Source organism: Marinococcus sp. LNHM4E3-1 (assembly GCF_056034405.1).
Map to the genome: position 1 here is coordinate 57119 of NZ_JBQLID010000004.1, position 54866 is coordinate 111984.

General features: G+C 49.6%; 65 protein-coding genes and 3 riboswitches (2 of these 68 running past the window's edge). Of the genes, 21 read left to right on the forward strand and 44 right to left on the reverse strand.

Annotation, left to right across the window (positions count from 1 at the left end; translation table 11 throughout):
* On the reverse strand, positions 1-741 hold the 5' portion of the coding sequence (gene coaW / locus ACTRXI_RS05435; RefSeq protein WP_474261444.1) for a type II pantothenate kinase. It extends 120 nt beyond the left edge of the window; the window shows 741 of its 861 coding nt (coding positions 1-741); its start codon is at positions 739-741; the stop codon falls past the left edge of the window.
* Positions 742-985: 244 nt separating this feature from the next.
* Here coaW and cls point away from each other — a divergent pair, with 244 nt between their 5' ends.
* Entirely contained in the window at positions 986-2443 is a 1458-nt protein-coding gene (gene cls, locus ACTRXI_RS05440) for a cardiolipin synthase (protein ID WP_474261445.1), read from the forward strand.
* 45 nt (positions 2444-2488) lie between these two features.
* Here the strand turns inward: cls and ACTRXI_RS05445 are convergent, their stop codons facing one another.
* The 17 genes from ACTRXI_RS05445 to ACTRXI_RS05525 all read right to left on the reverse strand — a co-directional run bounded on the left by ACTRXI_RS05445 (position 2489) and on the right by ACTRXI_RS05525 (position 18100).
* The gene (locus ACTRXI_RS05445) at positions 2489-3622 is read right to left on the reverse strand and encodes a glycerate kinase family protein (protein WP_474261446.1); all 1134 of its coding nucleotides are present in this window, start codon (positions 3620-3622) and stop codon (positions 2489-2491) included.
* Positions 3623-3643: 21 nt separating this feature from the next.
* Entirely contained in the window at positions 3644-4093 is a 450-nt protein-coding gene (locus tag ACTRXI_RS05450) for a hypothetical protein (protein WP_474261447.1), read from the reverse strand.
* 96 nt (positions 4094-4189) lie between these two features.
* The gene (locus ACTRXI_RS05455) at positions 4190-4672 is read right to left on the reverse strand and encodes a GtrA family protein (RefSeq protein WP_474261449.1); all 483 of its coding nucleotides are present in this window, start codon (positions 4670-4672) and stop codon (positions 4190-4192) included.
* A gap of 31 nt (positions 4673-4703) precedes the next feature.
* The gene (locus ACTRXI_RS05460; protein WP_474261450.1) at positions 4704-5864 is read right to left on the reverse strand and encodes a glycosyltransferase family 4 protein; all 1161 of its coding nucleotides are present in this window, start codon (positions 5862-5864) and stop codon (positions 4704-4706) included.
* A 19-nt stretch (positions 5865-5883) separates the two neighbouring features.
* Complete coding sequence (locus tag ACTRXI_RS05465; protein WP_474261451.1) at positions 5884-7032, reverse strand: NAD-dependent epimerase/dehydratase family protein; 1149 nt, start codon at positions 7030-7032, stop codon at positions 5884-5886.
* A 514-nt stretch (positions 7033-7546) separates the two neighbouring features.
* Complete coding sequence (locus ACTRXI_RS05470) at positions 7547-7888, reverse strand: general stress protein (protein WP_474261452.1); 342 nt, start codon at positions 7886-7888, stop codon at positions 7547-7549.
* A gap of 60 nt (positions 7889-7948) precedes the next feature.
* A complete protein-coding gene (locus tag ACTRXI_RS05475; RefSeq protein WP_474261453.1) occupies positions 7949-8968 on the reverse strand; it encodes a ThiF family adenylyltransferase in 1020 nt (339 codons plus the stop codon).
* Complete coding sequence (locus ACTRXI_RS05480; protein ID WP_474261454.1) at positions 8965-9729, reverse strand: thiazole synthase; 765 nt, start codon at positions 9727-9729, stop codon at positions 8965-8967. Before ACTRXI_RS05480 ends, ACTRXI_RS05475 begins: the two co-directional genes overlap by 4 nt.
* Before the next feature lie 4 nt (positions 9730-9733).
* A complete protein-coding gene (thiS, locus tag ACTRXI_RS05485) occupies positions 9734-9934 on the reverse strand; it encodes a sulfur carrier protein ThiS (RefSeq protein ID WP_322527061.1) in 201 nt (66 codons plus the stop codon).
* Positions 9918-11039 (reverse strand): glycine oxidase ThiO, encoded by a 1122-nt coding sequence (thiO, locus tag ACTRXI_RS05490; protein ID WP_474261455.1) that lies wholly within the window; start codon positions 11037-11039, stop codon positions 9918-9920. The genes thiS and thiO overlap by 17 nt, the downstream gene beginning before the upstream one ends.
* Positions 11029-11640 carry a thiamine phosphate synthase gene (locus tag ACTRXI_RS05495; protein WP_474261456.1) on the reverse strand — a complete coding sequence of 204 codons (612 nt, stop codon included), beginning with the start codon at positions 11638-11640 and terminating at the stop codon, positions 11029-11031. Before ACTRXI_RS05495 ends, thiO begins: the two co-directional genes overlap by 11 nt.
* Before the next feature lie 41 nt (positions 11641-11681).
* A riboswitch (TPP riboswitch) is annotated at positions 11682-11784 on the reverse strand.
* A 56-nt stretch (positions 11785-11840) separates the two neighbouring features.
* A riboswitch (TPP riboswitch) is annotated at positions 11841-11940 on the reverse strand.
* A gap of 52 nt (positions 11941-11992) precedes the next feature.
* Positions 11993-12892: an AEC family transporter gene (locus tag ACTRXI_RS05500; RefSeq protein ID WP_474261457.1), complete on the reverse strand. Its 900-nt coding sequence runs from the start codon at positions 12890-12892 to the stop codon at positions 11993-11995.
* 57 nt (positions 12893-12949) lie between these two features.
* Positions 12950-14422, reverse strand: coding sequence for a potassium/proton antiporter (locus ACTRXI_RS05505; RefSeq protein ID WP_474261458.1), 1473 nt, complete (start codon positions 14420-14422; stop codon positions 12950-12952).
* A 180-nt stretch (positions 14423-14602) separates the two neighbouring features.
* A complete protein-coding gene (locus ACTRXI_RS05510) occupies positions 14603-14941 on the reverse strand; it encodes a DUF1516 family protein (RefSeq protein ID WP_022792537.1) in 339 nt (112 codons plus the stop codon).
* Between the two features lie 116 nt (positions 14942-15057).
* A complete protein-coding gene (locus ACTRXI_RS05515; RefSeq protein WP_322527083.1) occupies positions 15058-15375 on the reverse strand; it encodes a DMT family transporter in 318 nt (105 codons plus the stop codon).
* Entirely contained in the window at positions 15375-15716 is a 342-nt protein-coding gene (locus ACTRXI_RS05520) for a DMT family transporter (RefSeq protein WP_474261459.1), read from the reverse strand. The genes ACTRXI_RS05515 and ACTRXI_RS05520 overlap by 1 nt, the downstream gene beginning before the upstream one ends.
* A 97-nt stretch (positions 15717-15813) precedes the next feature.
* A riboswitch (guanidine-I (ykkC/yxkD leader) is annotated at positions 15814-15912 on the reverse strand.
* A 31-nt stretch (positions 15913-15943) separates the two neighbouring features.
* Entirely contained in the window at positions 15944-18100 is a 2157-nt protein-coding gene (locus tag ACTRXI_RS05525; RefSeq protein ID WP_474261460.1) for a type IA DNA topoisomerase, read from the reverse strand.
* A gap of 202 nt (positions 18101-18302) precedes the next feature.
* On the opposite strand from ACTRXI_RS05525, the gene ACTRXI_RS05530 reads away from it, so the two are divergent.
* Positions 18303-19109 (forward strand): 2OG-Fe dioxygenase family protein, encoded by an 807-nt coding sequence (locus ACTRXI_RS05530; protein WP_474261461.1) that lies wholly within the window; start codon positions 18303-18305, stop codon positions 19107-19109.
* Between the two features lie 47 nt (positions 19110-19156).
* On the opposite strand, the gene ACTRXI_RS05535 is transcribed toward ACTRXI_RS05530, so the two are convergent.
* The 3 genes from ACTRXI_RS05535 to ACTRXI_RS05545 form a co-directional block, all read right to left on the reverse strand.
* Positions 19157-19399, reverse strand: coding sequence for a DUF2584 family protein (locus ACTRXI_RS05535; RefSeq protein WP_079474957.1), 243 nt, complete (start codon positions 19397-19399; stop codon positions 19157-19159).
* 57 nt (positions 19400-19456) lie between these two features.
* The gene (locus ACTRXI_RS05540; RefSeq protein ID WP_474261462.1) at positions 19457-20377 is read right to left on the reverse strand and encodes a nucleoside hydrolase; all 921 of its coding nucleotides are present in this window, start codon (positions 20375-20377) and stop codon (positions 19457-19459) included.
* Positions 20378-20467: 90 nt separating this feature from the next.
* Positions 20468-21388: a manganese catalase family protein gene (locus tag ACTRXI_RS05545; RefSeq protein WP_474261463.1), complete on the reverse strand. Its 921-nt coding sequence runs from the start codon at positions 21386-21388 to the stop codon at positions 20468-20470.
* 234 nt (positions 21389-21622) lie between these two features.
* Between ACTRXI_RS05545 and ACTRXI_RS05550 the strand changes: the two genes are divergently transcribed.
* The gene (locus ACTRXI_RS05550; protein ID WP_474261464.1) at positions 21623-22051 is read left to right on the forward strand and encodes a pyridoxamine 5'-phosphate oxidase family protein; all 429 of its coding nucleotides are present in this window, start codon (positions 21623-21625) and stop codon (positions 22049-22051) included.
* A gap of 44 nt (positions 22052-22095) precedes the next feature.
* On the opposite strand, the gene ACTRXI_RS05555 is transcribed toward ACTRXI_RS05550, so the two are convergent.
* A complete protein-coding gene (locus ACTRXI_RS05555; RefSeq protein ID WP_474261465.1) occupies positions 22096-22734 on the reverse strand; it encodes an SDR family oxidoreductase in 639 nt (212 codons plus the stop codon).
* Positions 22735-22778: 44 nt separating this feature from the next.
* Positions 22779-23732 carry a DMT family transporter gene (locus ACTRXI_RS05560; RefSeq protein WP_474261466.1) on the reverse strand — a complete coding sequence of 318 codons (954 nt, stop codon included), beginning with the start codon at positions 23730-23732 and terminating at the stop codon, positions 22779-22781.
* A gap of 198 nt (positions 23733-23930) precedes the next feature.
* Here ACTRXI_RS05560 and ACTRXI_RS05565 point away from each other — a divergent pair, with 198 nt between their 5' ends.
* Complete coding sequence (locus tag ACTRXI_RS05565) at positions 23931-25382, forward strand: aldehyde dehydrogenase family protein (RefSeq protein WP_474261467.1); 1452 nt, start codon at positions 23931-23933, stop codon at positions 25380-25382.
* A gap of 105 nt (positions 25383-25487) precedes the next feature.
* Entirely contained in the window at positions 25488-25688 is a 201-nt protein-coding gene (locus ACTRXI_RS05570; protein WP_022792525.1) for a hypothetical protein, read from the forward strand.
* 14 nt (positions 25689-25702) lie between these two features.
* Here ACTRXI_RS05570 and ACTRXI_RS05575 read toward each other — a convergent pair whose 3' ends face one another.
* A complete protein-coding gene (locus ACTRXI_RS05575) occupies positions 25703-26164 on the reverse strand; it encodes a hypothetical protein (protein ID WP_474261468.1) in 462 nt (153 codons plus the stop codon).
* A gap of 178 nt (positions 26165-26342) precedes the next feature.
* Here ACTRXI_RS05575 and ACTRXI_RS05580 point away from each other — a divergent pair, with 178 nt between their 5' ends.
* The 8 genes from ACTRXI_RS05580 to ACTRXI_RS05615 all read left to right on the forward strand — a co-directional run bounded on the left by ACTRXI_RS05580 (position 26343) and on the right by ACTRXI_RS05615 (position 32234).
* Complete coding sequence (locus ACTRXI_RS05580) at positions 26343-26822, forward strand: DsrE/DsrF/DrsH-like family protein (RefSeq protein ID WP_474261469.1); 480 nt, start codon at positions 26343-26345, stop codon at positions 26820-26822.
* 63 nt (positions 26823-26885) lie between these two features.
* On the forward strand, positions 26886-27113 hold the full coding sequence (locus ACTRXI_RS05585) for a sulfurtransferase TusA family protein (protein WP_474261470.1): 228 nt from the start codon (positions 26886-26888) through the stop codon (positions 27111-27113).
* Between the two features lie 27 nt (positions 27114-27140).
* On the forward strand, positions 27141-27953 hold the full coding sequence (locus ACTRXI_RS05590) for a sulfite exporter TauE/SafE family protein (RefSeq protein ID WP_474261471.1): 813 nt from the start codon (positions 27141-27143) through the stop codon (positions 27951-27953).
* A gap of 64 nt (positions 27954-28017) precedes the next feature.
* Positions 28018-28401: a DUF302 domain-containing protein gene (locus tag ACTRXI_RS05595; RefSeq protein ID WP_474261472.1), complete on the forward strand. Its 384-nt coding sequence runs from the start codon at positions 28018-28020 to the stop codon at positions 28399-28401.
* A gap of 92 nt (positions 28402-28493) precedes the next feature.
* Positions 28494-28808 carry a rhodanese-like domain-containing protein gene (locus ACTRXI_RS05600; protein WP_474261473.1) on the forward strand — a complete coding sequence of 105 codons (315 nt, stop codon included), beginning with the start codon at positions 28494-28496 and terminating at the stop codon, positions 28806-28808.
* 31 nt (positions 28809-28839) lie between these two features.
* Positions 28840-30249: an MBL fold metallo-hydrolase gene (locus tag ACTRXI_RS05605; protein WP_474261474.1), complete on the forward strand. Its 1410-nt coding sequence runs from the start codon at positions 28840-28842 to the stop codon at positions 30247-30249.
* A 78-nt stretch (positions 30250-30327) separates the two neighbouring features.
* A complete protein-coding gene (locus ACTRXI_RS05610) occupies positions 30328-30891 on the forward strand; it encodes a class I SAM-dependent methyltransferase (protein WP_474261475.1) in 564 nt (187 codons plus the stop codon).
* A gap of 122 nt (positions 30892-31013) precedes the next feature.
* A complete protein-coding gene (locus ACTRXI_RS05615) occupies positions 31014-32234 on the forward strand; it encodes an MFS transporter (RefSeq protein ID WP_474261476.1) in 1221 nt (406 codons plus the stop codon).
* Between the two features lie 22 nt (positions 32235-32256).
* On the opposite strand, the gene ACTRXI_RS05620 is transcribed toward ACTRXI_RS05615, so the two are convergent.
* The 3 genes from ACTRXI_RS05620 to ACTRXI_RS05630 form a co-directional block, all read right to left on the reverse strand.
* Positions 32257-32727: a GNAT family N-acetyltransferase gene (locus ACTRXI_RS05620; protein WP_474261477.1), complete on the reverse strand. Its 471-nt coding sequence runs from the start codon at positions 32725-32727 to the stop codon at positions 32257-32259.
* 113 nt (positions 32728-32840) lie between these two features.
* Entirely contained in the window at positions 32841-33464 is a 624-nt protein-coding gene (locus tag ACTRXI_RS05625) for a cell wall hydrolase (RefSeq protein WP_474261478.1), read from the reverse strand.
* Between the two features lie 167 nt (positions 33465-33631).
* A complete protein-coding gene (locus tag ACTRXI_RS05630) occupies positions 33632-35164 on the reverse strand; it encodes a BCCT family transporter (protein WP_474261479.1) in 1533 nt (510 codons plus the stop codon).
* Between the two features lie 397 nt (positions 35165-35561).
* Between ACTRXI_RS05630 and ACTRXI_RS05635 the strand changes: the two genes are divergently transcribed.
* Both ACTRXI_RS05635 and ACTRXI_RS05640 read left to right on the forward strand, forming a co-directional pair.
* A complete protein-coding gene (locus ACTRXI_RS05635) occupies positions 35562-36725 on the forward strand; it encodes an acyl-CoA dehydrogenase family protein (RefSeq protein ID WP_474261480.1) in 1164 nt (387 codons plus the stop codon).
* Positions 36726-36857: 132 nt separating this feature from the next.
* Positions 36858-37724, forward strand: a complete 867-nt coding sequence (locus ACTRXI_RS05640) for an SDR family oxidoreductase (RefSeq protein WP_474261481.1) — start codon at positions 36858-36860, stop codon at positions 37722-37724.
* 43 nt (positions 37725-37767) lie between these two features.
* Here the strand turns inward: ACTRXI_RS05640 and ACTRXI_RS05645 are convergent, their stop codons facing one another.
* Entirely contained in the window at positions 37768-38832 is a 1065-nt protein-coding gene (locus ACTRXI_RS05645) for a sulfite oxidase (protein ID WP_474261482.1), read from the reverse strand.
* A gap of 17 nt (positions 38833-38849) precedes the next feature.
* Complete coding sequence (locus ACTRXI_RS05650) at positions 38850-39719, reverse strand: SMP-30/gluconolactonase/LRE family protein (protein WP_474261483.1); 870 nt, start codon at positions 39717-39719, stop codon at positions 38850-38852.
* A 136-nt stretch (positions 39720-39855) separates the two neighbouring features.
* Here ACTRXI_RS05650 and ACTRXI_RS05655 point away from each other — a divergent pair, with 136 nt between their 5' ends.
* Genes ACTRXI_RS05655 through ACTRXI_RS05665 form a run of 3 tightly spaced genes read left to right on the forward strand, consistent with a single transcriptional unit; the run spans position 39856 to position 41887 of the window.
* Positions 39856-40296: a MarR family winged helix-turn-helix transcriptional regulator gene (locus tag ACTRXI_RS05655; protein ID WP_474261484.1), complete on the forward strand. Its 441-nt coding sequence runs from the start codon at positions 39856-39858 to the stop codon at positions 40294-40296.
* A complete protein-coding gene (locus ACTRXI_RS05660; protein WP_474261485.1) occupies positions 40287-41252 on the forward strand; it encodes a ring-cleaving dioxygenase in 966 nt (321 codons plus the stop codon). Before ACTRXI_RS05655 ends, ACTRXI_RS05660 begins: the two co-directional genes overlap by 10 nt.
* A 26-nt stretch (positions 41253-41278) precedes the next feature.
* Positions 41279-41887 (forward strand): alpha/beta hydrolase, encoded by a 609-nt coding sequence (locus tag ACTRXI_RS05665; protein WP_474261486.1) that lies wholly within the window; start codon positions 41279-41281, stop codon positions 41885-41887.
* 50 nt (positions 41888-41937) lie between these two features.
* Here the strand turns inward: ACTRXI_RS05665 and ACTRXI_RS05670 are convergent, their stop codons facing one another.
* Positions 41938-42213 (reverse strand): GNAT family N-acetyltransferase, encoded by a 276-nt coding sequence (locus ACTRXI_RS05670; RefSeq protein WP_022792514.1) that lies wholly within the window; start codon positions 42211-42213, stop codon positions 41938-41940.
* A 177-nt stretch (positions 42214-42390) separates the two neighbouring features.
* Here ACTRXI_RS05670 and rpsN point away from each other — a divergent pair, with 177 nt between their 5' ends.
* The gene (gene rpsN, locus ACTRXI_RS05675) at positions 42391-42660 is read left to right on the forward strand and encodes a 30S ribosomal protein S14 (RefSeq protein ID WP_022792513.1); all 270 of its coding nucleotides are present in this window, start codon (positions 42391-42393) and stop codon (positions 42658-42660) included.
* 57 nt (positions 42661-42717) lie between these two features.
* Here the strand turns inward: rpsN and ACTRXI_RS05680 are convergent, their stop codons facing one another.
* Entirely contained in the window at positions 42718-43329 is a 612-nt protein-coding gene (locus ACTRXI_RS05680; protein WP_474261487.1) for a flavodoxin family protein, read from the reverse strand.
* A 143-nt stretch (positions 43330-43472) separates the two neighbouring features.
* Between ACTRXI_RS05680 and ACTRXI_RS05685 the strand changes: the two genes are divergently transcribed.
* Complete coding sequence (locus ACTRXI_RS05685; RefSeq protein WP_474261488.1) at positions 43473-44273, forward strand: SDR family NAD(P)-dependent oxidoreductase; 801 nt, start codon at positions 43473-43475, stop codon at positions 44271-44273.
* Positions 44274-44340: 67 nt separating this feature from the next.
* On the opposite strand, the gene qoxD is transcribed toward ACTRXI_RS05685, so the two are convergent.
* From qoxD to ACTRXI_RS05745, 12 genes are all read right to left on the reverse strand, one after another.
* Complete coding sequence (qoxD, locus tag ACTRXI_RS05690) at positions 44341-44706, reverse strand: cytochrome aa3 quinol oxidase subunit IV (protein WP_474261489.1); 366 nt, start codon at positions 44704-44706, stop codon at positions 44341-44343.
* Positions 44707-45315: a cytochrome aa3 quinol oxidase subunit III gene (gene qoxC, locus ACTRXI_RS05695; protein ID WP_474261490.1), complete on the reverse strand. Its 609-nt coding sequence runs from the start codon at positions 45313-45315 to the stop codon at positions 44707-44709.
* Positions 45312-47261, reverse strand: a complete 1950-nt coding sequence (gene qoxB / locus ACTRXI_RS05700; protein ID WP_474261491.1) for a cytochrome aa3 quinol oxidase subunit I — start codon at positions 47259-47261, stop codon at positions 45312-45314. The genes qoxC and qoxB overlap by 4 nt, the downstream gene beginning before the upstream one ends.
* 42 nt (positions 47262-47303) lie before the next feature.
* Positions 47304-48242, reverse strand: a complete 939-nt coding sequence (qoxA, locus tag ACTRXI_RS05705) for a cytochrome aa3 quinol oxidase subunit II (RefSeq protein ID WP_474261492.1) — start codon at positions 48240-48242, stop codon at positions 47304-47306.
* 376 nt (positions 48243-48618) lie between these two features.
* Positions 48619-49335 carry an SAM-dependent methyltransferase gene (locus tag ACTRXI_RS05710; protein ID WP_474261493.1) on the reverse strand — a complete coding sequence of 239 codons (717 nt, stop codon included), beginning with the start codon at positions 49333-49335 and terminating at the stop codon, positions 48619-48621.
* 29 nt (positions 49336-49364) lie between these two features.
* Positions 49365-49883 (reverse strand): MogA/MoaB family molybdenum cofactor biosynthesis protein, encoded by a 519-nt coding sequence (locus ACTRXI_RS05715; protein WP_474261494.1) that lies wholly within the window; start codon positions 49881-49883, stop codon positions 49365-49367.
* Positions 49884-49950: 67 nt separating this feature from the next.
* A complete protein-coding gene (gene moaA, locus ACTRXI_RS05720; RefSeq protein ID WP_474261495.1) occupies positions 49951-50961 on the reverse strand; it encodes a GTP 3',8-cyclase MoaA in 1011 nt (336 codons plus the stop codon).
* A gap of 16 nt (positions 50962-50977) precedes the next feature.
* Entirely contained in the window at positions 50978-51565 is a 588-nt protein-coding gene (locus tag ACTRXI_RS05725) for a molybdenum cofactor guanylyltransferase (RefSeq protein WP_474261496.1), read from the reverse strand.
* Positions 51566-51569: 4 nt separating this feature from the next.
* Positions 51570-51803, reverse strand: coding sequence for a MoaD/ThiS family protein (locus ACTRXI_RS05730; RefSeq protein WP_474261497.1), 234 nt, complete (start codon positions 51801-51803; stop codon positions 51570-51572).
* Complete coding sequence (locus ACTRXI_RS05735; RefSeq protein WP_474261498.1) at positions 51800-52264, reverse strand: molybdenum cofactor biosynthesis protein MoaE; 465 nt, start codon at positions 52262-52264, stop codon at positions 51800-51802. Before ACTRXI_RS05735 ends, ACTRXI_RS05730 begins: the two co-directional genes overlap by 4 nt.
* On the reverse strand, positions 52261-52746 hold the full coding sequence (mobB, locus tag ACTRXI_RS05740; RefSeq protein WP_474261499.1) for a molybdopterin-guanine dinucleotide biosynthesis protein B: 486 nt from the start codon (positions 52744-52746) through the stop codon (positions 52261-52263). Before mobB ends, ACTRXI_RS05735 begins: the two co-directional genes overlap by 4 nt.
* Positions 52743-54011, reverse strand: coding sequence for a molybdopterin molybdotransferase MoeA (locus ACTRXI_RS05745; RefSeq protein WP_474261500.1), 1269 nt, complete (start codon positions 54009-54011; stop codon positions 52743-52745). Before ACTRXI_RS05745 ends, mobB begins: the two co-directional genes overlap by 4 nt.
* An 80-nt stretch (positions 54012-54091) precedes the next feature.
* On the opposite strand from ACTRXI_RS05745, the gene moaC reads away from it, so the two are divergent.
* A complete protein-coding gene (moaC, locus tag ACTRXI_RS05750) occupies positions 54092-54580 on the forward strand; it encodes a cyclic pyranopterin monophosphate synthase MoaC (protein WP_474261501.1) in 489 nt (162 codons plus the stop codon).
* Positions 54581-54583: 3 nt separating this feature from the next.
* On the opposite strand, the gene modB is transcribed toward moaC, so the two are convergent.
* Positions 54584-54866 carry the end of a molybdate ABC transporter permease subunit gene (gene modB / locus ACTRXI_RS05755; protein ID WP_474261502.1) on the reverse strand. The gene runs 371 nt beyond the window's last position, so 283 of the gene's 654 nt are visible here — the last part of the coding sequence; the start codon falls outside the window, past its right edge — the gene reads right to left on this strand; the stop codon is at positions 54584-54586.

A 54866-nucleotide genomic window follows, 5' to 3' on the forward strand; every position in this document is an offset into this window, starting at 1 on the left:
GTAGCCGCCAATAATTTCTTTTAAATTGTCGTGCTTATCAAAGGTTGAACCAATATATACTATGGAATCGGTGTTCAGCCGGTCGGCCATCTGAACGCTCATCGTCGTAATCGTTTCACCGATCATCCGTACAACAGCAGCAATGTAGTCTTTATTTTCATACTCATTGTTTTTCATATTCATAATATTTCCGAAGTTGCTGGCCGTAAGATCCCCGGAAATCGGCGGCTCTTCATCAGTATAAATATCCTTTACCTTGACGTTCAGCGACCGTCCGTCCCCTTCTTTTCCAAGACGCAGTATTTCTTCATACGCTTCAATGCCGGTGAGAAGATAGGAAAGACCGATAAGCGTTCCCCCTCCCATCCCGCTGCCGCCAACGCGTTCGTATTCTTCCGGGCCAGCGAAGTGTATTGAGGTCCCGGTCCCGACGTTTGTAATAATATACGTGTCCCCGTAGGTATCGTCTTCATTAAAACGTTTCCGCAAATACGAAACGCCCCTACATGTGGCTTCAAACTCACTGATAGGCTCTGCAGCCCAGGGCAGGGACTTCCTCAGCGTTTCCGCCTTCCCTCCCGTAATATGAATAACTGGATTATCGACCCGCTCTTCAATCCATGTCTGCACCTGCTCCATGTCGGTGAGGGGTATTTTTTTCAGCTCCCATTCATCGTTCACACGGTAAGCAATTTTAATCAGCGTACCGCCTGCATCAATACCGACTACTTCATTTTTCATTCTTTTCCCCCTGTCCCGCGTTCAAATAGTTATATCTTCTGTCGTCTCTTCGTATTTTATCCTACTTCCTGAATAATTGAAAACGATGCAGCACGCCGCTTCTTCCTGTTTTTCTCAAAATTATAGGTTTCCTGCTTCGCAACGGCTTAAATTTTGTTAAAATAATACTACTGCCTAATACGCAGGTATCTATAAATTTAACAAGGTCCTCCGTTTCAACATAGAGGAAGAATGGGGAAAGCAGATGGGCTTCGAGATATTATCCATTTTCTTAGCAATATTATCGATTTTTAATTTATTTTTCGCCTTTGTCATTATCTTTATTGAAAAAAGAAACGCCACCGCCATCTGGGCCTGGATTATGGTGCTGTTTTTTATCCCTTTTCTGGGATTCGTGCTTTATTTAATTTTCGGGCAGAACCTGACTAGAAAACGGCTGTTTGACTGGGCGGATATCGAAAAAATCGGAATTGAAGAGCTGATTCAGGAGCAGATGCATACACTGCGTAATGGCACTTTTCAGTTTTCAGATTCCGTTTCCTCCAAGCACCGGGACCTAATCTATATGCAGCTTGCAAACGACGGGTCGGTGCTTACGAAGGAAAACGATGTCCGGGTGTATACGGACGGCCACGAAAAGTTCGATAATCTGATTAAGGATATCGAGAAGGCTCAGGATCATATTCACCTGCAGTACTACATTCTTCGAAGCGACAACCTCGGACGACGGGTTATCGAAGCACTAAGGAAAAAAGCAGAAGAGGGAGTGGTCGTCCGGCTGCTCTACGATGACATGGGCTCAAGAAAGATGCGTAAAAAAGCACTCCAGGGCCTTGAGGCAGCCGGCGGAGAAGCAGCGGTCTTCTTCCCGAAGCGTTTGCCGATTATTAATTTACGCCTCAATTACCGCAACCACCGGAAAATTGTTGTGATAGACGGAAAAACCTCCTATGTTGGCGGATTTAATATTGGCGATGAATACCTTGGTCTCAGCAAAAAGTTCGGTTACTGGCGGGACACCCACCTGCGTCTGGAAGGGCAGTCTGTCAAAACAGCGCAGACACGGTTCATTCTCGACTGGAACCAGGCTAATTCCAGAAATCCCATCCATTACGAAGAACGTTATTTTCCCACTCTTGCCGAGCCCGGGGAATGCAGCATGCAGATTGTCTCAAGCGGCCCGGACTCCGAATGGGAGCAAATTAAAAATGGATATATAAAAATGATCAACTCCGCCAAGCATTCAGTGTATATCCAGACTCCCTATTTTATTCCGGACGAGAGTCTGATGGATGCCATCCGGATCGCTTCTTTATCGGGGGTCGACGTCCGCATCATGATCCCGAGCATGCCCGATCATCCGTTTGTTTACTGGGCCACGTATTCTCACGTGGGCATTGTTCTTCGTGCCGGCGCCCGTGTTTATATTTACAACAACGGCTTTATTCATGCCAAAACGATTATGGTGGATGATGAAATCAGTTCGGTGGGCACAGCCAATATCGACGTGCGCAGCTTCCGGCTGAACTTCGAAGTGAACGCTTTTATCTACCATGCGGAAACGACGAAACAGTTGACCGATACCTTCTTGTACGATATGAATACGCACTCCTCCGAGCTCACCCTTGAGGCGTACCGGCAGCGCTCGCTCTGGATCCGTATCAAGGAAGCAGTATCCCACCTTCTATCCCCGATTTTATAAACGATGCAAAAATCCGCTGCTTCTCGTTAAGAAGCAGCGGATTTTTTATGTTTTCCACAAACCAGCGAGACTCCGGGCCCAGTTTTCGATGTAACGGGTGCTTTCCTGCATTGCCTGCTCCAGGGAAACGATGCCCGGCACCATACTGAAAGCAGCATCAATGCCCGCTTCATACACCTTTTCATAACCATCGCCGAGCTGGCCGGCAACCGCAACGACCGTACTTCCTTGAGGGGATGCTTTCGCTACTCCAACCGGCGTTTTGCCAAATACGGTCTGAGCATCGATTTTTCCTTCGCCGGTAATAACAAGCGACGCCCCGGCACTTCGTTCAGCGAAGCGGCTCTCTTCAAGCACAATGTCTATGCCCGGCTCAAGCGCAGCATTTAAAAAAGCTATCGCACCGGCCCCCAGGCCTCCCGCTGCCCCAGCTCCCTTTTCCTGAAGCACTGGTTTATCCAGATCCCGTTCAATTACTTCTCCAAGCACACGCAGCGCTTCGTCCAGCTCCTGAACAGCTTCAGTCCCTGCCCCCTTCTGCGGGCCATAGACAGCACTTGCTCCCTCCGGCCCCGTCAGTGGATTCGTGACATCGCAGGCAGCACGCACGGTTACTTCATGAACTCTTTTGTCGAGCCCAGCCGTATCAATGCGGTCCAGATGCTTAAGTGCCCTTCCGCCGGACTCAAGATCATTTCCATTCCGGTCCAGAAAACGAACGCCCAGCGCAGCAGCCATCCCGGCCCCGCCGTCATTTGTGGCACTGCCGCCAAGCCCTAAAATAATCCGCTCCGCTCCATGGTTGAGCGCTTTCAAAATCATCTGTCCTGTACCGTAGGAGGTAGCCGTCAGCGGGTCCCTGCTCTCTTTAGCCACGAGGCCAATTCCTGAAGCTTCGGCCATTTCAATAACAGCTGTGCGGGATTGCTCAATGTAAACAAATTCAGCCTTCACGGTACTTCCGTCCGGCCCGAGTACGTCCACTGTATGAAGCTCTCCGCCAAGGCCGTCGCGTAGCGACTGCGTGGTTCCTTCACCCCCATCGGCCATCGGTATCAGCTCTGTAACAAGACCCTCCGAGTTTCCAATACCCTGGCGGAATCCCCTTTCGATTGCCTGGGCGGCCTCCATAGCTGTCATGCTTTCCTTGAATGAATCCGGTGCGATCACTACTTTCAATTGTTTCTCCTCCTTTACGCTCTACGACTGGTTGGGATAAATAGAAGATGCGTGCTGCTCCAGCATTTTTTCAAACAGCCACTTTTTTTCCGGCAGCGGCAGCATGCAGTCAAAGTTTGTCATATCTTCGTTTTTAAAAAAACCGAGCGTCCCCTGGCAAAAACCGCAATAGGATGTTTGGTGAGTCAGCGGCTGCTCATCCGGGAACCAGTCGTTTGCCGAAGGCACAAATTCGCCGCTCATATTCCAGCCGGTTCCATCGGCTAACTGGACAGAAGCAAGAAGCTTGTACGCTTTCTCCCCTTCTTCTCCGTCTGCAGCTGCCATCTGTACGTAGGAATCCGACACCTGAAGCAGGCGGGGAATTTCATTTTCCCGCAGCTCCCGGAAGGACGGGGTCTCCTGTCCTGTCTGACGCAGGTAGTTCATATGCTCCTTATATCTCGATAAATACAAATGGATAGGCTCCAATTCGTCTCCCCCCTTTTTTCAGTATAGCATGCGTATTCTTTTGACATAATAAAAGAACACCCCGCTCCGCTACAGCAGCGGCTCTGAGATGTTCTTCTACTGGTTTTCTTCCCGTGAAGATTGTTCACGGTTGGGATACCGGCGGTTAAAGTCTTTAAACACAAAGTATTTCATCATAAAGAAACTCGCCGTGAACGAAGCCAGCATGGCCAGTCCCTTAGCCAGGTTCTGGCGGATCCAAGTCGGTACTCCAAGTGCCTGAAACAAAGCATTAAATCCTAAAAATACAGCGTTATTAATACCGAGACTGATCAGTCCCTGAATAATAAACACTAACCGCTGGCGGGTACTTCCTTTCGCAGAATCCCGGAACGTAATAAACACGTTCCAGATGTAGCTGTTTGTTACCGCCAGCGCGTAAGCGATCGTATTAAAAAGCGTTAAAGTCATCCGCTCTTCACTTGGAAAAAGAAATAGAAGCAGATTCAACGCCCCTATATCGACTACAGCATTCGTTACACCAATCGCACTAAACTGAAGCGCCTGAAGAGGACCACGCCGCTTTTGATTCTTACCCATAGAACCCCTCTGTTCTTGATGAAATCTACGCTTACTGGCGTTCTTCTGAAACTGTGTCACTATCTTCCGCCGATTTTGAAACCTTCACACCGGCTGCTTCTTTGTATAAATCCCGGATCTGCTCTGCTGCCGCTTCCCATCCAAAGGTAGCAACATCTGTAAAGGCCTGGTCGGCCAGACGTTTACGGAGGGTTTCATCTTCGAAACGGCAGACCGTGTTTTTAAAGTCATCTTTCGTATGCGGATCATACAAAAGGCCATTTCGTTCCGAGGTCAGCTGTTCCTTTGTGGGCCCGCTTTCTGCAGCAACAAGAGGCAGGCCGGAGGCCATTGCCTCCATAATCACAAGCCCCAGCGTCTCCGTCGTGGAAGGAAAGACAAAAACATCGGAGGAGGCAAACGTAGAAGCCAGCTCATCTCCATGCATAAAACCTGTAAATACAGTGTCCGTGCCTTCGAAATGCTTTTCAAGCTCCTCGCGGTGTGGACCGTCTCCTACGATGGCCAGACAAAACTTGTCCGATTCTTCGAGGACGTCGCGGATTTTTTCGATCTCCTTTTCAGCTGCGAGCCGTCCTACATAAAGCAGCAGCGTTCTGTCGCTTTTTCCACCGGAAAGCCGCTCCCGCATCTTTCTGCTGTGGTGTCTGGGATGGAACTGCTCGGTATCTACTCCCCGTTTCCACAGATGCATGCGTTCAAACCTTTTTTCCTGAAGCTCTTTCTGCACGGTCTGCGAGGTGCAGAGGTTAATGTCCGCTTTATTATGCAGGCGCCGTACATACCACCACATCAGCCATTTCAGCATGCCCAGATTATAGTAGGACATGTACTGGGTCAGATTTGTATGATAGGAGGCAACCAGCGGCACATCCAGCTTTTTCGCATAGTTAACACCCGAATAGCCTACAACCGCAGGGTTTACGACGTGTACGACGTCAGGCCCGAAATCCTGTATATACTTCTTGACTACCCGGTTCGGGAGAGCGAACTTCTTTGAACGATAAAAAGGGAGGGCGCGCGCAGGCACCCCTTTCACTTCTGCTCCATCAAATTCATACACACCCAGATCCGGGGCTACAATCTGTACTTCATGACCATCACGATGCAGCCAGCGTATGCAGGCTGTTAATCGTGTAACAATTCCATCTGTAGAAGGCAGAAAAGTCTCGGTAATGATCATTATCTTCATAGAAGACAACTCCCCGTTTTTATTTCCAGCTCACACTCGGCAGTACGTTTTCTTCGATTACCCGCTCTTTATGTTCAATCACCGCTTTTAGGATGTGGCGGATAACGTCGTCTGTTAAAAAGTGCGGCTCCAGTCCCAAGTCTAAAAGATTGGTGTTTACCGCTTCAAGGAAATGCTCTTCAAGCTCCACCCGCGGATTTTCCAGATGATCCACATCTACGTGGTAGCCTTCTTCTTCAGCTACCTTTTTCACCCGTTCAGCGAGTTCGAGTACAGAAAAGTCTTCAGTGAACTGATTGAATACACGGAACTCTCCAGGCTCAGCCGGCTTTTCTGCTGCAATTTCCACACAGCGCACTGTATCTTCAAGATTTAGGAAGCCGCGGGTCTGGCCACCTTTTCCGTAAACTGTCAAGTTACGTCCGATGGCGGACTGGATGATAAAACGGTTCAGCGCTGTTCCAAAAACCCCGTCGTAGTCCAGGCGGTTGGTAAGCACCGGGTCCATGTTAGTTTCATTCGTATCCAGGCCGTAAACGATGCCCTGGTTTAAGTCAGTAGCCCGGATGCCCCATACTTTGCAGGCAAACATAATGTTATGGCTGTCATGTACTTTTGATAAATGATAGAAGGAGCCCGGCTGTTTTGGAAAAGGAAGGCGGTCTTTGCGGCCCTTATGTTCCACTTCCAGGTACCCTTCTTCAATTGGAATATTCGGCGTGCCGTATTCTCCCATCGTACCAAGCTTAATCAGGTGGCACTCCGGAGCCATTTCTTTAATAGCGTAAAGCACGTTCAAATTCCCTACTACGTTGTTCACCTGCGTGTAGACTGCGTGCTCGCGGTCTATCATCGAATAAGGCGCAGAACGCTGTTCAGCAAAGTGAACGAATGCTTCCGGCTTTTCCTGTTCCATCACCTGCTGCAGGAAATCGTAATGCTGAAGATCCCCTTCGTATGTACGTATTTCTTTTCCTGTCAGCTCTTTCCACTTCGCCACCCTCTCTTCAAGGCTTGCAATCGGAGTAATCGAATTGGAATGAAGCTCATCATCAATTTTTCTGCGTACCATACTGTCGATAATTGATACGTCATGACCCTGCTTTGATAAGTAAAGCGCAGTCGGCCAACCACAAAATCCATCTCCACCTGCAACAATAATTTTCACGTCAGTTACCTCCACATCATTTAATACAATCTGATAATTCAAACAAACATAATTCTATGGGTATCTATAAGGTAATTTCTACCTCGTAGAGTGCAAGTTGCCGTCGTATATGTACGTCCGAGTAGAATTCCCATCGAAACAATACCACTCTCCTTATATTAACGCAACTATTTGTCTATATACCACCGTTATTCTATCATACTAACTAATCATTGCAGCTATCACAGCCATAATTCATAAAAATTACATAAAATTTATAGAAAAACAGAAGGGCGGAGGGTGTTATTTGAATGATGTTCGATTAGAATCGCTACATCCTGTAGCAACATCGAACTGACCCGCCTCGTGCGGGCCTCTGAACGGCTCGTCGGTTTCAGTCGGCTTAAGACGAAGTCGCAAACGATCTGAAATCACGAATGGATTAAGCTGGTAACACCCGCAGCTGGACATAGAAAAGCGGAGGCAGCCTGTTTAGCGGCGCGGGCCCCAGAGCTGAACAAAATCCGGAAAAGATTCACTTGTCAAAAGAGAATTTTTCCGGATCTTCATCCACGGCAATTAGTATATTATGTTCATCAAGCTTTTCGCTCAGATCCCGGGCTTCTTTATCATCGTATCCAAGCTTTGTTAATCGTTCATAAATATCGGACGCACCGTTGCGGAAAAACTGTTTCACGAACTCCACCGGACTTTTAACGTCTGCCACTGTATCACTGACTTTCAATTCTTTTGCAGTCGCTTTTTCCGCCTCCAGAGCCAAAGCATAAATCTGTTCCCTTTGGATGCCCTGCATCTTTAATTTATCTACAGCCTTCTGTGCTTCTTCTACGGTTACAAAAATACGAGCGGTAGGCAATAGTTCCCCCTCCTTGCAAGGAATATTACCACTCCGCCCGTAAAATGAAACAAGGAATATTTATCCTCCAATATATCTCTGGTATAACGACCTTGCTTCTACTTCCCCGGAAACTCCGTGAATGATGGCTCTTCCGTCTTTAAAAAGCACCAGCCGCTTATTTTCAATATTTAACACCAGCAAATGCTGATTCGCTTTGGAGACGTGCTGCTTATGAACGTCCGCCGTCCGCTCGAGCGATACCTGCATGTCTGGAAGAGGCTTCACCTGCACCGCATCTCTGCCGCACAGCGTTTCAGCCTTGCTTCTCCCACTCCATGCGAGCGCCGGATATGCTGGTGACTCCCCGCAGGAAGGACAATGCTTATCCTGCAGCGAGTTCACATGAATGGAAGAGCTTTCATTCGACCATACATCAAACGACCACAGTGTCCCGCGGAGCTGGTCAAAGGAATGGGTAAGCAGCTTCATAGCTTCGGTCACCTGAGTGGCGCTTACGAATTGAACAGCCGGAGCTATAATTCCCACCGTATCACACGTTTCTCCTTCCATCGGAATGCCCTTCATCAGGCAGCGCAGACATGGCCCTTGCCCCGGCCTCACGGTATAGCTCAGTCCGTAGGCGCCCACACAGGCTCCGTAAATCCACGGAATCCGGTGCTTCAACGCTGTATCATTAATCATCAGCCGTGTCTCCATATTATCGAGTCCGTCGATAATAAGGTCTGCAGGCATACAATTTTCGAGCAGGGCCGGATCTGCTTCCCCCACAATGATTTCAATAGAAGCATCACTCCGAATATCAAGCAGTCGTTTTTTCGCCGCTTCTGCTTTTGGCGTAAAGGCCTCTGCGTCCGCTTCCGTATAAAGCTGCTGACGCTGAAGATTGCTTTCCTCCACATAGTCACGGTCAATCAACGTTAATTTTCCGATCCCCGCGCGTATGAGAGTTTCGGCTGTTAAACTCCCGAGAGCTCCGGCACCTACTACTATGACGTGAGCCTCCTGCAGCCTTTTCTGTCCCCTTCGGCCGATTCCGTGAAATAACCGCTGCCGGGAAAAACGTTCTTCCGTATTCAAATACTGAGGCCTCCTAAAGGGCTGCTCGCCTGGGCGTAGAATTTTTTATCTATGCGCCCTGCTTCTGCGCCAAGCGCTCCGGCCCTCACTGCCAATTTCATCGCTTCTGCCATTTTTACAGGATCGCCCGCGCCCGAAACGGCCGTGTTCAGCAGGATACCATCAGCGCCGAGCTCCATGGCATAAGCAGCATCCTTCGGACTCCCAATGCCTGCATCTACAATCACCGGGACTTCCGCCTGTTCAATAATGTGGGACAGGTTGTAAGGGTTAATGATTCCAAGCCCCGTGCCTATAGGAGAGGCTCCCGGCATCACTGCATGAACCCCAAGCTCCTGAAGCTTCCTGGCGAGCACAACGTCATCGGACGTATAGGCGAGGACAGTAAACCCTTCGTTCAGCAGCTGTTCTGAGGCCCGGAGCGTTTCCACCGGATCCGGCAGAAGCGTTTTATCGCAGCCGATCACTTCTACTTTAATCATGTCACACATATTGGCCGCCTCTGCCAGCTTCGCGGTGCGTACAGCTTCTTCAGCTGTTTTGGCCCCGGCTGTATTTGGCAGCAGCCGGTACTTTGAGACATCCATCTGTTCAAATGGATCAGGCTGGCTGCTGTCAAACAGGTTCATTCTGCGAACGGCGAAGGTCAGTACCTCTGTTTCCGATGCTTCTACAGCCTGCAGCTGGGTCCGGGCGTCTTTATATTTCCCGGTGCCGAGAAATAAATTCGATTCAAACATCATATTGCCGATACTAAGCATTTGTTCATCCGCCTCCTACAAAATGAATAATTTCGATTCTATCCCCGTCCATTAAACCTTCCTGCTGGTGAAATTCTTCAATTACAATAGTGCCGTTGCGCTCCACCACTGTTTTTTTGTGGGCGATCTGAAGCTCTTCAAGTAAATCGGCTACCGTGGTGCTGTTCTCAATATTCTGTAATTGACCATTAAGCGTGATCTGCATGAATAATTCCTCCCTTTCGTATTTGAGGGTCTACGGCAAACAGGTGCTTCCAGTCCTCGCGAACGCTTTCCCCCTCGATCCGGTCAGCCATCCAGCTTCCGCTCAGTGCTGAAAGCAAAATACCGTTTCTGTAATGGCCGGTCATTACCCACAAACCCCGTTCGGTCTGTCCCATATATGGCAGCCCGTCCCCTGTCTGCGGCCGGACACCGCTCCAAAGCCTGTCAATATTCGCATGCTTCAGCCCCGGCACTAAATGCACAGCTGCTTTCATCAGCTCCTGTATCGAAGCTACAGTGACCCCTGTACTCGAGTCGCCGGGTTTTTCTGAAGCGCCTATAAAGATTTCCCCGTCCTTTTTCGGAACAATATACACCTGCGGAGTGTGGAGGGTGTGTCTCAAATTCTCCCGGGGCATGCGTACGGACAAACACTCCCCTTTCACCGGATAGAGGGTAAACTCCTTCTCATCCAACAGCTCCGCCCCGGCGCTTCCCCCGGTAAAAACAACTTCTTCCGCTTCAACAACTCCTTCACTTGTTTTCGCACCGTAAACGCGGCCATCAGCTTCCAAAAGACGATCAACTGAAGTATTTTCCCGTACAATTGTCCCGCAGGCCTTTGCTGCTTTGGCAAGAGCCATTGTCCATTCATAGGCACGAAGCTGGCCGTCTTTTGGAATGGACCAGGCGCCCCGGATATTTTCGGAAAGCGCCGGTTCCCTGCGCAGTGCTTCATATGGCGAAAGCCACTCCGCGCCGTAGTCGCGCGTGGTGCGTTGATAACTTTCTTCTTCCGCTGTCTCCCATACAGGCTTCAGCATTCCGTTGTTCACGTAGGAAACGTCCATTCCGCTAAGCGCTTCCACTTCAGGGACCAGTTCTTTAAACAGCTCCCGGCTTTCCAGGGCGAATTCCTGAAAAAGGCCAGACCCTTCCCATTCGGACTGGGCTCCGAGCATACCGGCAGCCGCTTTTGATGCTCCGGAAGCGATGGTTTCTTTTTCGATGACCATCACACGACGCCCCCGTTTGCTTAACTGATATGCAAGCGAGCATCCCTGTACCCCTGCGCCCACAATAAGAACTTCTGTATCAGCCTTCATTGTCATCACTCCTTAACCGGATTCTGAGCTCTTCGGCTGCTTTTCCGGGTTCTGCCGCATCATAAAAATATGCAATGGCTGCCACCCCGGACGCTCCGCAGTTTATACCTTCTACTGCCTTGTCAGCATCAATTCCTCCGATGGCAATCACGGGGAGGCGGACGCTTTCCGCCACAGCTTTCAACGCCCGAACTCCGCGCGGGGGGCTCCCAGGTTTACTGCCTGAGGCAAATACATGACCAAAATACAGCCATGATGCTCCCTCCTGTTCACTTCTTTTCGCTGCCTCTACAGAGTGTATCGACTGCCCCCAGCTTACAGATGCCGGATAGATTGTACGACGCTCCGGCAGGTGGGTACCGGCCAGCCCGTATGCAGCAGCAAGCTCCGGTTCATCATTTATGATCAGCTGCGCGGGGGCAGTTCCTTCTTTTAATGCCAGCTCGACGGCCCTTTCCTTTTCACGCTTTGTCCATTCAGGTGCCCGTATATGCACATAATCGACGATTCCTGTGAGCTCCCTCGTTTTCCCCCACCACGCTGCCACCGTTATATCCGGCGGCGATACCGCGTGTATGCTCGGCTTCGGTTTGTCATTCATAAAAAACCTCCTTCCAGAAGGAAGGAGGCTGCCCGTTAAAAGGTTCAACATGGCTGCTTCCCTCCGCTGGCTCTCCAGATCAGGTTCAAAGGGTTCCGGATGTTTCTCCGGTCTCAGCCTCAGCAGGCACCCCCAGCAAATATAATATTTTCCACAAAAAACCCCGCTTTCATTTAGAAAGCGGGGGAGATAGTCGTATTGGCATCTCTTCCCCACTTCCCTCCGCTGGTATAATCCAGATCAGGTTCAAAGGGATCAGCTTTACGCTGTCTCAGCCAACAGGCACCCCTAGTGGTTGGTATTATTTATATCATAACGCGGTACTCTTCTTCCGTCAATTCGATGCGGAATTTTATGCCTGGAAAATCGACAGCACCACCCACAGGGAAGGAACGCTTAAAATAGTCGTCACCAGTGTAATACTCGAAACAAGCTGGGGGTTGGAATCAAATTGTACAGAAATCATTGCCATGGTTGCTGCACTCGGCATCGCTGTTGAAACAACCAGCACGGTCGTTAACGTGTCGCTGGTCTGCAGCAGCAGGGCAATTACGTAAGCGAGAGCCGGCGCGAATACAAGCCGTAAAAACGTACCTGCACTAACAAGCTTCCAATCCATGCTTTTGACGGATATGCGTGCAAGCTGCATCCCCAGGATAATCATAACCACCGGTATTGCAGCGCTCGCGAGCATATCGAGGGCTTCATAATAGGTCGCTCCGACCGGTATCCCGGTCAGCTGGAAGACAATACCGGCGAGCAGTGCATAAAATACCGGCATCCGCAGTACCGTCCGGAACGCGTCAGCCGCATCCATATTGGCACTGTTTGCGATATAGACGCCTACAGTATTCATCAGCATCGTCTGAATGACCATAAAAACGATAGAGTAGGCAAAGGCTGTATCACCAAACGCAAAAGCAATTAACGGAGCACCGTAATTGCCCGCATTCATAAACACGGTAGAGAGCATCATGCCGGTTTCGTTAGCTTTCGGCCATTTACGCACGTAGGACACTAATTTGATCAGCCCGGTCATAACCGCTAAAAATACCAGGGAAAACAGAGCCATCGACAGCATATCGCTGTTCAGCTCTCTTTCATAGAATGTCCGGAAAACAAGCGCAGGCGTCAATACATAAAGAGCGACAGCCGACACCGGCCGAATATCCACTGCCTGTCTTTTCTGCAGCAAATAGCCAATCGTAAATATTAAAATGATTGGGATCAATACATTGATCAGCACACCCATGCGGAGCCCTTCCTTCTTTCCTCAAATTTAATGCCTCTTAACGCTGGCCGCTTTTTCTCAGTAATCGTGCCGCAGCATCTGCTTTAAAATACGTTTTTCTTTACGTGATACAAGAATATACAAATAATCACCGGCCTGGATTATTGTCTCACCAACCGGAGTGACCAGTTCATCGTCCCGGACAATCGCGCTGATCAGCGCAGATGCGGGAAATTCAATGCTTTGGAGCGTCTGCCCGACAATCGGCGTCGCTTCATTCGTTTGAAATTCCATAATTTCTGCGTTCGCTTTTCCGAGTGATACGAGCTCCAGGGAATGAGTTGGCGCTTCGCGGAGCGGACCGGATAGGTGAAGCCATTTCGCTAATGGAGCGATGGTCGCCCCCTGGATCAGTGCAGACGTCAGCACAATAAAGAAGACGACATTAAAAATCTGGCTGCCCGACTCCACACCAGCAACAATCGGGTATGTAGCCAAAATAATCGGCACCGCCCCGCGCAGACCTGCCCAGGATAAAAATATATTCTGCTTTGGTTTATAGCCGAAAAAGGAAGTCGACAAAAACGTAGCCAGCGGACGGGCCAAAAACATTAAAACCGCTGATAATATGAGTCCCATGGTGATGTTTGACCAGGTCAAAATGTCTCTCGGGAAAGCAAGCAATCCCAGGATGATAAACATGCTTATTTGGGACATCCACGCCATGCCCTCGTTGAACCGGTAAATCGGCTGGCGGTAAATCAAATCGGAGTTACCTATTAAAAGCGCTGCTACATATACTGCCAAAAACCCGCTTGCGCTCATGCTTGAGGTCACACTGTAGGTTAACAGCGCGAAAGCGATCGCAAACAGAGGATAGAGTCCACTAGAATCCAGGTTAATACGGTTAATGGTCCATGAGGCTGCCCATCCGAACAACCCGCCCATCGCAAGACCGGCGCCCATCTGCCAGAAAAATGCACCGGATAGCAGCCAGACGTTTGGCGAATCTGCCAATATTAATTCAATAAAGAAGAGCGTTAAAAACACCGCCATTGGGTCGTTACTCCCCGATTCCGCTTCGAGGGTGGACCCCATTTTTTTATCAATGCTCCGTCCCTTCAAAGCGGCAAAGACGGCAGCGGCGTCTGTCGAACCGACTGTAGCTCCGAGAAGCATCGCCTCGAGCCAGGTCAGATCAAGCAGCTGCTTTGCCACCAGCCCCATCAGGGCAGCCGTAAACAGAACGCCAAACGTGGCGAGCGTTACGGAAGGCCCCACCACCGGTCTGATATCGCGCCACCTTGTCTGGGTACCCCCTTCAAACAAAATAATGATTAGGGCTATAATTCCGACGGTTTGGGCAAGCTGGACATTTTCGAACTCAATAATGCCAAAACCATCATTTCCCATCAGCATACCTAGAATAATAAACAAAATAAGTGAGGGCACGCCGAGCCGTGTCGAAAATTTCGTTACGATGACACCTAAAATAAGCAGAAGTGCCCCTAATAATATAAATGAATCCACATTCGCGTTCCCTTCAAACAATGCCCGCTTCCTCCTTTCACCTGCCGCAGTTGTACCCCTGGCTTCTTTATGTATTACTTGCATGATACATGTAATTTTCGTTTAAAAAATAATGATATTCAGGCCATCTGGTCTATCCCTTCTATACCCAAAAATGCCCGCATATAAAAAAGCATGCTGTTTTGCAGCATGCTCTCTGTATTACCCAATCACATCGTAGCCGATGGACAGGATAATTGCGAATAAAATGATCCATATAATCCAGAACATAGCGTGTTTTCTCCCTGCCCGCCGACGCACAAACATCATTTCCATTACCCCGATAAATATGAGGGCCAACACACCTTTAATAATGGAAAGGAGCGGGAAGCCATACAGCGCCACCATACCTGCGCCAGAAAGAATCATGATAACCACGAACAGCCGCTCAATCATCATTGTTACTTTTTGTTTTGGGAAAAGGTAGCTGATCAAAAAGAAAATGATCAAAAACGCCCATGAACCGGAATGTGCTTCGTATAAGATACTTTGAAGATCCATATGTTTTCCTCCTTTCAGTCTTTATTAAGTTTCTACTCCAAATGTTTCACCTGATTGTAACTATAATCAAAATAAAGCCTGCGCTCAAGCCGTAGCAATTTTTGTTTTTGAACGTTTTATGGCGCTATCAGCTTTAGACCTACAACCGAAGCAAGGATCACCGCAATACTTATAAGCCTGCCCGTGTTTGCAGGCTCTTTATACCAAAGCATCCCGAACAGTGCGCTCCCTGCTGCGCCTATACCCGTCCAGACAGCGTACGCAGTGCCCATCGGGAGAGTCTGCATCGCCAGGGAAAGGAGAAAAAAGCTTGCTCCAAACCCGGCAGCAATCATGAACAGCGGCCAGATGACCCGTTTTTGAATCCATTCGTTAATCATAGAAACACCAATCATCTCAAAAATACCTGCACCGATCAAATACAGCCATGTCATCACTGTCCACCGCTCCCTTCGTTTACTCTTGCCCGGCCGGAAGCTGTATGCAGACCGGCAATTCCGGCAATCAGCATGAAAATAAAGACCAGCTTGATCCATGCGAACGGCTGACCGAAAAAGATCATATCAAGGACCGTCGTTCCGATCGTCCCAATGCCGACAAAGGCCACATACGAAGTTCCTACCGGAAGATGCTCGCCTGCCCGAATTAAAAAGAGAAAGCTCAGTACGATAGCTACTAGTGTTCCTGCCCATTCCCATCCGGCCGATGCATGCTTCAAACCGATGACCCAGAGAATTTCAAATGCTGCTGCCAAAGCAACGTTAATCCATCCCATTACAGCCCCTCCTTGCCGGCGCTTGCTTAATTATTTCCCGGAAATATTCATTTCAGCTTTCAGCCGCGAAAAAACCCGGGAAGTCTTCGCAGCGAAGATCTCCCGGGTTTTTATCCCTCCGTGGCGCAAACTATTTGTTTGCGGGTTTTCTCTCGGACCAGACCGGCTCTGCCGCGGAACCCTAGAAAACATTCTGCCCCTCAGTATATCAAATTTCGGGATATTGTCTACGAGGAGGCATTGTCTTTAGATGGAAACACAAATTCCACACCATTTTCTTTTCGTTTTAATTTGGCGTCAAACGGCTTTTTTCCTTTAAACCCTTTGATCACCTGCGTTTCACCTTTTTCACACAGCTTTTTAACCTGAGCCTGAGTAATTTTTTTCTTCAATAACGTTTTAGGAACGGTGAATTTACAGCCGTTGGCATACTCACTGCAGCCGTAGAAGGACTTCCGCTCCATCAGCTGTCCCTTTTGGCATACGGGACAGAGAGCGATTGGCTCTGCGCGCTGCGGCTGTTTTTTAGACGTGGCTACCTGCTCCGGATTTGTCTGCATATTCGTTATGCCGGCAGGCGCTTCTTCGACCAGTTTTTTCGTAAAAGCCTCTGTCTGCTTTAAAAAAGCTTCCTTATCCGCTTCCCCGCTTCCGATCTGCTTTAAAAAAGCTTCCCACTTCGCGGTCAGCAGCGGCTTGGACAAAAGTGTCCCTTCTACTACTTCGCACAGCGCCCGCCCTTTAGCGGTCACTTCCACAATGTTCTTTTGAATCCGGATATATTCCTGCTTTTGCAGTGTTTGAATAATGGTACTGCGCGTCGCCTCGGTCCCGAGACCCTCCGTTTCCTGCAGTACTTTTTTAGATGTTTCATCATCCTCGATCCATTTGCCGCAGGACTTCATCATGTTGATCAGCTGTCCTTCGGTATAAGGCTTGGGCGGCTGGGTTTCCTTTTCGGCTGCCTGGACGTACGCCTCCACCTGCTCTCCCCTGGTTAATGGAGGGAGGGTGTTGTCCTCCTGGTCTTTCTTCTTTTTTGGTCCCGGAAAGAGCTCCTTCCAGCCCAGCTGCTTGTCCACCCGGCCCTTGCTTTCAAAAATAAGTCCCTGGACATCGGTTTCAACAGTCGTTTCTTCATACATATAGTTGCGGTGAAACATAGCGAGCACGCTGTTCATAACTTCTTTATACACCTGCTGCTGGGACCGGTTCAGCTTTTCAAACTGCGTCTGGCTCAGCACTTTTTTGGTCGGAATGATCGCATGGTGCTCCTGGACTTTGCTGCCGTCTACAAACCGCTTCGAAGGCGTAGTGGACGCCGGTTCAAAGGAGACGTTCATGCACTCCTGCATCCGGGACAGGTTTCCCTTCAAGTAGTTAAATTCCCCTGACGTGATATGGCGGGTATCCGTTCTCGGATAGGAAACAGCTTTTAATGGTTCATCGTACAGGCTCTGTACCGTTTTAAGCACGGCCGACGGACTCATTTTATACTTTTTGTTCATCGTCGTCTGCAGGCTCGACAGCGAATGAAGAAGCGGGGGCTTTTCCTGCTTCTCTTCTTTTTTTATACTGCTGATCGTGCCTTCGGTATCCTTTTTCAATCCATGCTCCTTCCAGATACGGAGCACCTCTTCCTTCGAGCCGAAGCGCTTTTTATACTTTCCTTTATACTCCCCCGCTTCCGCACGGAAGGTTCCTTCAAGCTCCCAGTAAGGCTCGGGCTCAAATGCCTCAATTTCCTTCTGCCGGTCGTAAATAAGCTTGAGTGTTGGCGTCTGGACTCTGCCGACACTGAACACTTCATTGATGCCCTTCTGCTTTAACAGCAGCGTATACAGACGGCTCGCGTTCATGCCGACAATCCAGTCGGAAAATTGGCGGGCCCGCGCCTCCTCATAAAGAGGGAGATAGTCTGCTCCCTCCCGGAGCTGCTCAAACCCTTTATACACTTCATCCTTTTCCAGACTGTTGATCCAAAGGCGCCGGGTCGGTTTATGGGAGGTTTTCGTATAGTCGATGACGCTTCGCGCAATGTTTTCGCCCTCCCGGTCGCAGTCGGTCGCAATAATAATGCTGTCGGCCTCCTGAAGCATCTGCTTGACGACCTTCAGCTGCTTGAACGCCCGCGGGTTAGGCTTAAAGCGAAAATGGGCGGGAAGCATCGGGAGAGTGTCGAGCGACCATTTTTTCCAGGAAGATTCGTAATCGGCCGGAGCGCGGAGCTCGAGCAGATGGCCAAACCCCCAGGTAAGCACTGCCCCGTCCGGAAATAGACTGCACGGCTTCAGCCTCATATATCCGTCTTTTTTTTCCTGTATTTGAAACGCGGCCGCATAGGCTTTTGCCTGGGACGGCTTCTCCGCTAAGATCACTGGCATAAAGAAATTCCTCTCTTCGCTGATTTCTTTGAATTCAAGAACATTTGTTCTTTAATTATAATGAATCTGTCACAAAAACGAAAGATGAAGCCTGCCTTTCATATACTCAACTTCGGCCGGGCGTGATACACTAGCATTTGTGAAAACAATGGAAGGACGCTTCCACTCGAAGAAACCACCATTCGGGAGGAGAAATAGACAAATGAAGCCTTTAAAACAGCAGGGATACGAATATTATGATTTAGCCGATATACTGCATGACAGCTACGGCGACGAAGACCTTGCTGCTCTTACCGCAGCCTTTGACGATCTTCCGGCAGATGACTACGCTCCGGATCTGAATCGTTACCGGCAGTACGGCCGTGCCGTTATTTTTCCGGGCACCCACCGGATCGAATGGCTGCCGGAAACAGTTAAAAACGGCAAAAGCTACTACGATTATTTTCAGGGATCGTTCAATCCGGAATATCCCGATGCGAGCCGCCGCTTCCCTGCAATTCCCGAACACGTCAGGCACAACCGGCTGCTTGAAGCACTGATCGCCTTTAATTTCCGCCAGACATTCTGGACGCGCGAAGATGCACTGATGCCTTTTCATGCGGGCGTCCACTTTGTGAAACTTCATGTTGAATCGGAGGAGGACGAAGCTTTTTCCTCACCAAACACACTGCACCAGGACGGCGAGCCGTTCACGTTTGCCCACCTGATCCGCCGGCGCAATATCGAAGGTGCCCGGAACGTCATTTCTGTGCCGGAGGTCCGCGGACGGATGCCGGAGGACGTTGAAAAGGAAAAAATTACTGACTCCTTTTACATGACCCGTCCGCTTGAATCCTACGGGGTGTATGATCCGCTGGTCACTCATTACGTCGGCTCTGTCCGTAAGGGACCGGAGGACGGACCTGGAGAGCGTTCTGCCATTTTAATTGACTATCAGCCGACCGTCGTTGCCAATCCGGATGAAATCCGCAGCATGCACGGCGACACAAACAATATGGATTATGTATAAACCGAACCCCCGGCGCCTGCTGCCCCGGGGGTTTACTATTTATCTGCTTAGTTCACAGAGGTTAATGACACAAGCTCGTATTCAATTGTGGTGCGGTGGGATTCCCATTCCACCCGGTGAATAACCGCCTTGCCAAAAGGTACTTTTTCGGCAAAGGTATGAATTGGAAGCGGGTGATCGAGCGGAAACATTTGATAATTATCTTTAATCAGCCGAAAGTTTCTTTCATCGAGGCGCTCGGCCTGCTTATTCGTAATAATTTCCCAGTTCATTTCTACAGAAAAACCCATATTCGTCCCTCCTGCTCCCTTGTCTCTATAATAATAACGCTTACTTATCTATTTCCATTATGGCAGATTTTTAAGCGATTGTACGATTAAATCCCAAAATTTATCATTATCGACTGCTGTTGCGACCTGCACCGGCCCTTCTGCAGCGGAAGTATCAATGACTGTTTCCCCGTACGTATGCTTTCCCACTGTTTCAACCTTTACCTCGGCCGATTCAAATGTAAACAGGGACGGCTGCAGGCATACTGCCACCGCGCAAGGGTCATGAACCGGTGGAAGCGTCAGCTGAAAATGCTCCTCGTAGGCACGCTGGAAGTGATCAAGAAGTTCATAGGTAAACTGGGCCGCCATTGTTGGTATCTCTTTAATCCTTTCCACCACGGCCTCGGAGGATAACGCCTGATGAGTAACATCGAGGCCGCACATCGTGATTGGAATACCGCTTGTAAAAACGATCTCTGCCGCTTCGGCATCCGCATAAATATTAAATTCTGCTGCAGGTGTCCAATTGCCAAATGTGCCGCCGCCCATAATCGACAGATGGCGGATACGACCAGCTGCCTTCGGATTTTTCCGGCACAGTAGTGCAATATTGGTAAGCGGGCCGGTCGCAATAACAGTAATTTCTTCCTCCGAATGAAGCAGTATATCTTCCATTACATCCACCGCGTGTCGTTCCTCCACCATATGTGTCGGCGCTGGAAGCTCCGGTCCGTCGAGGCCGGATTCCCCGTGAATAGAAGGAGCGTGCTCCGGCATGCGGACCATGGGCCTTCCCGCCCCTTCTGCCACTGGCACTCCACTCAGTCCTGCAGTATCAGCGGCCACTAAAGCGTTTCTTGTTGTTTTTCCTATATCAGCGTTTCCTGAAACAGTCGTCACAGCCCGGATATCCATGTCCGGATGGCCGGCTGCAAGAAATAATGCAATTACATCGTCGTGCCCAGGGTCCATATCCATAATTACTGGTGTTTTCATCTGCTGCTTCCTTTCTCTGCATAACTGTATGTTTATTCAAACCAAAAGCACCGCCGACCGGCGGTGCTTTCCTGCTTCGGACTCTGGCGCTTAAAGTCCTGCTTCGTAGTTCAATTTTTTAGACATTTCCCGGAACTGCTGCTCGTCAAATCCCGGCGCAAATTCTTCCGGAATATGGTCGAGGTTCGGAATTTCCCCTCCCTCCGGTGTCGGCATGTCGCTGACTACTTCGAGTTCACCCGGTGGTCCGACCGGTGTCGGTCCATTCCAGATCCGGTCAAGCATTGTGTAATCGTTATCGCTGAAACGATAGAGCTTACGGTGCGCGCCCTTCGCTTCATATTTCTGGGCGTGGTCATATTTACTGTTATCAAGGTCCGGCACCGGTAGCATTTTCGTTACATCCACGCCTGTTAATTTCTCCAGCGCTTTAGCATAGGCCACTACGTGCACTCCGCCGCGCACAAGCAGGTAGCCGCACAATTCACGGGCTGTTTCATTGTCGGTCATTTGATATACCCGCATCTTGTGCGTTCTTGCTCCGCATTCCAGGTAAAAATTGTGAAGCAGATCGTTGACGAGGTTACCGCTTGTAAAAACATTGTCCCCTGTCCACGGCGCTCCCATCGAATCCTTCGGTACAGCGTTTTGACCGGCAAAAATAAAGCTTTGTGGATTTCTTGCATCCATAGCTTCACTGAGCGGTGTGCTGTCCGGATTGGCCGGGTCCTGGCCGCTTTGGCTTGTGGAACCCTGCAGACATAAATTTATTGTATTGGCAACCAGCTCTACGTGTCCGAGTTCCTCAGCTGTAATGCTTGCAACTAAATCATAAAACGGGCGTAGCTGTTTTTTGCTGCGAAAATTAAACGACTGGAATAAATAGTTATTGAGCGTTGACATTTCACCGAATTTTCCACCTAAAAGCTCCTGTACGACGTTGGCTGAGTTAGCGTCTGGATTACTGGGCGTTGGGAGGTCGATCTGCAGTTTATCAATTCTCTTAAACACAATGATTCCTCCTATAGGTTTAAATTCGTATTTCGCTAGCAAAATACATTAACCTATTACCTTTCCTGCCATAAAGCAAACACTCGATTTCTTTATATTAACAATATTCATTCTTTTTACACAATTACTATTGTATGCAGAATTCACTGCCCTTCCGGCTTTGAACCCATGTTTAAAAGTAAGGGGCGGCAGGAATAATGATAATTAGTTTCACTACGAAAGGAAGGATTACCCATGGATAAGAACGAAGCAAAGAGACACGCACTCGATATCATTGACAGCAACAAAGTAGGCGTACTTGCCACGATTGAAGGCAACAAGCCCCACTCCCGCTATATGACGTTTTACAATGATAATTTCACCCTTCTCACACCGACGAGCAGCAAGACCCACAAGGCAGAGGAAATCGAAAAGAATTCCAACGTCCATATTCTGCTCGGCTACGACGGTGAAGGATACGGAGACGCTTTTGTTGAAATTTCCGGCAAAGCAGTAATCCGTCATGACCAGGAGACGAAGGAAAAGGTTTGGACTGACAGTGTGCAATCCTGGCTCGGTTCCCCGGACAACCCGGAATATATTGTCCTCGAAATCCAGCCGGACTCTATCCGCCTGATGAACTCCAAAGGAGACACTCCTGAGGAAATCGATTTTTCTTCTTAAGTCAATAATAGCCCCCGCCGGCACCAGTCCGGCGGGGGTTATTTTTATAAAGCCTTCCAGGCTTCTTGAATATCCATATCTCCTGCAAGCAGTTCGACCGTTTGTCCCCGGGCGTTCTCAATGTCGAGGGCTGCGATCATCGTGCGGGCAACGTCCTCCCTGGAAATATCTCTTTGTTCGGGGTTGGAAAGCTTTTCTGCAAGCTCAATTTTCCCTGTCCCCTTATCAAACGTAAGCTTTCCCGGACGAACAATCGTATATGGCAGTCCGCTGCTCCGCAGATGCTTATCTGCGTTCAGCTTTGCTTCTGCATAATGCTTAATAGGTCCCTGCGGATTGTCGACACCAATTCCGCTCAGCATAACGTAGTGCTTCACGTCCTGCACTCTTGCCGAATCAATGGTTTTTTTTGCCCCCTGCTGATCTACGCTCACTGTTTTTTCAGGCCCGGTTGAAGAGCCGGAGCCAGCGGCGAACATAACAGCATCCATGCCCTTCAAAGCGGCCGCCGTATTTTCTTCAAGGTCTGCAAGAATCGTGGATGCCGCACCCAGTTTTTTCAGCTCATCTGCCTGGGAGACTTCACGCACCATAGCATGCGGTGTATGCTCCGGGTGGGCTGCAAGCTGCTCCACCAGCAAACGGCCCGTATGTCCGTTCGCTCCTATGACTAATACATCCATTTTAATGCCTCCTTTTTTTACATTTGTTCCCTGCAGCCCTCAGTTTAAACGTCTTCCCCCGGCTTCTTACCCCACTCGTTTCGTGTTTCTCCCGGGCTCTCTCCACGTTTTTTTCGAAATTTCCCCGGTCTTGAATAGATAGAAAGAATCACCGCGGAAAAAATAAGAAAGATACCAAGTCCCTGCCAGCTGCTCAGCCTGTCCCCAAAAGCGAATACACCAATCACAATGGCCACCATCGGCTCCACAGTTGATAAAATCGCCGCTTTACCCGACTCGATATATTTCAGCCCGATCGTAAACAGTATATACGCAGCAATCGTGGAAAGAAGAATGCCTCCAAGACCGTACATCCACATCATCGGCTCCTGTATGGCTTCTTCGTTTGCCAAAAGGCCGCTGAAAGGAACCATCACCAACCCTCCGGCAAGCATCGTGTAGGCAGTGATCGTAATGGAATGATACTTCGGCGTTACAAATTTACCGAGAATACTGTACAGACCACAGCATAAACCAGAAAGCAAACCGATCATAAGAATCGGCAGCGACATTCCGCCTGCTCCGCCCGGAAGCAGGCCGGCCACCAGCGCACAGCCGGCGATGGTAAGCAAAATAGCCGCCAGCTTGTGCATTGTTATTTTTTCTTTAAATACAAACCTTGAAATGAGGGCTACAAACACCGGACTTGTGTAAAGAAGCACCACTGCAATCGAAAGCGAGGCTTCATTCATCACAGTGAAATAACACCAGTTAAAGAGGGCTATACTGCCGACGCCGAGCCCGATAAAGTGCGGCAGATCATACCACCGGACCTTTAGAAGATACGGACGAATCAGGGCTACAGCCAAAAAAAGAATCAGAGCTGAACCCGCCATGCGCACAGCCACTACCTGGTCGGGTTCGATATTGTACCTGTACATGTTCTGCACGAACAACCCCGTAAACCCCCAGAACGAAGCACCGGCAACAGCAAATAAATAAGCAGTGGATGGTTTCATAGCTGCTCCCCCTTGTATAAATCTTTTTCCTTCAGCTCCGCTATCATCTCAAATTTCCCTGGCCGCTTTCTATATATTTTTAATTATTCTTAAATAGTATTGACCTTCCCTGATCTTAAATGTTTGAAAAAATACAGCGCGAGGTATATTATACATTGCTACCGGGTATTATCCGGTAATTATGAAAGGATGGTTGCTATGCATACCAATTTTACAAAGCAGTATATAAACGGCTCCTGGGTGAGCGGCTCATCCAGCAAAACAATTGAAAATACTAATCCTTATAACGGCGAATCACTGGGAACAATAGCTTCCGCAGACGCCAATGACCTTGACCGCGCTTATCAGTCGGCCAATGATTATCAGAAAACCTGGGACGCCCACAGCCCAGCCGAAAAACAACAGTATATCCACCGGCTGTACGATGTTATGCAGAAACAGAAGGAAACCATTGTAGAATGGCTTATCAAGGAATCCGGAAGCAGCAGACTGAAGGCAGAAACTGAGTTCAACACAGCTTCCAACATTGTTTTTGAATCTGCGTCCTTCCCTAACCGGGTTCACGGAACGACTGCTCCTTCAAACACTCCCGGCAAAGAAAACTACACCTTCCGGTCGGGCAAAGGAGTTATTGGTGTTATCGGCCCATGGAACTTCCCGTTCCATCTTGCAATGAGAACAATTGCACCAGCAGTGGCAACAGGTAATACCGTCGTTGTTAAGCCAGCCTCCGACACACCGGTTACATCCGGACTGCTGATTGCAGCATTGTTTGAAGAAGCCGGATTTCCAGCAGGCGTCATTCACGTCACTGCCGGACGCGGCTCTGAAATTGGCGATGCCTTCGTCACTCATGAAGTACCGGCTCTGTTATCGTTCACCGGCTCCACGGAAGTCGGCACGCATATTGCTGAGCTTGCGGCGAAAAACTTAAAGGAAACCGCTCTTGAGCTTGGCGGCAACAATGCCATGGTCGTTCTTCAGGACGCCGAGGTGAAAAAAGCTGCCAAAGCAGCAGTATTCGGGTCCTTCCTTCACCAGGGACAGATTTGTCTCGCATTGAACCGCGTCATTGTTCATGATGACATTTACGACGAATTTGTCGAAGAGTTCACCCGTGTGGCAAAAACGTTAAAAGCTGGTGACCCTTCGGATGAAAATGTCATCGTCGGCCCGATCATTAATGAAGAACAGGTCAACAATATTGAGAACCTGGTTCAGGGTACAATTGATGCCGGAGCTAAACTTCAGACAGAGTTTGAAATCAACGGCCAGGTTATACCGCCGGTGGTTCTTTCCGAAGTAACTAATGACATGCCGGCAGCAAAGGATGAAGTCTTCGGCCCTGTTGCAACGTTAATCCGGGCATCGAGTGAGGACGAAGCCATCCGTATCGCAAACGATTCTCCTTACGGCTTGAGCGGCTCGGTCTTCACCCAGGACCGTTACCGGGGCATGCAGGCAGCGCGGCGTATTAATTCCGGCATGGTTCACGTAAACGACCAGTCTGTAAACGATGAAGCGCACCTGCCGTTTGGCGGCGAGAAGCAATCCGGTATCGGACGCTTTAACGGCGAATGGGTTTTAGATGAATTTACAACCGAGCAGTGGATCAGCGTACAGGCGCAGGACCGCCCTTATCCATTGTAAATTCTCCGGAAACCTGAAGATGAATTTGTTCTGTTTCCTTTTATTACCTTGCGGCCTGCCCTAAAATTGATTACTCTGTAAAGAGAGGGGTAAGGAGGTTTGGAAGTGGAACAAGAAAAAGACGTAAAAATATTTGATAAAGACGAACTTTTGTATTTTGATGGAAAAGAGTGTCGGATGATCGCAGAATATGAACGTACAATTTGTGTTGAATACGTTCATTACCCGTTCGCCGGCCAGGAGGAAGAATTTCCGTATCCACGCGTTATTCTCCGCAAAGGAGAAGTCGAGCGCTCAGCGGTCTAAACGAAAAGTTTGCTTTAAAATAACAGCAAAAACAGGGACTGTCCTTTTCCGGGGCAGTTCCTATTTTTATGTTTCTTCACCCTCGGAGGGAAGGGCAGAAGTTTTTTATTTTTTTGTCTGAAACCACCCTGGACTTCCGGCAAAACGTTGATAAGCCTTAAAGATGTCCTGCTTTTGATCCCCTTCCGCTGCTGCGAGCCGGAATGCTTTTTCATTTGCTTCTTTTGTTCTTCCCGGGTGCTGTTGTTGTCAATAAAATGAGCGGAAATCGTCGCACCCCAGGCGTCCGGTGAACGCCGGTGTCCTCTTTGGCTCTTCCATAAAACAGCAAAAATCCCCACCGCCATTACTGCGGCTGTCTTTTTTAAGTAGCGGCGCCGGCATTCACCTATATAGGTATCTCGCATAAAAATCTCCCTTTCCTTAACTATTAAAAGCTGCTGTCTAAATTTTAACATTCCCATGCGTTTATCCATCTCTAAAAATATTTTCACCAAAATAAGTTGACACGTTCTCCAATCTATTTTAAAGTATTTATATACCCATAGGGGTAATAAATCAAAGAACGGGTAAATATCAATGAGAGTTTACGAAAAATTTTTCATTATTTTTATACCCCAACCCGTAAATGTATTTAACTTAAGGAGAGATTAGATGCAGGAAACCAAAAAGACCACCATTGTATTATTCAGCGGCGACTACGACAAAGCCATGGCAGCCTACATTATCGCCAACGGCGCCGCTGCGTACGATCACGAGGTCACCATTTTTCACACGTTCTGGGGATTGAATGCCCTCCGCAAACCGGAAAAGCAAAGCATCGTTAAAGGAAAACTCGAAGCGATGTTCGGCAAAATGATGCCCCGGGGAGCCGATCGCATGGGTCTTTCCAACATGAACTTTCTTGGCATTGGGCCAAAACTGATTAAGAAAGTCATGAAAAAACACAATGCCATGCCGCTGCCGGAGCTGATCGATATGGCCCGGGAACAGGACGTACGGCTGATCGGCTGTACCATGACCATGGATCTGCTCGGGCTTGATGAAAAAGAGCTGCGCGATGACATTGAATACGCCGGCGTTGCGGCCTATCTGGGCGAAGCGTCTGAAGGTCATGTGAATTTATTCATTTAAACTTCATTTTCTGGATGACTTCCTGGTACGAATCAAAAATTTAATTTAAAGGAGAAATAATAAATGGAACCAAAAACAACAATTGATGCTAAAGGACTTGCCTGCCCACAGCCGATTCTGAAAACCAAAAAAGCTATTAAAGACATGGAGAGCGGTGAGGTGCTTGAGCTGCACGCGACCGACAAAGGAGCGCAGAGCGACTTAACGGCCTGGACGAAAGCCGGCGGCCACGAACTGCTCGACCACAGCGAAGACAATGGCGTCTATAAATTCTGGATTCAAAAAGGCTAACAATATCGTCACCCGGGGAAGCCATGGATGTGCTTCCCCTCAAGGGAGGTTTTTCCATTGTCACTGCTGTTTATCGTCGTGATTTTCCTCCTGGGGTTTGTCGGTTCCTTTGTTTCCGGCATGGTTGGGATCGGCGGCTCGATCATCAAATACCCCATGCTGTTATACATTCCCCCGCTGCTCGGGGTGGCGGCCTTTTCCGCCCATGAAGTGTCCGGCATCAGTGCCGTTCAGGTCTTTTTTGCCACCATCGGCGGCGTCTGGGCGTACCGCAAAGGCGGCTATCTGAACGGCCAGCTGATTTTGTATATGGGCGGAAGTATTCTGATCGGCAGCTTTATCGGCGCCTATGCCTCGAATTTCTTCAGCGAAGCTGGCGTCAACATGGTGTATGCCCTGCTTGCGACCATCGCCGTGGTGATGATGTTTGTACCGAAAAAAGGCCTGGACGACCAGGACCTTACACGGATTACGTTCCATAAGCCTCTCGCCGCTGGATTGTCATTCGTGGTCGGGATCGGGTCCGGCATCGTCGGGGCCGCCGGCGCATTTATCCTCGTGCCCATCATGCTCGTCGTATTAAAAATCCCGACCCGGATGACGATCGCGACGTCGCTTGCCGTCACCCTGATCTCGTCCATCGGAGCGACCGTTGGCAAGGTGGCGACCGGCCAGGTGCTGTACGGCCCGGCCCTGATCATGATTGCTGCCAGCCTGATCGCAGCACCGCTCGGGGCCCAAGCCGGTCAGAAGGTCAACACGAAGCTTCTGCAAAGTATATTGGCCGTGATCATTTTAGCGACCGCTGTTCAAATATGGATCCAGATTATTAATGGATAAAACGTTTGCCACTATACAGTACCGGGTATTCGTCAGTATAGAGAACGAACAAGGAGGCATTTCTATGTTTCATTATACCGTCACCACCTCGAAGTCTGTCCGTACAGCCGTTGAGGATCTTGAAGCCAACCTGAAAGAAATTGGTTTTGGCGTGCTTTGGCATTTGGATCTGCAGGGCAAATTACAGGACAAAGGCATCGATTTTCCGGACCAGCACCGGGTACTTGAAGTGTGCAATCCGAAAGAAGCGGAGCAGGTCTTAAACCAAAATAAGCTGATCGGCAATTTTCTGCCATGTAAAATCACTGTGTACGAAGAAGAAGGATCCACGTATATCAGCATGCCCCGCCCCTCTGTATTGATGGAACTGGCCGAAGAACCAGCATTAACAGCGACAGCCGAGGATATCGAACAGCGCTTGAAGCAGGGCATCGATCAGACCGTGTAAAATTTTTTAGAAGCCTATATACCCTTATAGGTATTATAAACAGATAATTATTCGATCCACAAAGCAATAATCAAAATATGAGGTGATCCCCTATGACAGAAGAAAAACGCATCAAAGAAGTACAGCCAAAAGACGTTCAGCAGGAACTCGAACAAGGCAGCGGCGTCCAGGTGATTGACGTCCGGGAGGACGAAGAACTCGACGAAGGACGCATTCCTGAATCGGTTCACATCCCTGTGGGAGATATCTCTTCGCGGATGAACGAACTCGCCCCCACACAGTCCTATGTCACCGTCTGCCGCTCCGGGAAACGCAGTGCCCGGGCAGCCGAAGCCCTCCAGGACCATGGCTTTAACGTCCGCAGCATGGCGGGCGGCATGAACGAATGGACCGGAAAAACCGAGTAACATCTATTCTACCTTGAAGGAGCGATGATTCATGTATTTGAAATATTTTTATGACACGTCACTGGCCCAGGCATCCTATATGATCGGCTGCCAGGCGACCGGCGAGGCAGCCGTGATCGACCCGTCCCGTAACATTGAAGACTATCTGCAGATCGCCCGCGAACAGGGCTTCCGTATTACCGGAGCATTTGAGACCCATATTCATGCGGACTTTGTTTCCGGCGTGACCGAGCTTGCCCGCCGGACCGGCGCCACCATCTATTATTCCACCGAAGGCGCTGACAACGGCGGCTATGAATGGGACCAGGACCTGCCACTGCACGGCGTGACCCATGGGGACGAGATTTATGTCGGCAACATCAAACTGAGAGCTCTGCACACGCCGGGCCATACCCCGGAGCACGTTTCCTATGAGCTCACCGACGGAGCCGCCACCGATCGTCCGATGGGCGTATTTACCGGCGATTTTGTCTTCGTCGGCGATGTTGGCCGTCCGGATCTGCTTGAAAAATCCGTCGGTGTGAAGGATTCCGCGGATAAAGGGGCCCGCCAGATGTTCGAGTCCCTTCAGCAGTTCAAGGAATACGGGGATTATATGCAGATCTGGCCGGGCCACGGTGCCGGCAGCGCCTGCGGCAAAGCACTCGGCGCCGTCCCAACGAGCACCGTCGGCTACGAGCGGATGACCAATCCCGCGTTTCAGCCGACCGACGAGCAGGCCTTCGTGGACTTTCTCCTCGACGGCCAGAGCGAGCCGCCAACGTATTTTGCCAAAATGAAAGAAGTAAACAAGCAGGCTATGACCCCGCTCGCTGAGATCCCGGCGGCGGTGGAAATGCAGGGCACCGGCGATGACGTGGCCGCCCTGGCCGAGCAAGATCATACGATGGTCGTCGATACCCGCAGCGCCGCCACCTTCGCGATGGGAAGCATTCCGGGCACCATCAACCTGCCGTATCCCGGCTCCTTCGCCGAATGGATGGGCCGGCTGGCCGATTATGAGGCGGACATTTACCTGCTCGCTGATCCAGCCGACTACCACGAGCTGCGCCGGATTCTCACCGGCATGGGCATGGACCGCCTGAAGGGGTTCTTTGCCACTTCGATCGTCGCCAGCGCCTCGAACCTGCGCACGTACGTGAACGAAACGCCGAAGCAGGTCGAAGAGCGCCGCCGCCACCAGGATGTGCAGATTCTCGACGTCCGTTACCAGGACGAATGGGATCAGTCGCACGTGCCGGACGCGGTCCATGTGTCGCTCCAGCAGCTGCCAGACCGTACGAACGAACTTTCCACGGAGCAGCCGGTCGCGGTGCATTGTGCCTCGGGCAAACGCTCCGCGATCGCCGCCAGCATTCTCCAGAATCACGGCTTTGACGTGATCAACGTAGAGGGCGGTTTCATGAAATGGAAAAAAGATCAGCTCGAAACGACCAGCTGAGCGTAAAAACCGGCAATTAAAATATTGGGGGCTCTGTATAATGCAGGGCCCCCTTCCAATGTTCAAGGAGGAACGGATATGAGTCACCGCTTTGACCCCGCCAAGTCCAAAAAGCTATGGAGCGAAGAACGACAGCAGGCCCTTCCGATGTCGAAGCTGCTGCCGCTTATAAATATTCAGAAGACGGATGTGATCGCGGATATCGGTGCCGGGAATGGCTACTTCACCCTTCCGATGGCCGAACAGGCCCGCCACGTATACGCGGTCGATATCGAGGACCAGATGTTAACCGAATTGAAGGCCTATGCCGAAGAAGCCCGCGCCTCCAATATCACGCTTCTTTTATCCAGCCTGGAAAAACTTTCCTTATCAGAGGACCAGGTCCAAAAAATCGTTGTGGCCTTTGTGATGCACGAAATCGACGACATGGACCAGGTCTTCGCAGAACTCCGGCGCGTGCTGCAGCCCGGAGGCACCATTTTCTTTTACGAATGGGAAGCCGCCCCCACCGACTCCGGTCCGCCACTGGAAATCCGGCTGCCATCCGCCTCTTTTGCTCAAACGGTTGCGTCCTATGGTTTTACTACCACAACGCATGTTATCAACGACAGCCATTACATGGTAGAGGCTGTTGAAAGGTGAAGCTTTCCGCAAAAACTTTGTTGGAGAACGCTCTCATTCCAAGTTTACGGCTAAAACATTAAAGTCTTTACAGGAAAGATCCCGCAGATACCCCATTAATTATTAAGAAAGGAGGGGAAACGATGAAGACTACGACTTCTGCCATCGGAATTGTTGAAAATCGGCTTCCTTTTTTTCTATTGGTGCTGATCAACGTCTTTGTCGGCTCCATGGTGGGACTAGAGCGTACCGTTCTTCCGTTAATAGGCGAGGAACTGTTTGGCCTCGCCTCGGCCAGTGCTGCCCTGTCCTTTATTGTCAGCTTTGGGTTTTCTAAAGCCCTGGTCAACCTTCTGGCCGGTACGCTTGCCGACCGCTTTGGACGCAAGCAGATATTACTGGCTGGATGGGCTGCCGGTTTTTTTGTGCCCCTTCTGATTATTTTTGCCTCTTCCTGGTGGATGATTATCGTCGCCAATATCTTCTTAGGCATCAACCAGGGACTGACCTGGTCGATGACCGTGAATATGAAGGTGGACCTGGCGAAACCGACCCAGCGCGGGACAGCGGTTGGCCTGAATGAATTTGCCGGTTATATGGGCCTTTCCGTGATGGCCGCCGTTTCCGGCTATGTTGCTTCCACAACCTCGCTGCGTCCCGAACCCTTTCTTCTCGGCTTCGGTATCGTCGGTATAGGATTACTGCTTTCGCTATTCGTTCCTGATACGAGCAGACAGGTGGCACGTCAGACGGCTTCCGGAGAAGTCTCTCTGTCCTTTTGGCAGGCCTTTTCCCAAACCACCTGGAAGCAGCCGGCCCTGTCGAGCTTCAGCTTTGCCGGACTGACGACCAATCTTAAGGATGGCATGGCCTGGGGCTTGTTTCCTCTTTTCTTTGCGTCTGGCGGGTTACCTGTCAGTCAGATTGGCATTATTGTGGCAGCATACCCCCTCGCCTGGGGGATCACCCAATTGGTTACCGGTCCCTGGAGCGATGTGATCGGCCGCAAGCGCTTGATTGTTGGCGGTCTCTGGCTTCAGGCCTTTTCCCTTTGGGCCCTGCTTGCCGGTTCTTCCTACGGATGGTGGCTCGGAAGCTCCGTGCTGCTCGGTCTCGGGACGGCGATGGTGTATCCGGTCCTCATCGCCGCAGTCAGCGACACAGCTCCCGCTCCCTGGCGGGCCAAAGCGAACGGGGTGTACCGTTTCTGGCGGGACAGCGGGTATGCCTTCGGGGCCTTGCTCGCCGGCCTGTTCGTGGACACGCTGAACGCTTCATGGGCGATTGGCCTGGTGGCAATTCTTCCATTTGCCGCCGGCCTCGTCACACTTATACGCATGCAGGAATCATTAAACAAAATATGAATGCCCCGGCCGCAATTGATATTTACAGCATTTTTTCCATAACTACGACCCCGAACGGAGGGTGTCCTTCTCTGGCTGCAGTATATTCCCTGACTGCCCCGTAGCCCATCCGTTCATACATACGAATGTTTCCTGGCGTTGATGCCCGCACTTTACAATACACGCCTTTAAAATGTTCCTCTGCTGCGGTTTCCTCCACCCAGCGGACAAGTGCGGCAGCAGCGCCGTGGCCGCGATAGGATGGCCGGACCGATAAACGGTGAAAATAGATATATTCTTCCTCAGACCGAAAACGGATCATCGCTGCCGCTTCCCCGTCCTTCCACCAGACGGCCGCCCGCTCTCCCTGCTCCAGTCCAGACTGAATCGCTTCTGTCGTTTCCTCAATGGCTCCTGACGGCGGCGTTTCGTTCCTGTACTCCCAAAACGCTTCGTACATAATCGCGTTAATCAGAGCTGCTTCTGACGGTCCTGCTTCTTTAATTTCTTTCATTCTTTTCCTCCTGGCGCCTTCCGAGTCAATGCATATGATCATTTATCGTACCATATTTGTCTTTGTTGTTCAGGCACCAAAAAAAGAACCTGCGCTGTCGCAGGTTCTTCTCATCAGCTTGCAAAAACGTGCTGGCCGATAGATAAATTCGGGGAGCGTGTCCAAATCCAATCAGAGGTGACATCCTCTGGATTGTAGTAATACATCGAACCATAGGACGGGTCATAGCCATTCCATGCCTGCCTGACCGCTTCATATGCTGTCTGGTCCGGTGTCATGCTGTACTGTCCGTCAGCTACTGCAGTAAAAGCATTCTGCTGCTGAATGACGCCGTTTACGTTATTCGGGAATTCTGCAGATTCAAGACGGTTTAAAATAACCGCTGCCACACCTATCTGCCCTTCGAATGATTCTCCGCGGGCTTCCCCGTATACCGCCTTCGCAACTGACGTAACTTCATTTATGCGGCTGGTTGTCTGCGGACCCGCCGCACCGTCCACGGTTAAACCAAAATCACTTTGAAACTGCTGCACTGCCTGTGTTGTTGCTGAGCCGTAATAACCGGTCGCATTCGTATGTAAGTATCCCATCTGTATTAAATCCTGCTGAAGCGCCGTTACTTCCGGTCCCTGTGCTTCCGTTTCCAGCATAGATGCCTTAGTGACAGCCGGTGAAGCGAAAATAAAGATTGTAGCCATGATTGCAAAAATAGTACTGAATAATAATTTCTTTTTCACTTTTTCACCTCCAAACACAATTGTATCCAAAAAATTCAATTTTCTAAACAAATTTCCTTCGTTTCAGGAAAAGTATATAACAAGGTACTAAGTGCTGGTATTAAACTGTTCCAATTTTTACCAATAAAAAAAGACTCCCCATGAAAATGGGAGTCCTGAACTTTATTTTAAGAAGCTTTGTCCGGTTTGTCCGTATTTTTACTTTTATCCTTCGTTTCAATATCTGTTTCTTCTCTCAGCGCTTTAAACAGCGAGTAGACCATCAGTATCATCACAATAGAAAATGGGAGCGCTGATATGATCATGACGTTCTGCAAAGCATCTATTCCTCCGGAATAAAGCAGAACGGCCGCTGTAGCCGAGAGCATAATTCCCCAGATAAACTTTACGACTGCGGACGGATTTAATGCCCCGTTCGATGTCTGCATACCAAGCACAAACGTTGCAGAATCGGCAGACGTAATAAAGAAAGAAATAATCAAAAGGAGTGTAATAACAGACAACACCGTGCTAAGCGCGTAATTATCAAATACGCCAAAGATGGCTTCCTCGGCAGCCAGGGAGGAAATGTCTGCGAGACCAGTGCTCTGGACGTTTAATGTAGCACCGCCAAACAGGGAGAACCAGATAAAGCTGACAATCGACGGAACCAGAATAACGCCAATGGTAAATTCCTTCAATGTCCGCCCTCTCGATACACGGGCAATAAATATACCCACAAATGGCGACCACGAGATCCACCAGGCCCAGTAGAAGATGGTCCACGCATTAATCCATTCCCTCGCGCTGTCGGACGTCGGAGCGATCCGGAAGCTCATGCTCGGAAGCGACTGCAGATACGTGCCGATCGTATTTGTGAACAAATTCATGGAAAATAACGTCGGGCCGACAAAAATCATTAAAATAAACAGAATGACCGTTAAGTATATGTTCGCATTACTCAGGAACTTGATTCCTTTATTTAAACCGGTATACGCTGACACCAGGAACAGCACGGTAATAACAATAATAACAATCAGCTGCACCGTATAATTGTTCGGGGTATCAAACAAATACGCCATACCGCCGGACACCTGCGCTGCTCCGATACCAAGGGTAGTTGCAATACCTGATACCGTTGCAACCAATGCAATAATGTCCACTACTTTTCCGCCGATGCCTTTTTCGTTCATAATCGGGCTGAGCATGGCGCTTACCATGCCCGGGGCGCCGCGCCGGAACGTAAAATACGCAAAACAGATAGCCGTAATACCGTAAATCGCCCACGGGTGTATCCCCCAGTGCAGGAACATGTAACGCATGGAATCAACAAGCGCCTGGTCCGTTCCGACCTCTGCTTCCGGGGCGTTCGTGGCATAGTGCGATACTGTTTCCGCCCCGCTCCAGAATACAAGCCCTACGCCCATGCCGGCGCTGAACAGCATGGCAAACCAGGTGGGATAGCTGTATTCCGGCCGGTCCTCAGGTCTTCCGAGACGGATATTTCCATACCTGCTGAAAATAAAGTAAATACACAAAAGCACAAACGCCGATACAATTAAAAGATAATACCACCCAAAACGGTTTGATACGAATGTCTGCACTGCGGAAGTGGCATTAAAAAACGATTCCGGGACTGCAACTCCGACAACCGCCATAATAAGTAGTATTACCAGGGCTCCGTAAAAAACAAAGCCTACTCTTGGTTTTTGATTGTCCACGATGGGGACCCCTTCCTGTTTATGTATGCTGAAATTTATGGAACTTTTGCATTATGCAGAATCAAACGAAAAATAACAAATACACTAATTTCATAGAATTTACCGTAATTCGCGGTATTTTGTGATTACGTGAGATAACCTCATTATATAATCATATCACCGTCTATATCGCGAATTAACTGTTTTTTCCGGAAAAATAATGAAAGGACGGTAGGTTTTCTTACGCTATTTTTCTTTCTTTAAGCCTTACACCACCGCAAACACGCTTCATTATCCTTTATTTTCCTAATGCAAGCTGTTTTTTTGCTTCCACAGAGGGAATATGATTTCATATATATGCGTATAAAAATCCGACAACCTTATTCAAATAAAATTCCATCATTTTGGAGGCAGCAGTATGATTATGACCATCTTTTCCACAAAAGCCGAGCGGCTGCAGCAGCTCGAAGAAACGGTACGGGGATTCGCAGAACGGACAGAGGAGCATGACCAGAACGGCACCTTTCCAGTCGAAAATATCGATGCACTAAAAAGTATTGGCTATCCGGCCTTAACGGCCCCGGCTGCTTTTGGCGGCATTGATGCCGGCCTGCTTGAACTCGTGGAAGCCCAGGAGCTTATCGCCCGCTACGACGGATCCACCTCGCTTGCTATTGGCTGGCACGTCGGGATCGTTAAAAATTTAAACGAAACACGGCCGTGGGAGGAGCATTTGTACAGCCATGTCATGAACAACGTCGTTGCAAACGGAGCCGTCCTGAACAATATCGCGACCGAAGCTGCGACCGGCAGTCCAACCCGCGGCGGCACGCCGGGCACTATCGCTGAGCTTCAACACAGCGAATGGGTGCTGAACGGACGGAAAACCTTCGCCACCATGTCGCCCGTGCTTGATTACTATATCGTAACGGCCCATATTGCGGAAGAAGATGCTACAGCCTACTTTGTTGTGCCAAAGGAAGCTGCAGGAATATCTATTGTCGACACGTGGGATTCAATTGCCATGCGCGCGACCGGCAGTCATGATGTTGTGCTTGAAAACGTCCGGGTGCCAGAAAACCATCTGGCCCAATATATCGTTCCCGGCAATAAACCGGCTGCCGGATGGCTTCTGCACATTCCTGCCTGTTACCTGGGAATTGCACAGGCCGCAGCTGATGAAGCTGCCCGTTTTGCTGCTTCCTACTCTCCGAACAGCATTAATGGAACGATCTCGGAGCTGCCGAACGTGCGGGAAAAACTCGGCCGGATGGAGCTCAAACTTCTGCAAAGCAGGCATTTCCTCCATTCTGTTGCGCTAAAATGGGATGAATCCAGCACCGAAACGAGACAGCAGATGAAAGGCGAATTAGGCGCAGCCAAAACGAGCATTGTAAACGAAGCCGTCGAAGTAGTTGACCTTGCCATGCGGGTTGCCGGGGCCAGAAGTCTTTCCGCTTCCAGCCCGCTGCAGCGTCACTACCGTGATATCCGCGCTGGACTTCACAATCCTCCTATGGACGATATGGTCATTGACCAGCTCGCCGGCCGGCTTCTGGGTTATCAGCCTCCTTCGTCCTAAGAAACCGCACGCAGCGGTTTCTTTTTTTATGCCGTTTCCTGCACCCCATTTCTATTATACGTTTGTAATATGCATCCTGATGGTATAAATAAAAATGTACGCATGATTTCAATATGAGAAAGGATGTTGCACATGGATCCTAGAGATATGCAGAACGGAAGCACCCCGAGACAGCGCCAGGACAAACAGCCGGGTATTGAATCGAAGATGGAGCCGCTCCCGGCTCATCCCACTGATTACCAGGGCACCGGGAAACTCAAAGGAAAAGCCGCGCTTATCACCGGCGGCGACAGCGGTATCGGACGCTCTGTAGCCCTTCTTTATGCCAAAGAGGGAGCCAATGTCGCCATTTCCTACCTTGACGAACACGACGATGCTGAAGAAACGAAACGCATGGTTGAAGCAGAAGGAGGCAGGTGCCTGCTGCTTCCCGGAGATATTAAAGAGGAGTCCCATTGTATCGATCTCGTGAAACAAACGGCGGAGGAGTTTGGCGGATTAAACATTCTCGTCAATAACGCAGCGATCCAGCACGTCCACGAAAACGTCGAGGATATCCCGTCTGATGAATTTGAGGATGTGTTCCGCACCAACTTTTTCTCCCAGTTTTATTTAACAAAAGCAGCAATGGATTATTTATCAGAAGGCGACTCGATCATTTCCACCTCTTCAATCAACGCCTTCCGCGGCAATCCAATTCTTATGGATTACTCCGCGACAAAAGGAGCGATCACTGCCTTTATGCGAAGCATCGCCCAGAGCCTCGCTTCGAAAGGCATCCGGGTGAACAGTGTTGCTCCGGGACCTGTATGGACACCACTTATTCCTTCTTCATTTAATGAAGACGGGGTGGAGGATTTCGGACAGGACACACTGATGAACCGTCCCGGCCAGCCATCAGAACACGCATGGCCATATGTGATGCTTGCTTCTGACGAAGCCTCCTACATGACCGGCCAGACGATTCATATTAACGGAGGCGCCTACACGTCTTCTTAATGCATAAAAAGGCTTCGAATCCACTGAGGATTCGAAGCCTTTTTTACTTTAGCTTGACCTGAATTGTTTCAACCGCATTATAGCCGTATCCCTTCTGATTCCAAAAGGCCTGCATTGGCTGCTGGCGGCCGCTGGCATCACAGGCTCTCGCCATTAATGTATATTCTCCGGCCGCAGCATCCTTCCACTCACAGAACCATTTCGTCCATGTGTACGGCGCGCTGCTTTGAGGCTCAAGCTGTGCCTCCACCCATGTCTGGCCGCCGTCCGTACTTACTTCGACCAGCTCGATGGCAGCCTCGCCCGACCAGGCAATGCCTTCTATTTCGTGCGTTCCTTCTTTTTTAATTTCCATATCGGCAGGAGACTGGATAATGCTATTTACATTCATGGTTGTCACCGGAAAAGCGTCCTTCCGGCTGTTTTTGTGAGGATAATAAACATAATCAATCGCCTGAAAGGGCCCTTCAAACGTTTCTTTACTCACCGTGACGCGCTCAATCCATTTCATGGAAGCCATCGCGTACCATCCCGGCACGATTAATCGAAGCGGAGCTCCGTGTTTAAAAGAGAGTGGCTGGCCATTGTATTCGTAGGCGATGATAGTATCCGGGTCCATCGCTTTTTCCACCGGCAGGCTCCGGGTGTAGGTGTAGACATCCTTTTTGTCAGGACGTTCTCCCGCGTCTCCTGCAGCAGTGATAACTTCCACGGCTGCTTCCTTATCCCAACCGGCTTTCCCAAGCAGGGTTTTCAGCGGCACTCCCCTCCATTTCCCCTGACTGATGGCTCCTTTTCCCCATGGCTCACCGAAGGTTTTGGGCTCAAATAAACTTCTTTTGTTCCCTGCACATTCAAGCACTGTTTCTACTGTCCGTGATGGGAGCGCCTGAATATCCTCGAGCGAAATAAACCCCGGGCTGTCCACGAGCCCGTCAATTGTAAAACCCGTCGCCGGCTCCTGCGGGTACGAAAAGTGATTGCGCCGGTAGAACAACGAAGAATGCACGTGTTCGTTTCCGACAAATGGAATCGGTGTCTCCTGATTTTCCGGCTCAAGGCTTAACGTTTTTAGATACAACTCTTCCGGAGCTTTTTTTGAACACATATTCTCTCCCTTCTTTTTCAGCCGCCAAACGAGTAGGTTGGCATGCCCGGCACCTCGGTACGGATATGAAACAGTCCACCTGCATGTGGTTCTTCGCGAAGCTCCTCTTCAGAAAGCTCCCCTCTCGCTGTTGTAATGTACAGATCCTTTAAATCTTCGCCGCCAAATACACAGGAGGTCGTTCTCTGGGCCGGCACGGTCACTGTTTCCAGACGTTCACTCGTCTGTGGATTCCAGCGTTCAACTTTTCCGAGGCGATGCAGTGCAATCCAAAGCATGCCTTCCTGATCTATGCACATCCCGTCCGGGGAGCCTTCCTGAAACGTAATCGCTGTCCGTTTGCCCGTGATTTCCCCCGTAGCAGCATTCAAGTCATATGCCATGACTTTTTTGGTCGGTGTGTCGATGTAATACATCATGCTTCCATCTTCCGTCCATGCCAGTCCGTTTGAAATAGTGACGCTGTCAAAAATCGTATCGAGGCTCATATCTTTATTCAGGCGGTATAAAGCAGCTTCCCCTGTGCCGCGTCCGACCGCCATCGTTCCAGCCCAGAAGCGTCCGGATGGGTCACATTTACCGTCATTAAACCGGTTGCCCGGCTTGTCTGCTTCCGGATCTATAATTGCTTCCTTCTCCCCGGAAACGAGATCGTAGGAATAGAAGCCATCCCTAAGGGCAAGCATCATTCCCCCTTTTTCTCTCGGCACCGCAGCACATACGTGCTGATCGAGCTTACGTTCATAGTGCCGTCCTGAAGCAGGATGATATTCCATCAATTTAAACCCATCAATATCAACCCAGTATAAAACGCCGCGCCCGGCGTCCCAGCTCGGGCCTTCCCCAAGCTCTGCTTTCTGATCTATTACAAGTGCTGCTTCTCTCATCCTGTTTTCCTCCTCTTCATTATTCTAATGTTCTTCTTCCCCGTCCTTTCTATGTTTAATGCCGCTAAAAGCAACTTTCTTTACTTTTCATCAGTTTAAAGTTAAACTGACAGCAGTTATAAAGGAGTCAATGCTTATGAATAAAACCAGACTGGGCCTGCTGCTGTGGTTTCGGCTCGCACGTGTATATGAGCAGAACCTCAGCCGCTCAGCCGCTCATTTAAAGCAGGCGGGGCTCAGCCCGCCGCAGTTCGATATCCTTGCGCAGGTGCACGCCCATCAGCCGATTACCCAAAAGGAGCTCGCGGGTAAGCTGTTTGTTACGAAAGGAAGTGTCACCTATCTTTTGAAAAAGCTCGAGAAAGAAGGACTTGTCACGCGCAGACAGACCTGGAAAGAAAAACATATTTCCCTGACCCCGCAAGGACTTGCCGCCCTTGAAGCAGTTGCTCCGGGGCAGGAAGATTTTCAGGCCGCCCAGTTTGACGGTCTGACAGATGCAGAAAAACGGGAACTGCTGCGGCTGCTCCGCAAACTGCAGAAAACAACAAGGGAGGAGAAATCATCATGCAGCTGAAAGGTATTCACCACGTCTCTTCATTAACAGCAAACGCCCGCCGTAATGTCGATTTCTATACGAACGTTCTCGGCTTGCGGCTCGTCAAAAAAACGGTCAATCAGGACGACACGTCTGTCTACCATTTATTCTACGGGGACGAACGGGGTAATCCCGGCACTGAAGTTACTTTTTTTGAAATCCCAATGGCCGCCTCCAACAAGCGCGGCACCAACAGTATTACGAATGTCTCTCTCCGTGTGCCCGGGGACCGCGCACTCGAATACTGGAAACAGCGGTTTGAAGAGCACTCTGTACAGCACGGTGATATTCAGAAGCAGGCGGGACGGCTCGTCCTGCCATTCGAAGACCCCGAGGGCCACCGGATGCAGTTCGTGTCTGATGAGCACGATCAGGGCGTGGAACCCGGCATTCCGTGGGAGCATTCAAATGCCTCCCGCGCAAACGGAGCCACCGGTCTCGGTCCGGTCCGTTTAACCGTTAAAACAGCTGAACCGACGGCCGCGGTGCTGAAGGATATAATGGGTTTTTCCGAAATTCAATCCTATCCTCACCCAGATGATACCGATCTGCCGGACATTCGTGTCTTTGAAACAGGAAAAGGAGGGTCCGGTGCCGAAATTCATATAGAAACCCGCAGCGACCTGTCTGCCGAGCGTCAGGGGCGGGGTGCTGTGCACCATGTAGCTTTCCGGGTGGAGAATGCAGACGAACTGCAGCAGTGGATTGAACGTATTAAAAACGCCCGGCTTCCGAACTCCGGATTCGTGGAACGCTATTATTTCCAATCGCTGTACTTCCGCGAACCAAACGGCATTCTTTTTGAACTGGCTACCGACGGTCCGGGATTTGAAGGGGATGAATCGTTTGAACACCTGGGAGAGAGCCTTGCCCTGCCGCCTTTTCTTGAACCCAGGCGTTCAGAAATCGAAGCACGTTTAAAGCCGATTGATTAAGTAATCAGGGACGGAGGAGAGGTTTGATGAAGCACATATTTCAACCAGGCAGCAGCACTGCCCCGACTATTTTAATCCTGCACGGCACCGGGGGCACCGAAAAGGATTTCCTCGAAGCAGGGCGGCTGATTGATCCGGAAGCCAACATCTTAAGTGTCCGCGGCAACGTGGTCGAAGACGGCATACACCGCTATTTCGCCAGGCTTGCCGACGGCTCGATTGACGAAAAAGACCTGATTTTCCGTACCCAGCAGCTTCATCAATTCCTCGAGGAAAGCGCCGGCCGCTATCATTTTAATCTTCATACAATTATCGTGTTCGGTTATTCCAACGGAGCTACCATGGGAGCGAGCCTGCTTTTTCATTATGCGCGCTCAGTCACCCGGGCTTTTCTCCACCACCCGATGGTGCCACGACGGGATGTGCCTCTTCCCTCCCTTTCCGGCAGCAGCATTTTTATCGGCGCCGCTACAAATGATCCCATCTGTCTCCCGGAGGAGGCTGAAACCCTTTATCACCTATTTGAAGAAGCAGGGGCTTCAGTAGAACTCTACTGGGGGCATGAAGGCCACCAGATTACCACAGAAGAAATAGAGGCCGGTGCCACGTGGTATCAACGCGTCATACAGGAATAAACAAGGCAGCATAAAAAAACTGCCTCCCGTTCAGGGAAGCAGTGCTGCTGTTACTGCGTTTCAAGCACCTGCTTGAAATCGTCGTTTTCTTTGATTTTTTCTTCCGCATAAGGGCAGCGGGGAACGATCGTTTTGTTTTCCGCTTTTGCTTTTTCCACCACATTGCGGACCAATTCTTTTCCTACGCCTTTTCCTTGCTCTTCATCGATTACTTTGGTACTATCGATGACAATGCTTTGTTCACCTTCTTCAAAAAATGAAATGTCACCAATAACCTTGCCATCCTGCTCGGCAGTAAATCTGTTATCATAATGTTTTATTTCCATGAAAAGAAACTCCCTTCGTTTAAACGTTGTTACTAAATAATTCATTACCGTTTCCGGCGGATCATAAACATCGGAAACAATAACAAGAAGCCTTTACACATATCGAGGCAGCTGTTATGATGAAGTATGTGCTTAAAAATATGAATGCCACGAATATTATGAAAAGGAGTGAGAACCTTGGCTAAACAATCTAAACTCGCAAAAGAGCGTAAGCGCGAAGAAACGGTAGCGAAATACGCTGAACTCCGCCGTGAGTTAAAAGAAAAAGGCGATTATGAGGCACTGCAGAAGCTTCCTCGTGACGCTTCTCCAACACGCCTTCACAATAGATGTTCGATTTCCGGTCGTCCACACGGCTATATGCGTAAATTCGGCATGTCCCGTATCGCTTTCCGCGATCTGGCCCACAAAGGTCAGGTACCAGGCGTTAAAAAAGCAAGCTGGTAAGCCGTTCTTACTAAAAAAAGCAGCCGATTGGCTGCTTTTTTTGTGTCTTTTTATTCGTTACGTGTTGCCTTTGGTTGGAATAGGATTTTCTTTTAAAATTGTGCCCACATGCAGCATATTGTACGCCAGTTTAGGAATGTGCTTTTGAACGAATTCGCTTTTAATGCCCTCTGCTTCAATAAACGAAGGCCCCGGTCCGGCTTCACCGACCCAGTAGCAGTTTGGACGCGGCGGAAGCGTAAAGCCTAAATGGGACAAGCCGAAGACAATAGACTGAATGGCGTGTTTGGCACCGTCTTCGTTCCCTGTGGCTACTACTCCGGCAACCTTGTCGTAATAGATTCCCTGCCCTTTTTCGTTTGTATGGCTGGCTGATCCATTCAGCCGTTCTATCGCTTTTGTAATCATACTGCTTTTTTCCCCGAGCCATACCGGTGTCCCAAGCAGCACCAGTTCCGCTTCCTCAATCTTCGCCTGAATAGACGGCCAGTCGTCTCCTTCTCCTAGATCATCTGCGACTCCGTAAGGGATATTGTAGTCCGCCAGACGGATTTTCTCCACCTGCACCCCTTCCTCTTCCCAAATCTGCATGACTTCATCTGCCAGTGCGTCTGTGTTCGACGTATGAGAAGAATCCTTTAACGATCCGTTTAAAAACACTGCTTTCATCGTTTCACCTCTTTTTATAGTTGATGCTTCCTTATGTACCCCGAAGTTTCCTTATATAATCTTCCATTACCCCGGCTTTCGTTTGCTTCCTCCCCCCTGCGGGTAAATACAGGCAGAATACTTTATACATGGAGGAATACATAATGATGCCATTTGCCGAAAACGCACTGCAAAATGAACACGCCCTTGTGACCGGAAGTACACGGGGCATTGGAAGAGAAACAGCCATTACGCTTGCCCGCATGGGAGCTGATGTTACAGTTACCGGCCGAAACAAAGAAAAACTGGAAGAGACCAAACAGCTGATCCTCGATGCACAGCCGCAGGCCCGTGTATTTGTCTATCCTGCAGATATCACTGATGCTTCGGCTCGCAGTGATCTGGTAAAAGCAGCTGAAGGTGCACATGGGTCGTTGAGCCTCCTGGTAAATTCAGCAGGCGTACTAAAACGTAAATTTGTTGATGAGCTCGAGGAATCGGATCTGCAAGAAATGATGGACGTAAACTATACCTCCACCGTTCTTTTAACCCAGCTTGTGTACAAACGCATGCAGGAGCAGAAGAAGGGTGCGATTGTGAACGTTTCTTCTCTTTCCGGTTTACGCGGGACTCCGGGTAACAGCGCGTATTCTGCTTCAAAGTTTGCGATCACCGGCTTCACCCAGTCCCTTGCGCTTGAAGCTATTGAACATGGTATCCGGGTTAACGCGGTTTGCCCTGGCTATGTGCAGACAGAAATGGTGGAGCAGCTCATGCAGACAAAGGCTGAAGAAACCGGCAAAAGCCTCGAAGAACAAATGCAGGCGTCCGCTGACAGTCTTCCGTCCGGGCGGATGACCCAGCCGGATGAGGTCGCCAATACTATCGCCTACCTGTTAACAGACGCTGCCTCCAACATTGTTGGAGAAGCCGTAAAAATTTCCGGCGGAAGCGTCGTACACTAAATCTTTTCGTATCATTCTTCAAACACAAAAAAGCCTGTCCCACACTTTCGGGACAGGCTTTTTCTATTTAATGCTCTGAATGTTCTTCTCCTCCAGAACCGCCGCCGGAGCCGCCGTTCATATCCATATCGTGCATGCCAAAGGACATTACCCAGATGGAGCCTGCGATAACTACCGCTGCGATGAAAAACCCAAATAGGATGTTTCCATACTGCGGTACTGGGTTTTTCTCCGCAATGTGCATGAACATGACAAGCTGAAGCACGGCCTGGATAACTGCGAGTATCATAATGATTGCAATAATCCATGGCACTGGAAGTCCGGACATCACAGTTGTGTAAGCAGCAACGAGCGTCAAAACAATAGAGGCGATAAAGCCAATAATGTGTTTGACGGGGATGCCTGACTCACTGTGTTCTGTGTGTTCACTCATTTAAACCACCATCCCTATCAGGTAGACGGCTGTAAAGATGAAAATCCATACAACGTCCAAAAAGTGCCAGTACAGGCCGATGACAAATGTTTTTCTTGCCGTCGTCGGCGTTAAGCCAATACGAACCAGCTGAATAATAATCGCTGTACACCAAAAGACACCAAGCGTTACGTGAAGTCCGTGCGTACCGGTGAGCGTAAAGAACGCTGACCAGAATGCACTTGATTGAATCGTTGCACCTTCGTGAACGTAGTGTACGAACTCATAAATTTCAAAGCCAAGGAAGCCAAGACCTAAAGCCAGCGTGATGCTAAGCCATATAAGAAGACCCTTTAAGGATTCTTTTCTCATCATATGAATCGCTATCCCACACGTAAAACTACTTGTTAAAAGCAGAAACGTCATGGCAAGAGCCATTGGCATTTCAAACAATTCCGGTGCCGGAGTAGCGTCGCCATAGCGGCCGAACAAAACGGCGTAGGTGGCGAAGAGCGTGGAGAAGAGTACCACCTCGGCTGCAAGAAAGATCCAGAAGCCAAGAATGGTAAGCGTTCCTTCTTCTTTTCGGTACTCAAGAGGCCCGGTTTTTAATTCCGCGTGTTCACTCATTCTTTACGCCCCCTTGCCTGCTCCTCAGTACGTTTAATTTCATCAATAGGGACGTGATACCCTTCATCATAGTCGAAGGAGCGAATAACCATGCAGATAATAATTCCGATGAGTCCCGGAATTGCAAGCCAGAACCAGTGCCAGACAAGACCGAAGCTTGCTACAAACATAATAGCTGACATGATGATTGGCATTCCCTTGTAGCTCGGCATGTGAATCGGCTCGAGCTTGGATTCATCGTACGTTGTAGCACCTGTTTCTTTCATATCCCAGTACGCTTCGTGGCTGTTCACGTATGGAACTGTTGCAAAGTTGTAGTGCGGTACAGGCGTTGTTGTGGCCCATTCGAGCGAACGCCCGTCCCAGGCGTCCCCTGTTTTTTCCCGTGGTTCGTAACGAAAGCTGTAATAAATGTTGAACGTAAAGATAACAAACCCTGCTGCGAGAATGAAGGCACCGGTAGTAGACAGCAGGTTAAGCGGCATCCATTCCGGTTCAATCGTATACGTCCGGCGCGGCATTCCCATAAGACCGAGGAAAAACTGCGGCAAAAACGTAATATTAAAGCCGATGACGGTCAGCCAGAAGCTGACTTTCCCGATCTTTTCGTTCATCTTATGACCAAACATTTTCGGGTACCAGTACGTAAGACCGGCGAACATTCCAAACAATGTACCGGCGATCAGCACATAGTGGAAGTGGGCAATCAGGAAGTACGTATTGTGGTACTGGTAGTCAGCGGAAGCCATACCGAGCATAACCCCGGTAACCCCGCCGATGGTAAAGTTCGGTATAAAGGCAAGCGCCCACAGCATCGGAACATTAAACCTGATCCGTCCTTTATACATTGTCCCAAGCCAGTTGAATATCTTAATCCCGGTAGGAACGGCAATCAGCATGGTCGTAATGGAGAATAGTGAGTTAACTCCTGCTCCGGCCCCCATCGTAAAGAAGTGGTGGACCCAAACGACGAAACTCAATCCGGCAATAACAACCATGGCGTAGACCATCGCTTTGTAACCAAACAGCTGCTTTCTGGCAAACGTTGAAATAACTTCAGAGAAAACACCGAATGCAGGAAGAATAACGATATATACTTCCGGGTGTCCCCAGAGCCAGAAAAGGTTCGCCCACATCATCGGCATACCTTCACCGGCTAAGGTAAAGAAGTGGGTGCCAAAAATGCGGTCCATCGTCATCAGAGCCAGCGCAATTGTTAAAATTGGAAAGGCGAAAATAATGATAATGGATGTAATAAGTGCCGACCACGTGAAGATAGGCATTTTCATCAGCGTCATGCCCGGCGCACGCATCCGCAGGATCGTGACAAGGAAGTTAATCCCCGTGGCAAGCGTACCGATACCGGACAGCTGCAGTGCTAATAAATAGTAGTTTTGGTTAATTTCCGGACTAAGCTCCGGCCCTGCCATCGGAACATAGCTGGTCCACCCGGCGCTTGGAGAACCGCCGATAACGAAAGATACGTTAAACAGCATGGCGCCGAAGAAAAAGGTCCAAAAGCTGAATGCGTTTAAAAATGGAAAGGCTACGTCCCGGGCCCCTATTTGGAGGGGAACCGCAACGTTCATCAAACCGATAATAAACGGCATCGCCATAAAAAGAATCATAACTGTTCCGTGCGTTGTAAAGATTTCATTATAGTGCACAGAATTTAAAAAGTTCATTCCCGGGAGCGCGAGCTGCGTCCTCATCATTAAGGCATCGACACCGCCGCGGAACAGCATGGCCAACGCAGCAATGATATACATAATACCGATTTTCTTATGGTCCACCGTCGTTAAGTATTCGTCCCACAGCCATTTCCATAGCTTGAAATACGTCAGAACAAACACAATACCCACCGTAACGAGGACAATGGAGGCCATCGCCCCGTAAATTAACGGCTCTCCGGTGACAAGAAAATCATTCCATATAAAATCCCACAAAGGATGTCACCTGCTTTCTATATTTATCATACTAAGCTTATTTTATTCTTCTTCCCACGGGCCGTCTTCACCGCCGTAAAGGGATACGTCTTCACCAAGGTCTCCGCTGTAGAGATCCGTAATATAACTTCTGCCGTCGTTTTGGCCAAAGTCAACGTACTCCAGGTGCGTGCTCGAGTATTCAGCCTCATCTGCAAGACCCGGCTGTAAATATTCGTTAAACCGTTCCTCCGTTAGTTCAGGAGCGTTATCTTGAATATCACTCACCCACTGATCGAACTCTTCTTCGCTTTCAGAAGTAACGGTAAACGTATGCTCTGCAAAGCCGGATCCGTTGTAGTTTGCATTACGGCCTGCAAATTCGCCTTGTTCATCTGCCTGCAGATACAGCGTATTCTGCATGCCGGCCATGTTGTATTTCTGACCGCCAAGCGCAGGTATCCAGAGTGCTGTCATAGAGTCAGCACCGGACAGTTTAAATTCGATTGGACGATTTTCCGGTATGTGTAAGTAGTTAACCGTCTCAATGTCCTGCTCAGGATAACTGAAATACCATTTCCAGTTTGATGTATCGGCATGTATTACCAACGGTTCCTGGTCATTGCTTTCTTCAGGAGGTTCTTCCAGAGCATACAATGAGGTCACTGTAGGTACCGAAAGAGCTGCTACAATAATAAATGGAATAACCGTCCAGACAATCTCGAGCGTGGTGTTTCCGTGCTGGTGAGGGTCATAGTCCTTGTCTGTCCAGTTCGGGCGTTCCCTAAACCGGATAATCATGTAGAAAAATAGCACAAAAACAACAATGACAATGACGGACATCAGTGTAATAGAAAAAATGATGAGTTCCTGCTGGGTTCTGGCCACCGGACCTTTAGGATCCAAAACTGTAATACCGCTGCAGCCGCTGGCGACGAGCAGCAAAGCAAACAACCCTGGTACCATAAACAGTCGTTTAAACCAGGAAACTAAGTTTTTCAAGCGCTTCACGCTCCTTCCTTTTTATTACCGACTTCTGTGATGAATAACCCCTCTCTCCATCAGCCACGGTTCATTCCGTTCATATGCAGAGCGCACCATTATCGTAGCAAATTTTTATGCCTCTCGTCATTTTTTCTCCGGCAAAATTTCAAAATTGACGATTTTTAAACACAAATATGTCATAAAACGTTCACTTCTATGCGCCTGTTGCTTAGAACCTTTATCATCGTATCCTAACGACTGCCAATTTTCAACCTGCGAAAGGCGGTTTTAGGACAAAATTACCGCCTGCCTGCGCATACGTTTACACCTTATTTTTATTCCATATAAGCCTGGGCACCGGGTGCCTTTTCTGTATATTAGAAAGAACGAGCCATCAGGCCCGTTCCTTTACCGCTTCAAGCAGCAGCATATTTGAATTAATAAGCACTTTCCGTTCTTCCCGGTACGTCGAAAACGACTGCGCTTGGCTCTCAAGCTTATACACCGTCCAGCCTTCGTACCGATCAGAAAGCTTTTGAATAATATCTTCGGTATCGAAATTCACTTCCATTTTTGCCGGAAGCTCCTCGTTCGTCTCCGCGTCTGTTTCATGAATCCCGGTGTTCATTAAAAATGCATGCACTCCGCCCTCAGCTGTGCCCTTCTGAAGTTTATCGATTAAATTCCAGAAGGTTTTTTCATCAGGTACGTGTTCGATGCTTGAAACTGCTATAATGCCGTCAAAATACGCCTCTTCTGGAGCATATTCTTCTATTTCCTGCTTCACCGGTTTAACTTCCTGTTCGACGCCGTATTCTTTGGCGTACTCCGTTAGCTGGGTGATGGCTTCGTCTAAAAAGTCCACGCACGTAACCTCACACCCCTGCTCCTGAAACTGTCTCGCGGCCGGTATGCTGTTACGGCCAATGCCGCACCCGAGGTCGAGCAGCCGGACGTCTTTTCCTTTTCGAATTCGGCCCAGGGCGTTAATAATACGGGAAGCTGGTTTTTTCATCCAGGTGCCTTCTTCAAATAAGTCATGCTGCTTGTAGTACTGACGGTGATATTCTTTTTCCGATGCCCTGATTTCCTCTAAACTTGGTTCTTTCACACAAGCACCTCTCTTGTTTTTCTATTTTTTTACAAATCGCGCTGTTTTACAGCCTCCCAAACCACGTGAGGCAGTTCAGGAATAATCAGTTTTTCCATCGCAAGCTTTACAGCACCGGAAGACCCGGGCATCGTAAATACCGGCTTGTGATCGATAATGCCGGCGGCAGCTCTCGATAAAATCGCCGAAGACCCGATGTCTTCCACGTAACTCAGGTAGCGGAACAGCTCCCCAAACCCAACAATTGCTTTATCAAATCTGGGCTCTACCGTTTCGATGGTAATATCCCGGTCCGCAATCCCGGTCCCGCCGTTAATCAGCACCGCTTCCGCCTCCGGGTGGACAAGCGCTTCGTTCAAACAATTGGTGATGGATGCCTGTTCGTCTGTCACTATTGAATAAAAACAAACCTCGTGGCCGTGGGATTCGAGCAGCTCATGAATACGTCTGCCGCTTTTATCCGTTTCTTCAGTCCGCGTATCACTTACGGTAATAACAGCGCATTGAATCTTTTTCTCTGCCTGCTCTTTATGTTCTTCTGTTGCCATAGAAGTCCCCTCCTTTATTTTTTTCTTAAAAAAAGAAGCCTTTTTCAGGCTTCCTCTTTTCTTCCTATTATCCCCCAATATAGGACATTTCAATCCGCTTACGGTTGCGTGCCGTTTCTTCGGTCCGCTCTTCCGAGTAACGGTCGGTCCGTCTGCCCCATATGCCGGCAATATTATTAAAGATCGTATCATCTGAATCCTCAGAACGAAGCTGATTCCGTAAATCGTACCCTTCGGTGGCAAACAGACACGTAAACAGCTTTCCGTCTGCCGAAATCCGCGCCCTTGTGCACGTAGAGCAGAACGATTCCGTAACAGACGAAATAACGCCGACTTCACCGCTGCCATCCTTATAACGGTAACGGTCAGCCACTTCACCGTAATACCCCGGATCCACGGGTTCAATCGGAAACGTCTGGTGAATCGTGTCGATAATATCTTTTTTCGTCACCACCGACCCAAAGTTCCAGCCATTGGTGCTGCCCACATCCATAAACTCGATAAAGCGCAGGTTGACGCCGCGCTGTTTAAAATACATAGCCATTGGAAGAATCTGTTCTTCATTCATCCCTTTTTTGACTACAGTATTCACCTTTACAGTAAGGCCTGCTTTTTTCGCTGCTTCAATGCCTTTCAACACAGGCTTCGAGCCGGTTTTTCTGCCGTTAATACTCGCAAACACTTCATCATCGAGGGCATCGAGACTGATGTTCACCCGCTGCAGCCCGGCGGCCTTCAATTTTTCAGCCTGGGCGGGCAGCATTACACCGTTTGTAGTTAAAGCGATATCTTTAATGCCTTCGATTTCCGTCAAACGGCGGATCAGTTCGGGCATGTTTTTACGAAGCAGCGGCTCTCCTCCGGTTAAACGGAGCTTCTCGACACCAAGACCCGCAAACAGGCGCGACACCCGGACGATTTCATCGAAGGAAAGCCGTTCATCCTGACCCATAAATTCAAAATCCGGGCCGAAAATTTCTGCCGGCATGCAGTAGGTGCACCGGAAGTTGCATTGGTCGATCACGGAAATACGCAGGTCACGAAGGGGACGGTTTAACTGGTCAGTTACATTGGTCATCGTATTCCCCCTCTCTCTATTTTACCTTTCTGTTTAACTCTTCAAGCTGCCGGACAGTATTAATATTTTCAAATGCCTCAGGGCGCCAGTACGTCTGATTGACGTCTACGACTCTTTCCCTGCCGCTGAATACATTTTTCATCCGGTAATCCCCGGCTTCGAGCTGGGCTCCTGCTATTGAAAGCAGATCCGCGTGGAACCATCCACAAGCGGGGGCCAGCCTTCCCCCAACCTCCGGGATAACCGCCTCTGTTTCCGGCGTAATATAAGAGGCCAGAAAACGCACCTCTTCCGCAGTGATAAGCGGCATGTCCACCGGAAGCATAAATACCCAATCTTCCTCTGTATAGGAAAGGCCGGTGAAAAGTCCGGCCAGCGGTCCCTTCTCTTTATGAGGCGGAAGATCTTCCCTGACCCTCACCCGCTCTCCGGCTTTAATTCTTCCGGCAAACGACGGATGAGAAATCAGCCAGATGGTTTTCACTTCAGTCTGAAGAGCCTCGACGGCCCGTTCATAAAAATACCTTTCTTTCCAGACAGCAAAGGCCTTCGGGGAACCAAACCGCTCCGACATGCCTCCGGTTAAAATAATTCCATCTGCCACAGTGTTACCCTCCGCTGACCGGCGGGATCAGGGCTACCGTGTCCCCCTGGCCGACCGGCGTGCTTCCTTCGGCAAATTCTTCATTTACAGCGGTCATAATGCCGCTGATATCAGCATCATACGCTGCTCTTAAATGATCAAGTACATCTTCAACAGTAGCTATACCGCCACTGTTAATGGTGAGCTTCTCGCCGCCAAAAATATCTTTCATGTGGGCAAAGCATAACACATTAATCACTCATTTCCACCTCCCGGGGCTCCGTCTGGATACCGCGTTTGTTCAAGCTGGTCTCCCACCCACTGTTCGCCGTCTTCCCAGTGTTCTTTTTTCCATATTGGCACAATTTGTTTAATGCGCTCAATAATATACTCATTCGCTTCGTAAGCGTCTTTCCGGTGAGGCGTCGAAACGGCAATCACAACTGCCGCGTCCGAGATCTGCAGTTCACCGGTGCGGTGTCCCACGGCTGCCTCAGCATCCGGCCAGCGTTCCTTCACTTCCCGGCCGATCGCCTCGAGCTGTTTTTCCGCCATCGAATGATACGCTTCATATTCCAGGTAGACTGTCCGCCGACCTTTGGTGAATTCCCGGACCGTGCCGATAAACTGCACCACAGCTCCTGCTTCCGGACGCGTCACTTCAGCAGCAAGCTCTTCCACAGACAGCGGTTCTGATGTAACAAAAAATCGTTTCTTCATAGTATACTCCTCATATATTGTTCAAACCATTCATCTGTTTTTTCCGTCTCCTGAAAATGATTTACTTCTTCTCCAGGACCAAACGCTGTTTGAATATTTTCAAGACTTTCAAGGGATATTTTATCTTCTGTGCTCCGGAGCAGAAGGACTTTTGGATGCGGTGCTTTTTTGTATCCTTCTATAAGAATAACATCAAGCGGGAGCTGTTGATAAATATTCAGCAGGGTGGAAAGGTCCGGCTCCACCATATCTGCGAGAAACTGAAAGACTCCGGCGCCTTCCACACCGGAAACCACAGCGCCGGCCTCCTTCAGCTCCAGGCTGTCGGCCCCCTCCGGCTGAAGCGGCACGCTCTGGTGGCCGTGATGCTTTAATATGCCAACCCTCCAGCCGTTTACCCTGGCAAGCGCCGTCCAGCGTTTAAGCAGGGTCGTTTTCCCGCTTTCTTTAAATCCCGTTACCTGCAGTACCGGGGTGGTCATGAGAGCGGCTCTTTCTGGCCTTCATTATCTTCAAGCAGCATGACGTCGACCACGTCCCCCTGCTGGTATCCGCGGCTTCCCCCGGGCAGAACGATACACGCATTGGCACCAGCCAGGGAGGTGACCGCACTCGACTTATTAAAGCCTCCCGGCTCTGCAAATAAACGGTCGCCTTCTGCACGGCAGCTGCCACGGACAAAACGGGTGAACGGGTTCGGCTTGGAGAAATCCGCCGCGAGCTCTGCCTTCACCATTGTATGGTGCGGATGCGCAGAATGCATGACGGCCTGAATTACCGGCCGCACAAAAAGCTCAAAGCCCATATAGCAGGCGGACGGATTTCCTGAAAGGCCAAACAGCAGCGTGCCTTCCCAGCTGGCGACGGTTGTTACGCTGCCGGGACGCATCGCTACTTTGTTAAAGAACACGTCTGCGCCAAGCCGTTCGTAAACGTCCGGGAGCAGATCGTAGTCCCCAACCGACACCCCTCCAGTCGTAATGACCATGTCTGTCTCCTCTGCCGCCTGGCGCACCGCCTCGTAGCAGGGATCCAGTTCATCCTTCAGCTTGCCGTAGTATACAGGCTCCGCCCCGGCACGCTGCAGCTGGGCAATCATCATATAGGCGTTGCTGTTTCGTATTTTGCCCGGCTCCAGATCATCAGAGACGTCAAGCAGCTCCGTCCCTGTCGCAAACACACCGACGACCGGCTTTTTAGCCACCTTCACCGTGGCGTAGCCAAATGTCGCAAGGAGGGCCGTGACGCCGGGATCAATCCATGTGCCCGCCGGAACGAGCTCGGCACCAGCCTCCGTATCTTCCCCTTCAAAGGAGATGTTTTGATGCTCTTCAAATTCGCGCTTAATCGTCATAAGCGGGTACGTTCCATCATGATCCTCCTGGGCAAGCTCGAGCATTACGACGGCATCGCACTGCTCCGGAATTTTTGCCCCGGTCATGATGCGTACTGCCTGAAACGGCCCGAGTTCTTTTTGTGACACAAAACCAGCGCCGATTTCCTCCACTACCTGAAAGGTGACCGGCTGCTCCCGGGAGGCCCCGCGGGAGTCCGCCGAACGGATCGCAAACCCGTCATAGGGAGAACGGTCAAACGGCGGCACCGGATGAGCGGCTGTGATCGCCTCCGCCAGCCGACGGCCGTAGGATTCCTGGATGGAGACCTCCTCCACGCCACCTTCTTCGACATTCTCCATTACTCGTTCAATTGCTTCTTTTACAGGGACAGGCGTACGTTTTTCAACCATATCGATGCTCCTTTATCATATTTGAATGTATGTATCCGTGCTATAATCGGTCAATACTGTATCCAGGAGGGACATGTACCATGTCAGAATTCACGCATTTTAACGAACAGGGCCGGGCCAGAATGGTGGACGTATCCGATAAACCGGTGACGAGCAGAAGTGCCCTGGCAGGTTCAAGCATCCGTGTTCCAGAAGAGGTCTACCATGCCATAACGCAGGGGGATATTAAAAAAGGGGATGTGCTCGCCGTCGCCCAAATCGCAGGAATCACCGGCGCCAAACAGACATCCACCCTCATACCAATGTGCCATCCGCTCCCGTTAAGTAACGTAGACATCAGCTTTTACTGGGAAACAGAAGAAACGTATGAACTATTTATTGAAGCTTTTGTTAAAACGAAGGGAAGCACCGGTGTGGAAATGGAAGCGTTGACCGCAGCATCCGCCGCTGCTTTAACCGTGTATGATATGTGCAAAGCGCTCGATAAAGGAATGGTCATCGGACCGACATACCTGCTTGAAAAAACCGGGGGCAAAAGCGGTGACTATCACCGGGAAACAGGCGATTAATATTTAACGTTCCCGGTTTAAAAGGTAAGTTAAACCGAGCAGCAGGAAGGAAATAAATATACTGATGCCGACGTACGTATACGCAAGGTTCATTTGATTCGACTCAATGGCCACGTAGATGGCCGTCGGCATTGTTTGTGTAACGCCGGGAATATTCCCGGCAAACATCAGCGTAGCCCCGAATTCTCCCAGAGCTCTCGTAAAACTGAGAACAAATCCTGTCATAAGCGCTCTTCCGGCGAGAGGAACAGCGATATTTGTAAACACGCGCCACTCTCCTGCCCCG

What these genes read in the sequence shown, in the direction of transcription:
- cls (WP_474261445.1), top strand. Translation starts at nt 986, where the DNA reads ATGGGCTTCGAGATATTATCCATTTTCTTAGCAATATTATCGATTTTT.
- ACTRXI_RS05455 (WP_474261449.1), bottom strand. Translation starts at nt 4,672, where the DNA reads ATGGGTAAGAATCAAAAGCGGCGTGGTCCTCTTCAGGCGCTTCAGTTT.
- ACTRXI_RS05460 (WP_474261450.1), bottom strand. Translation starts at nt 5,864, where the DNA reads ATGAAGATAATGATCATTACCGAGACTTTTCTGCCTTCTACAGATGGA.
- ACTRXI_RS05480 (WP_474261454.1), bottom strand. Translation starts at nt 9,729, where the DNA reads ATGCTTAGTATCGGCAATATGATGTTTGAATCGAATTTATTTCTCGGC.
- thiS (WP_322527061.1), bottom strand. Translation starts at nt 9,934, where the DNA reads ATGCAGATCACGCTTAATGGTCAATTACAGAATATTGAGAACAGCACC.
- thiO (WP_474261455.1), bottom strand. Translation starts at nt 11,039, where the DNA reads ATGAAGGCTGATACAGAAGTTCTTATTGTGGGCGCAGGGGTACAGGGA.
- ACTRXI_RS05495 (WP_474261456.1), bottom strand. Translation starts at nt 11,640, where the DNA reads ATGAATGACAAACCGAAGCCGAGCATACACGCGGTATCGCCGCCGGAT.
- ACTRXI_RS05500 (WP_474261457.1), bottom strand. Translation starts at nt 12,892, where the DNA reads ATGGGTGTGCTGATCAATGTATTGATCCCAATCATTTTAATATTTACG.
- ACTRXI_RS05510 (WP_022792537.1), bottom strand. Translation starts at nt 14,941, where the DNA reads ATGGATCTTCAAAGTATCTTATACGAAGCACATTCCGGTTCATGGGCG.
- ACTRXI_RS05515 (WP_322527083.1), bottom strand. Translation starts at nt 15,375, where the DNA reads ATGACATGGCTGTATTTGATCGGTGCAGGTATTTTTGAGATGATTGGT.
- ACTRXI_RS05520 (WP_474261459.1), bottom strand. Translation starts at nt 15,716, where the DNA reads ATGGGATGGATTAACGTTGCTTTGGCAGCAGCATTTGAAATTCTCTGG.
- ACTRXI_RS05525 (WP_474261460.1), bottom strand. Translation starts at nt 18,100, where the DNA reads ATGCCAGTGATCTTAGCGGAGAAGCCGTCCCAGGCAAAAGCCTATGCG.
- ACTRXI_RS05530 (WP_474261461.1), top strand. Translation starts at nt 18,303, where the DNA reads ATGAAGCCTTTAAAACAGCAGGGATACGAATATTATGATTTAGCCGAT.
- ACTRXI_RS05535 (WP_079474957.1), bottom strand. Translation starts at nt 19,399, where the DNA reads ATGGGTTTTTCTGTAGAAATGAACTGGGAAATTATTACGAATAAGCAG.
- ACTRXI_RS05540 (WP_474261462.1), bottom strand. Translation starts at nt 20,377, where the DNA reads ATGAAAACACCAGTAATTATGGATATGGACCCTGGGCACGACGATGTA.
- ACTRXI_RS05550 (WP_474261464.1), top strand. Translation starts at nt 21,623, where the DNA reads ATGGATAAGAACGAAGCAAAGAGACACGCACTCGATATCATTGACAGC.
- ACTRXI_RS05555 (WP_474261465.1), bottom strand. Translation starts at nt 22,734, where the DNA reads ATGGATGTATTAGTCATAGGAGCGAACGGACATACGGGCCGTTTGCTG.
- ACTRXI_RS05560 (WP_474261466.1), bottom strand. Translation starts at nt 23,732, where the DNA reads ATGAAACCATCCACTGCTTATTTATTTGCTGTTGCCGGTGCTTCGTTC.
- ACTRXI_RS05565 (WP_474261467.1), top strand. Translation starts at nt 23,931, where the DNA reads ATGCATACCAATTTTACAAAGCAGTATATAAACGGCTCCTGGGTGAGC.
- ACTRXI_RS05575 (WP_474261468.1), bottom strand. Translation starts at nt 26,164, where the DNA reads ATGGATAAACGCATGGGAATGTTAAAATTTAGACAGCAGCTTTTAATA.
- ACTRXI_RS05580 (WP_474261469.1), top strand. Translation starts at nt 26,343, where the DNA reads ATGCAGGAAACCAAAAAGACCACCATTGTATTATTCAGCGGCGACTAC.
- ACTRXI_RS05585 (WP_474261470.1), top strand. Translation starts at nt 26,886, where the DNA reads ATGGAACCAAAAACAACAATTGATGCTAAAGGACTTGCCTGCCCACAG.
- ACTRXI_RS05590 (WP_474261471.1), top strand. Translation starts at nt 27,141, where the DNA reads ATGTGCTTCCCCTCAAGGGAGGTTTTTCCATTGTCACTGCTGTTTATC.
- ACTRXI_RS05595 (WP_474261472.1), top strand. Translation starts at nt 28,018, where the DNA reads ATGTTTCATTATACCGTCACCACCTCGAAGTCTGTCCGTACAGCCGTT.
- ACTRXI_RS05600 (WP_474261473.1), top strand. Translation starts at nt 28,494, where the DNA reads ATGACAGAAGAAAAACGCATCAAAGAAGTACAGCCAAAAGACGTTCAG.
- ACTRXI_RS05605 (WP_474261474.1), top strand. Translation starts at nt 28,840, where the DNA reads ATGTATTTGAAATATTTTTATGACACGTCACTGGCCCAGGCATCCTAT.
- ACTRXI_RS05610 (WP_474261475.1), top strand. Translation starts at nt 30,328, where the DNA reads ATGAGTCACCGCTTTGACCCCGCCAAGTCCAAAAAGCTATGGAGCGAA.
- ACTRXI_RS05615 (WP_474261476.1), top strand. Translation starts at nt 31,014, where the DNA reads ATGAAGACTACGACTTCTGCCATCGGAATTGTTGAAAATCGGCTTCCT.
- ACTRXI_RS05620 (WP_474261477.1), bottom strand. Translation starts at nt 32,727, where the DNA reads ATGAAAGAAATTAAAGAAGCAGGACCGTCAGAAGCAGCTCTGATTAAC.
- ACTRXI_RS05635 (WP_474261480.1), top strand. Translation starts at nt 35,562, where the DNA reads ATGATTATGACCATCTTTTCCACAAAAGCCGAGCGGCTGCAGCAGCTC.
- ACTRXI_RS05640 (WP_474261481.1), top strand. Translation starts at nt 36,858, where the DNA reads ATGGATCCTAGAGATATGCAGAACGGAAGCACCCCGAGACAGCGCCAG.
- ACTRXI_RS05645 (WP_474261482.1), bottom strand. Translation starts at nt 38,832, where the DNA reads ATGTGTTCAAAAAAAGCTCCGGAAGAGTTGTATCTAAAAACGTTAAGC.
- ACTRXI_RS05650 (WP_474261483.1), bottom strand. Translation starts at nt 39,719, where the DNA reads ATGAGAGAAGCAGCACTTGTAATAGATCAGAAAGCAGAGCTTGGGGAA.
- ACTRXI_RS05655 (WP_474261484.1), top strand. Translation starts at nt 39,856, where the DNA reads ATGAATAAAACCAGACTGGGCCTGCTGCTGTGGTTTCGGCTCGCACGT.
- ACTRXI_RS05660 (WP_474261485.1), top strand. Translation starts at nt 40,287, where the DNA reads ATGCAGCTGAAAGGTATTCACCACGTCTCTTCATTAACAGCAAACGCC.
- ACTRXI_RS05665 (WP_474261486.1), top strand. Translation starts at nt 41,279, where the DNA reads ATGAAGCACATATTTCAACCAGGCAGCAGCACTGCCCCGACTATTTTA.
- ACTRXI_RS05670 (WP_022792514.1), bottom strand. Translation starts at nt 42,213, where the DNA reads ATGGAAATAAAACATTATGATAACAGATTTACTGCCGAGCAGGATGGC.
- ACTRXI_RS05680 (WP_474261487.1), bottom strand. Translation starts at nt 43,329, where the DNA reads ATGAAAGCAGTGTTTTTAAACGGATCGTTAAAGGATTCTTCTCATACG.
- ACTRXI_RS05685 (WP_474261488.1), top strand. Translation starts at nt 43,473, where the DNA reads ATGATGCCATTTGCCGAAAACGCACTGCAAAATGAACACGCCCTTGTG.
- qoxD (WP_474261489.1), bottom strand. Translation starts at nt 44,706, where the DNA reads ATGAGTGAACACACAGAACACAGTGAGTCAGGCATCCCCGTCAAACAC.
- qoxC (WP_474261490.1), bottom strand. Translation starts at nt 45,315, where the DNA reads ATGAGTGAACACGCGGAATTAAAAACCGGGCCTCTTGAGTACCGAAAA.
- ACTRXI_RS05715 (WP_474261494.1), bottom strand. Translation starts at nt 49,883, where the DNA reads ATGGCAACAGAAGAACATAAAGAGCAGGCAGAGAAAAAGATTCAATGC.
- moaA (WP_474261495.1), bottom strand. Translation starts at nt 50,961, where the DNA reads ATGACCAATGTAACTGACCAGTTAAACCGTCCCCTTCGTGACCTGCGT.
- ACTRXI_RS05735 (WP_474261498.1), bottom strand. Translation starts at nt 52,264, where the DNA reads ATGAAGAAACGATTTTTTGTTACATCAGAACCGCTGTCTGTGGAAGAG.
- mobB (WP_474261499.1), bottom strand. Translation starts at nt 52,746, where the DNA reads ATGACCACCCCGGTACTGCAGGTAACGGGATTTAAAGAAAGCGGGAAA.
- ACTRXI_RS05745 (WP_474261500.1), bottom strand. Translation starts at nt 54,011, where the DNA reads ATGGTTGAAAAACGTACGCCTGTCCCTGTAAAAGAAGCAATTGAACGA.
- moaC (WP_474261501.1), top strand. Translation starts at nt 54,092, where the DNA reads ATGTCAGAATTCACGCATTTTAACGAACAGGGCCGGGCCAGAATGGTG.